Source organism: Sphingomonas sp. MJ1 (PH-R8) (assembly GCF_048058635.1).
GTDB lineage: Bacteria > Pseudomonadota > Alphaproteobacteria > Sphingomonadales > Sphingomonadaceae > Sphingomonas.
Map to the genome: position 1 here is coordinate 1 of NZ_JBBEFX010000017.1, position 55,640 is coordinate 55,640.

At 69.5% G+C, this 55,640-nt stretch carries 56 protein-coding genes, 2 tRNA genes and 2 pseudogenes (1 of these 60 running past the window's edge); 28 read left to right on the forward strand and 32 right to left on the reverse strand.

Annotated elements, in window-relative coordinates:
* The coding region (locus VPH46_RS13280; protein ID WP_416611926.1) for a LysR substrate-binding domain-containing protein at positions 1-272 on the forward strand (272 nt) is incomplete at its 5' end.
* 1 nt (position 273) lies between these two features.
* On the opposite strand, the gene VPH46_RS13285 is transcribed toward VPH46_RS13280, so the two are convergent.
* A complete protein-coding gene (locus VPH46_RS13285) occupies positions 274-705 on the reverse strand; it encodes an Lrp/AsnC family transcriptional regulator (protein WP_125959929.1) in 432 nt (143 codons plus the stop codon).
* A gap of 2 nt (positions 706-707) precedes the next feature.
* Complete coding sequence (locus tag VPH46_RS13290) at positions 708-1,712, reverse strand: cyanophycinase (protein WP_416611929.1); 1,005 nt, start codon at positions 1,710-1,712, stop codon at positions 708-710.
* A 91-nt stretch (positions 1,713-1,803) separates the two neighbouring features.
* Between VPH46_RS13290 and VPH46_RS13295 the strand changes: the two genes are divergently transcribed.
* The 5 genes from VPH46_RS13295 (at position 1,804) to VPH46_RS13315 (ending at position 14,838) form a co-directional block, all read left to right on the forward strand.
* Complete coding sequence (locus VPH46_RS13295; RefSeq protein WP_416611931.1) at positions 1,804-4,635, forward strand: TonB-dependent receptor; 2,832 nt, start codon at positions 1,804-1,806, stop codon at positions 4,633-4,635.
* Between the two features lie 5 nt (positions 4,636-4,640).
* Positions 4,641-5,954 carry a M20/M25/M40 family metallo-hydrolase gene (locus tag VPH46_RS13300; RefSeq protein ID WP_416612024.1) on the forward strand — a complete coding sequence of 438 codons (1,314 nt, stop codon included), beginning with the start codon at positions 4,641-4,643 and terminating at the stop codon, positions 5,952-5,954.
* Between the two features lie 316 nt (positions 5,955-6,270).
* The gene (locus tag VPH46_RS13305; protein WP_416611933.1) at positions 6,271-10,551 is read left to right on the forward strand and encodes a beta strand repeat-containing protein; all 4,281 of its coding nucleotides are present in this window, start codon (positions 6,271-6,273) and stop codon (positions 10,549-10,551) included.
* A 95-nt stretch (positions 10,552-10,646) separates the two neighbouring features.
* A complete protein-coding gene (locus tag VPH46_RS13310; RefSeq protein ID WP_416611934.1) occupies positions 10,647-11,765 on the forward strand; it encodes a TIGR03032 family protein in 1,119 nt (372 codons plus the stop codon).
* A gap of 184 nt (positions 11,766-11,949) precedes the next feature.
* A complete protein-coding gene (locus VPH46_RS13315; RefSeq protein ID WP_416611935.1) occupies positions 11,950-14,838 on the forward strand; it encodes a PAS domain S-box protein in 2,889 nt (962 codons plus the stop codon).
* A 138-nt stretch (positions 14,839-14,976) separates the two neighbouring features.
* Here the strand turns inward: VPH46_RS13315 and VPH46_RS13320 are convergent.
* Positions 14,977-15,053, reverse strand: a tRNA-Pro gene (locus VPH46_RS13320).
* Between the two features lie 144 nt (positions 15,054-15,197).
* Here VPH46_RS13320 and yajC point away from each other — a divergent pair.
* The 4 genes from yajC to VPH46_RS13340 are packed head-to-tail and all read left to right on the forward strand — an operon-like array spanning position 15,198 to position 18,472.
* A complete protein-coding gene (yajC, locus tag VPH46_RS13325) occupies positions 15,198-15,539 on the forward strand; it encodes a preprotein translocase subunit YajC (RefSeq protein ID WP_416611936.1) in 342 nt (113 codons plus the stop codon).
* Positions 15,539-17,131, forward strand: a complete 1,593-nt coding sequence (gene secD / locus VPH46_RS13330) for a protein translocase subunit SecD (RefSeq protein WP_125959926.1) — start codon at positions 15,539-15,541, stop codon at positions 17,129-17,131. Before yajC ends, secD begins: the two co-directional genes overlap by 1 nt.
* A gap of 10 nt (positions 17,132-17,141) precedes the next feature.
* Positions 17,142-18,098, forward strand: coding sequence for a protein translocase subunit SecF (gene secF, locus VPH46_RS13335; RefSeq protein WP_125959925.1), 957 nt, complete (start codon positions 17,142-17,144; stop codon positions 18,096-18,098).
* The gene (locus VPH46_RS13340; protein ID WP_132883104.1) at positions 18,098-18,472 is read left to right on the forward strand and encodes an Mth938-like domain-containing protein; all 375 of its coding nucleotides are present in this window, start codon (positions 18,098-18,100) and stop codon (positions 18,470-18,472) included. Before secF ends, VPH46_RS13340 begins: the two co-directional genes overlap by 1 nt.
* Here the strand turns inward: VPH46_RS13340 and VPH46_RS13345 are convergent.
* The 4 genes from VPH46_RS13345 to VPH46_RS13360 form a co-directional block, all read right to left on the reverse strand.
* Positions 18,457-19,638 carry a glycosyltransferase gene (locus VPH46_RS13345; protein ID WP_416611939.1) on the reverse strand — a complete coding sequence of 394 codons (1,182 nt, stop codon included), beginning with the start codon at positions 19,636-19,638 and terminating at the stop codon, positions 18,457-18,459. The two genes, VPH46_RS13340 and VPH46_RS13345, sit on opposite strands and share 16 nt — an antisense overlap.
* A 53-nt stretch (positions 19,639-19,691) precedes the next feature.
* On the reverse strand, positions 19,692-20,849 hold the full coding sequence (locus tag VPH46_RS13350) for a hypothetical protein (protein WP_416611941.1): 1,158 nt from the start codon (positions 20,847-20,849) through the stop codon (positions 19,692-19,694).
* Between the two features lie 97 nt (positions 20,850-20,946).
* Positions 20,947-21,372, reverse strand: a complete 426-nt coding sequence (locus VPH46_RS13355) for an OsmC family protein (RefSeq protein ID WP_239435222.1) — start codon at positions 21,370-21,372, stop codon at positions 20,947-20,949.
* A gap of 94 nt (positions 21,373-21,466) precedes the next feature.
* Positions 21,467-21,778 carry a glycine zipper 2TM domain-containing protein gene (locus VPH46_RS13360; RefSeq protein WP_125959920.1) on the reverse strand — a complete coding sequence of 104 codons (312 nt, stop codon included), beginning with the start codon at positions 21,776-21,778 and terminating at the stop codon, positions 21,467-21,469.
* A 123-nt stretch (positions 21,779-21,901) separates the two neighbouring features.
* On the opposite strand from VPH46_RS13360, the gene VPH46_RS13365 reads away from it, so the two are divergent.
* Positions 21,902-22,354 (forward strand): cupin domain-containing protein, encoded by a 453-nt coding sequence (locus VPH46_RS13365; protein ID WP_416611944.1) that lies wholly within the window; start codon positions 21,902-21,904, stop codon positions 22,352-22,354.
* 4 nt (positions 22,355-22,358) lie between these two features.
* Here VPH46_RS13365 and thpR read toward each other — a convergent pair whose 3' ends face one another.
* Positions 22,359-22,892: an RNA 2',3'-cyclic phosphodiesterase gene (gene thpR / locus VPH46_RS13370; protein WP_416611946.1), complete on the reverse strand. Its 534-nt coding sequence runs from the start codon at positions 22,890-22,892 to the stop codon at positions 22,359-22,361.
* A 123-nt stretch (positions 22,893-23,015) separates the two neighbouring features.
* Between thpR and VPH46_RS13375 the strand changes: the two genes are divergently transcribed.
* From VPH46_RS13375 to VPH46_RS13385, 3 genes are all read left to right on the forward strand, one after another.
* Positions 23,016-23,756 carry a Bax inhibitor-1 family protein gene (locus tag VPH46_RS13375; protein ID WP_132883110.1) on the forward strand — a complete coding sequence of 247 codons (741 nt, stop codon included), beginning with the start codon at positions 23,016-23,018 and terminating at the stop codon, positions 23,754-23,756.
* A gap of 135 nt (positions 23,757-23,891) precedes the next feature.
* On the forward strand, positions 23,892-24,179 hold the full coding sequence (locus VPH46_RS13380) for a hypothetical protein (protein WP_416611948.1): 288 nt from the start codon (positions 23,892-23,894) through the stop codon (positions 24,177-24,179).
* Positions 24,180-24,264: 85 nt separating this feature from the next.
* The gene (locus VPH46_RS13385; protein WP_416611950.1) at positions 24,265-24,945 is read left to right on the forward strand and encodes a hypothetical protein; all 681 of its coding nucleotides are present in this window, start codon (positions 24,265-24,267) and stop codon (positions 24,943-24,945) included.
* A 26-nt stretch (positions 24,946-24,971) separates the two neighbouring features.
* Here the strand turns inward: VPH46_RS13385 and VPH46_RS13390 are convergent, their stop codons facing one another.
* From VPH46_RS13390 to VPH46_RS13400, 3 genes are read right to left on the reverse strand one after another with little or no spacing between them, the layout of a single operon-like run.
* On the reverse strand, positions 24,972-26,441 hold the full coding sequence (locus tag VPH46_RS13390; protein ID WP_416612026.1) for an oligosaccharide flippase family protein: 1,470 nt from the start codon (positions 26,439-26,441) through the stop codon (positions 24,972-24,974).
* Between the two features lie 48 nt (positions 26,442-26,489).
* Positions 26,490-27,245 carry a glycosyltransferase family 25 protein gene (locus VPH46_RS13395; RefSeq protein ID WP_416611952.1) on the reverse strand — a complete coding sequence of 252 codons (756 nt, stop codon included), beginning with the start codon at positions 27,243-27,245 and terminating at the stop codon, positions 26,490-26,492.
* Positions 27,242-28,099, reverse strand: coding sequence for a glycosyltransferase family 2 protein (locus VPH46_RS13400; protein ID WP_416611954.1), 858 nt, complete (start codon positions 28,097-28,099; stop codon positions 27,242-27,244). The genes VPH46_RS13395 and VPH46_RS13400 overlap by 4 nt, the downstream gene beginning before the upstream one ends.
* Positions 28,100-28,317: 218 nt before the next feature.
* Between VPH46_RS13400 and VPH46_RS13405 the strand changes: the two genes are divergently transcribed.
* The 6 genes from VPH46_RS13405 to VPH46_RS13430 all read left to right on the forward strand — a co-directional run bounded on the left by VPH46_RS13405 (position 28,318) and on the right by VPH46_RS13430 (position 35,105).
* Positions 28,318-29,511 (forward strand): outer membrane beta-barrel protein, encoded by a 1,194-nt coding sequence (locus VPH46_RS13405; protein WP_416611956.1) that lies wholly within the window; start codon positions 28,318-28,320, stop codon positions 29,509-29,511.
* Between the two features lie 15 nt (positions 29,512-29,526).
* Positions 29,527-30,360 carry a polysaccharide biosynthesis/export family protein gene (locus VPH46_RS13410; protein WP_416611958.1) on the forward strand — a complete coding sequence of 278 codons (834 nt, stop codon included), beginning with the start codon at positions 29,527-29,529 and terminating at the stop codon, positions 30,358-30,360.
* 4 nt (positions 30,361-30,364) lie between these two features.
* Complete coding sequence (locus tag VPH46_RS13415) at positions 30,365-31,723, forward strand: polysaccharide biosynthesis protein GumE (protein ID WP_416611960.1); 1,359 nt, start codon at positions 30,365-30,367, stop codon at positions 31,721-31,723.
* A complete protein-coding gene (locus VPH46_RS13420) occupies positions 31,723-33,468 on the forward strand; it encodes a type I secretion system permease/ATPase (RefSeq protein WP_416611962.1) in 1,746 nt (581 codons plus the stop codon). Before VPH46_RS13415 ends, VPH46_RS13420 begins: the two co-directional genes overlap by 1 nt.
* A gap of 47 nt (positions 33,469-33,515) precedes the next feature.
* The gene (locus VPH46_RS13425) at positions 33,516-34,862 is read left to right on the forward strand and encodes an HlyD family type I secretion periplasmic adaptor subunit (RefSeq protein ID WP_416611964.1); all 1,347 of its coding nucleotides are present in this window, start codon (positions 33,516-33,518) and stop codon (positions 34,860-34,862) included.
* A 117-nt stretch (positions 34,863-34,979) separates the two neighbouring features.
* Positions 34,980-35,105, forward strand: coding sequence for a hypothetical protein (locus VPH46_RS13430; RefSeq protein ID WP_272695110.1), 126 nt, complete (start codon positions 34,980-34,982; stop codon positions 35,103-35,105).
* 922 nt (positions 35,106-36,027) lie between these two features.
* Here the strand turns inward: VPH46_RS13430 and VPH46_RS13435 are convergent.
* A complete protein-coding gene (locus VPH46_RS13435) occupies positions 36,028-36,627 on the reverse strand; it encodes a TetR/AcrR family transcriptional regulator (RefSeq protein ID WP_416611966.1) in 600 nt (199 codons plus the stop codon).
* Positions 36,628-36,650: 23 nt separating this feature from the next.
* Here VPH46_RS13435 and VPH46_RS13440 point away from each other — a divergent pair, with 23 nt between their 5' ends.
* Both VPH46_RS13440 and VPH46_RS13445 read left to right on the forward strand, forming a co-directional pair.
* On the forward strand, positions 36,651-37,814 hold the full coding sequence (locus tag VPH46_RS13440) for a cytochrome P450 (protein WP_416611968.1): 1,164 nt from the start codon (positions 36,651-36,653) through the stop codon (positions 37,812-37,814).
* Entirely contained in the window at positions 37,811-38,233 is a 423-nt protein-coding gene (locus tag VPH46_RS13445; protein ID WP_416611970.1) for a DUF2147 domain-containing protein, read from the forward strand. The genes VPH46_RS13440 and VPH46_RS13445 overlap by 4 nt, the downstream gene beginning before the upstream one ends.
* Before the next feature lie 58 nt (positions 38,234-38,291).
* On the opposite strand, the gene VPH46_RS13450 is transcribed toward VPH46_RS13445, so the two are convergent.
* The 12 genes from VPH46_RS13450 to VPH46_RS13505 all read right to left on the reverse strand — a co-directional run bounded on the left by VPH46_RS13450 (position 38,292) and on the right by VPH46_RS13505 (position 47,769).
* Positions 38,292-38,367, reverse strand: a tRNA-Phe gene (locus VPH46_RS13450).
* A 31-nt stretch (positions 38,368-38,398) separates the two neighbouring features.
* Entirely contained in the window at positions 38,399-38,599 is a 201-nt protein-coding gene (locus VPH46_RS13455; RefSeq protein ID WP_132883122.1) for a DNA gyrase inhibitor YacG, read from the reverse strand.
* Positions 38,577-39,560 (reverse strand): ribonuclease, encoded by a 984-nt coding sequence (locus VPH46_RS13460; RefSeq protein ID WP_416611972.1) that lies wholly within the window; start codon positions 39,558-39,560, stop codon positions 38,577-38,579. The genes VPH46_RS13455 and VPH46_RS13460 overlap by 23 nt, the downstream gene beginning before the upstream one ends.
* 4 nt (positions 39,561-39,564) lie before the next feature.
* The gene (locus VPH46_RS13465) at positions 39,565-40,134 is read right to left on the reverse strand and encodes a Maf family protein (protein WP_416611974.1); all 570 of its coding nucleotides are present in this window, start codon (positions 40,132-40,134) and stop codon (positions 39,565-39,567) included.
* An 11-nt stretch (positions 40,135-40,145) separates the two neighbouring features.
* A complete protein-coding gene (gene infA, locus VPH46_RS13470; protein ID WP_003049127.1) occupies positions 40,146-40,364 on the reverse strand; it encodes a translation initiation factor IF-1 in 219 nt (72 codons plus the stop codon).
* Positions 40,365-40,514: 150 nt separating this feature from the next.
* Positions 40,515-42,677 carry a sodium-translocating pyrophosphatase gene (locus VPH46_RS13475; protein WP_416611976.1) on the reverse strand — a complete coding sequence of 721 codons (2,163 nt, stop codon included), beginning with the start codon at positions 42,675-42,677 and terminating at the stop codon, positions 40,515-40,517.
* 585 nt (positions 42,678-43,262) lie between these two features.
* Positions 43,263-44,180, reverse strand: coding sequence for a thiamine-phosphate kinase (gene thiL, locus VPH46_RS13480; protein WP_416611978.1), 918 nt, complete (start codon positions 44,178-44,180; stop codon positions 43,263-43,265).
* A 31-nt stretch (positions 44,181-44,211) separates the two neighbouring features.
* The gene (gene nusB, locus VPH46_RS13485) at positions 44,212-44,727 is read right to left on the reverse strand and encodes a transcription antitermination factor NusB (protein ID WP_416611980.1); all 516 of its coding nucleotides are present in this window, start codon (positions 44,725-44,727) and stop codon (positions 44,212-44,214) included.
* 41 nt (positions 44,728-44,768) lie between these two features.
* Complete coding sequence (gene hisD, locus VPH46_RS13490) at positions 44,769-46,055, reverse strand: histidinol dehydrogenase (RefSeq protein ID WP_416611982.1); 1,287 nt, start codon at positions 46,053-46,055, stop codon at positions 44,769-44,771.
* Complete coding sequence (hisG, locus tag VPH46_RS13495; RefSeq protein WP_125959900.1) at positions 46,049-46,711, reverse strand: ATP phosphoribosyltransferase; 663 nt, start codon at positions 46,709-46,711, stop codon at positions 46,049-46,051. The genes hisD and hisG overlap by 7 nt, the downstream gene beginning before the upstream one ends.
* Positions 46,712-46,771: 60 nt before the next feature.
* Positions 46,772-47,479, reverse strand: coding sequence for a glutathione S-transferase (locus VPH46_RS13500; RefSeq protein WP_416611984.1), 708 nt, complete (start codon positions 47,477-47,479; stop codon positions 46,772-46,774).
* Between the two features lie 5 nt (positions 47,480-47,484).
* Positions 47,485-47,769 carry a BolA family protein gene (locus tag VPH46_RS13505; protein ID WP_416611986.1) on the reverse strand — a complete coding sequence of 95 codons (285 nt, stop codon included), beginning with the start codon at positions 47,767-47,769 and terminating at the stop codon, positions 47,485-47,487.
* Between the two features lie 35 nt (positions 47,770-47,804).
* Here VPH46_RS13505 and VPH46_RS13510 point away from each other — a divergent pair, with 35 nt between their 5' ends.
* Entirely contained in the window at positions 47,805-48,410 is a 606-nt protein-coding gene (locus VPH46_RS13510) for a DnaJ domain-containing protein (RefSeq protein ID WP_132883130.1), read from the forward strand.
* 9 nt (positions 48,411-48,419) lie between these two features.
* Here VPH46_RS13510 and VPH46_RS13515 read toward each other — a convergent pair whose 3' ends face one another.
* From VPH46_RS13515 to VPH46_RS13550, 8 genes and pseudogenes are all read right to left on the reverse strand, one after another.
* The gene (locus VPH46_RS13515; RefSeq protein WP_416611988.1) at positions 48,420-48,893 is read right to left on the reverse strand and encodes an SRPBCC domain-containing protein; all 474 of its coding nucleotides are present in this window, start codon (positions 48,891-48,893) and stop codon (positions 48,420-48,422) included.
* On the reverse strand, positions 48,890-49,384 hold the full coding sequence (locus VPH46_RS13520; RefSeq protein ID WP_416611990.1) for a VOC family protein: 495 nt from the start codon (positions 49,382-49,384) through the stop codon (positions 48,890-48,892). The genes VPH46_RS13515 and VPH46_RS13520 overlap by 4 nt, the downstream gene beginning before the upstream one ends.
* Positions 49,381-50,163 (reverse strand): VOC family protein, encoded by a 783-nt coding sequence (locus VPH46_RS13525; RefSeq protein ID WP_416612028.1) that lies wholly within the window; start codon positions 50,161-50,163, stop codon positions 49,381-49,383. Before VPH46_RS13525 ends, VPH46_RS13520 begins: the two co-directional genes overlap by 4 nt.
* A 15-nt stretch (positions 50,164-50,178) precedes the next feature.
* A pseudogene (locus VPH46_RS13530) lies at positions 50,179-50,574 on the reverse strand (DUF1428 domain-containing protein); the annotation flags it as partial.
* Positions 50,575-50,592: 18 nt separating this feature from the next.
* Positions 50,593-50,886, reverse strand: a pseudogene (locus VPH46_RS13535) (DUF1428 domain-containing protein); the annotation flags it as partial.
* A complete protein-coding gene (locus VPH46_RS13540; RefSeq protein ID WP_416611992.1) occupies positions 50,883-51,572 on the reverse strand; it encodes a glutathione S-transferase family protein in 690 nt (229 codons plus the stop codon). The gene VPH46_RS13540 and the pseudogene VPH46_RS13535, both read right to left, overlap by 4 nt.
* Positions 51,569-51,799 carry a DUF4287 domain-containing protein gene (locus tag VPH46_RS13545; protein ID WP_416611994.1) on the reverse strand — a complete coding sequence of 77 codons (231 nt, stop codon included), beginning with the start codon at positions 51,797-51,799 and terminating at the stop codon, positions 51,569-51,571. The genes VPH46_RS13540 and VPH46_RS13545 overlap by 4 nt, the downstream gene beginning before the upstream one ends.
* 1 nt (position 51,800) lies before the next feature.
* Positions 51,801-52,223, reverse strand: coding sequence for a VOC family protein (locus VPH46_RS13550; RefSeq protein ID WP_416611996.1), 423 nt, complete (start codon positions 52,221-52,223; stop codon positions 51,801-51,803).
* A gap of 85 nt (positions 52,224-52,308) precedes the next feature.
* Here VPH46_RS13550 and VPH46_RS13555 point away from each other — a divergent pair, with 85 nt between their 5' ends.
* The 5 genes in view from VPH46_RS13555 to cobT are tightly spaced (at most 60 nt apart) and all read left to right on the forward strand, a layout consistent with a single transcriptional unit that may run on beyond the window.
* Complete coding sequence (locus VPH46_RS13555; protein WP_416611998.1) at positions 52,309-52,971, forward strand: winged helix-turn-helix transcriptional regulator; 663 nt, start codon at positions 52,309-52,311, stop codon at positions 52,969-52,971.
* A 60-nt stretch (positions 52,972-53,031) separates the two neighbouring features.
* Complete coding sequence (cobS, locus tag VPH46_RS13560; RefSeq protein WP_239435190.1) at positions 53,032-54,036, forward strand: cobaltochelatase subunit CobS; 1,005 nt, start codon at positions 53,032-53,034, stop codon at positions 54,034-54,036.
* Between the two features lie 53 nt (positions 54,037-54,089).
* Positions 54,090-54,368, forward strand: a complete 279-nt coding sequence (locus VPH46_RS13565) for a type II toxin-antitoxin system Phd/YefM family antitoxin (protein ID WP_132883139.1) — start codon at positions 54,090-54,092, stop codon at positions 54,366-54,368.
* A gap of 3 nt (positions 54,369-54,371) precedes the next feature.
* Positions 54,372-54,758, forward strand: coding sequence for a type II toxin-antitoxin system VapC family toxin (locus tag VPH46_RS13570; RefSeq protein ID WP_125959886.1), 387 nt, complete (start codon positions 54,372-54,374; stop codon positions 54,756-54,758).
* Positions 54,758-55,640 carry the 5' end (the start) of a cobaltochelatase subunit CobT gene (cobT, locus tag VPH46_RS13575; RefSeq protein ID WP_416612002.1) on the forward strand. Its footprint extends 947 nt past the window's final position, so 883 of the gene's 1,830 nt are visible here — the first part of the coding sequence; its start codon is at positions 54,758-54,760; its stop codon lies beyond the right edge, outside the window. Before VPH46_RS13570 ends, cobT begins: the two co-directional genes overlap by 1 nt.

A 55,640-nucleotide genomic window follows, 5' to 3' on the forward strand; every position in this document is an offset into this window, starting at 1 on the left:
GGGTGGAGGCGCCGCCGGTGTCTTCGGGGCCGAGCTTCGAGCATTTCCTGATGCTGGCGCAGGCGGCGGCGGCGGGGGCGGGGGCCGCGCTGGTGCCGAGCTTCCTGATCGGCCCGGAGCTGGAAAGCGGCAGCCTGGTGTGCCCGCTGTCGATCCCGCTCACCAGCGACGACGCCTATTATCTGGTGCGGCCGGACGGGGTGGAGAACCCGGCGCTGGAGCGGTTCTGCGACTGGATCGTGGAGGAGGCGCGGGGGGCTGGAGCGGCGTGAATCAACGCTGGAGCTTGGTGGCGAGGATGACGGAGGAGGTGGTGCGCTCGACGCCCTCCAACTCGCCGATGGCATCGAGCAGGTCGTTGAGGCGGTTAACGTGGGGCGCCTCGACAATCGCGATCAAGTCGTATTCGCCCGAGATCGCGTAGAGGCCGGCGACCTCCGGCATGGTGACGAGCCGGTCCTGGGTGGCGTGGGTGGCCTTGGGGAAGAGCTTGATCATGACATGGGCGCGGATCAGGCGGCGGTCGTAATCCTCGCCCAAGCGGACGGTGTAGCCGAGGATCGTGCCCTCCCGCTCCAGCCGCTCGATGCTGCTGTAGACGGCGGTGCGCGAGACCCCGAGCGCGGCCGCCAGTTCGGAGACGTTGCGCCGGGCGTCCTCGCGCAGGAGCGCGAGGAGCTGCGGGTCGATTTCCTCGGGCCGCATGGTCAGCGCGGGCCGGGTGCGTCGCGCAGCACGCCGCGCTCGACGCGGGCAATGCCGTCGAAGGCGGGCGCGGTGACGCGCAGCGTATCGAGGTCGAGCACGCTGTCGGGGCCGATGCCGGTCACGCGGACGCCCGTCCAGTCGAGGGGTTGGCCGGGCTGGAGCGTGGGTCGGGTGGTCGGCTGGACCAGCCAGCCATGGCCGCCGGGCGGCGACAGCAGGCGGGCGGTGCCGTCCGCCTCCACGCAGAGCGCGGCGCCCTCGTCCACGCCGAGGCCGACGGCCTTCGGGTCCTTCTGCCGCGCCTTGGCGACAAAGGCGAACAGGCGGCCGAGCCGGTCGCGGCGGGCGAAGTGGGTGTCGGTGACGACATGGGCGAGGCGCGGCATGTGGAGGAAGCCGGTCACCAGCGTGACGGCGGGGCCGGCGGGGTCGGCGAGCGCCTCGTTGCTGTCGATGCTGCCGCCATCCATCGCGCCATAGGCGGTGCCGCCCAGGATCGCGAGGCCGGCGCTGGTGCCGCCGATCGGGCGGCCCTTGCGGACATGGGCGTCGAGCGCGCGGGCGACGGGCGTGTCCTTCCAGAAGCGGACGTAGTTGGCCTGGTCGCCGCCGGCGATGAAGATGCCGTCGGCGCGCGCGAGGATGTCGAGCACGCGCGCATCGTTGGCGGCGACGCGGCTGCGGAAGACGAGCGTCTGGACCGAGGCGACTCCGCCGACCTGGTTGAAGATCTCCTCGCCGGCCTCACCCTCTCCCGAGGCGCGCAGCACGACGATGTGGCCGTGGCCGGCGCGCTCGGCGAACCAGCGGAAGGCGCGATAGTCCCAGTCGCCGCCTCCAACCAGCATCAGCGCCGGCGCGGTGGCCGCCGGCGTCTTCGCCGACCGGTCGCCGATCTCATAATAGCTGTAGCCGCCGGGTGCCGCCCAGGCGGACGCCGGCAGCAGCAGTGCCAGCAGCGCGAATGCGATCCGGGACCATGCCCTCCAAGCCCCGCTTTTCAATTCGTTCGCTCCCGCCGAACATATTGCATTTTTGTTGTTCCACTTTGACTGGTTCTGCTGCCAATATGTCTTCGGGAATACGGGGGGTCAAATGATGCGTACACGTAAGGGGATCGCGATCGCGCTCGCGGGGGCAAGCGCCTGGGCGCTGCCGGGGATGGCGTCGGCGCAGACGATGACGAGCGAGCAGAGCCTTCCGGCGGCGACCGACGACACGGCGCCCGAGGGCGAGGTGGTCGTGCTGGGATCGCGCATCCCGCGCGTGTCGGGCGACGGGCCGGCGCCGGTGACGACGATCACCGCCGAGGACATCCTGCGCAACGGCTACCAGAGCGTGCCCGACGTGCTGCGCGCGATCACCCAGAACGGCGGCGAGACCCAGAGCCAGCAGAGCGCGTCCGGCGCGGACTTCACGCCCGGCGCCCAGCAGGTGGACCTGCGCGGACTGGGGCCGAACCATACGCTGGTGCTGGTGAACGGCCGCCGCATCGCCGACTTCCCGCTGCCGTTCAACGGCAACAGCAACTTCACCGACATCTCGAACATCCCCGTGGGGCTGATCGAGCGGGTCGAGATCCTGAGCGGCAGCGCGTCGGCCATCTATGGTTCGGACGCGATCTCCGGCGTGGTGAACTTCCAGCTGAAATCCAAGCCGGACGGGACGCGGATCGACTATCGCTATGGCACCACCGAGCATGGCGGCGGGTCTTCGCACCGGCTGAGCGTGACCACCGGCTGGGAGACGGGGGGCTTCCACGGCGTGTTGGGGATCGAAGCGCTCGATCAGAAGCCGTTGTGGGCGTACGACCGCAAGATCCAGGATTCGACGCAGGACGACCCGACCGGGCCGCTCGCGCGCCGCACCTTCCTGCGCGCCGACGAATATCTCTACTACATCGATCCGGGCAAGGCGACGTGCGACCGGCTGTCGGGGCTGAACGGCGGCAGCACCTATTACGCCATGCGACCGGGCAGGGACACGATCGACGGCGACGGCTATTTTTGCGGCAGCGATACCTCGATCGGCTATGGCACGATCCAGTCCAAGCGCCGCTCGATCAGCGCCTATGGATCGATGGGCTATACGCTCAACGACGAAGCCGAGCTGTTCCTGGATTTCCAGGCGAGCTATTCCAAGCTCAGCCTGTTTCGAGACGTGCTCGACTGGTATTATGTGGCGCCGGACGGGAACGAGGAGGGCACCTTCTTCAACCCGAACCACCTGAGCCCCGACCAGACCTATAGCGGGCTGCAGCTGGACAATTGGACGCGGCAGTTCACGCCCGAGGAGATGGGCGGGCTGAACGCCGGCATGACGCGCAACCGCTCCACCACCTTCAACGTGACGCCGGGCATCAAGGGCCGGTTCGCCGACAACAAATGGGGCTATGAGTTCAGCGTCAACCACGCCGAATACCAGTCACGCGTGTCGTTCCCGCAGGTGGTGATCGACAAGGCCAATGCCTTCTTCCTAGGCGAGCAGGTGGGGGTCGATCCGGAGACGGGCTATGCCGAGTTCGATGCCGATCCGACGCGGCTCTACACGCCGCTGACGCCGGGCGAGTATCGCTCGATCACCGCAAACTCGATTTATCGGCCCAAGTCGTGGGTGACCAACGTCGCGACGACGGTGAACACCACCGAACTGTTCCGCCTGCCGGGCGGCGCCGCCGGCTTTGCGTTCACCGCGGAGGCGGGAAGCCAGGGCTATAACCTGCGCCCCGATCCGCTGGCGCTGACCCAATATTACGTCGGGTTGGTCGACTCCGATGGCCGCGGCAAGCGCAGCCACTGGGGCACGGGCGGCGAGCTGCGGCTGCCGGTGCTGTCGTTCGTGGAGCTCGACCTGGCTGGCCGCTACGACCATTATTCCTTTGCGGGCAACGGCTTCGGCAAGTTCACCTACAACCTGGGCGCGGTGGTGCGGCCGACGAGCACGCTGGTGCTGCGCAGCGCCTATGGCACCGGCTTCCGCGCGCCGGACCTCAACTATGTGTTCCGGGGCCCCGGCAACACCCACCCGTCGGCGACCGACTATTATCTGTGCCGGACGGACCCGGACCAGCCGGAGGAAATCTCCGACTGCGACTATGCCGACGAGGGCATCGTCTCCCACCGTTCGGGCAATCGCAACCTGAAGCCGGAGACCTCCAAGTCGCTCAACGCCGGTGTGATGTGGCAGCCGCGGCGCTGGTTCGACATGTCGGTCGACTATTTCCGGGTCGCGATGAAGAACCAGGTGCTCGACATGAGCATCGACAATCTGCTGCGCGACGAGGCGGACTGCCGGATCGGCCAGACTGCAGCCGGGTCGCCTGTGGACGGCAATTCACCCACCTGCCTCGACGCGCTGGCGCGGGTCGAGCGCTATTCGGACGGCGCGCTCGATGGGCAGCTGCAGGGCGTCTATATCAACCCGATCAACGTCGCGGAGGAGACCACCGACGGCATCGACGTGGCCGCGCACATCCGCGTGCCCACCGCACAGGCGGGCAATTTCTCGCTGCGGGTGAACTACACCTATGTGTTCAACCACACGATCCGCCAATATCCGGGCGATCCGAAGATCAGCAAGCTCGACTATGACAGCGACTATGACATCCCGCGCGACAAGGGCACGGCGAGCCTGACCTGGGATCTCGAGCGCTTCTCGACGACGCTGACCGGCCAGCGGCTGGGCAAGCTCCCCAACTACGACCAGGACGCGTACATCAAGGCGAGCTACCTGTTCAATCTGTCGGCGCAGTACAGCTTCACCGACCGGCTGCGCCTGTCGGGCACGATCAACAACCTGTTCGACCAGGATCCGATCAAGGACCCGACCTATGGCGCCTATCCGTACTACGACATTTCGTGGTTCGATTCAGTGGGCCGCAGCTTCTATGCGCAGCTGACTTACAAGATGGGGGGTGCGAAGCTGTGATGCGGATGCGGGCGATGGCGCTTGGCGGCGCGCTGTTTCTGGCCGCGTCGGCGCCGGCGCTCGCCGAGGGGCTGTCGCGTGCCGAGACGGTGATGGGGCAGACGGTCGACGCCGAATATGAGCGTTCGGTGGCGCTGCTCGGCCGGCTGGTGGACCAGAACAGCGGCACGCTGAACCTGGAAGGGGTGACCAAGGTGGGCGCGATGATGCGCGCCGAGCTGGAGCCGCTGGGCTTCACCGTCCAGTGGAAACCGATGGCGGCGGTGCAGCGCGCCGGCCATCTGGTGGCGGTGCATGCCGGCAAGCCGGGCGGCAAGCGCATCCTGCTCATCGGCCACCTGGACACCGTGTTCGAGCCGAGCTCGCCCTTCCAGAAGTTCGTGCGCAAGGGCGACAAGGCCGAGGGGCCGGGCGCGGGCGACGACAAGGGCGGCATGGTCGTGATCGTGGCGGCGCTGCGCGCGATGCAGGCGGCGGGCACGCTGAAGGACGCCAATATCGAGATCGTGCTGACGGGCGACGAGGAGGATGCCGGGAGCCCGCACCGCATTTCCCGCGCGGACCTGATCGCGGCCGGCAAGCGCGCCGACGTGGCGCTCGACTTCGAGGGGCTGGTGACGGAGGACGGCCGCGACATGGGCTCGATCGCCCGGCGTTCGGTTACCGACTGGCGGATCACGGCGACGGGCAAGACCGGCCATTCCTCGCTGATCTTCACGCCCGAGCTGGGCGACGGGGCGGTCCACGAGCTGGTGCGCATCCTGGCGACGTTCCGTGCGGAGCTGCCGGAGCCGAACCTGACCTTCAACCCCGGCGTGATCGCCGGCGGCGCGACCGCGAGCATCGACGAGAGCGGCAATGCGGCGGCCGCGGGCAAGACCAACATCATCGCCCGGACGGCAGTCGCGACCGGCGACTTCCGCACGCTGAGCGAGGAGCAGACGGCGCGGGTGCGCGGGAAGATGGAGGCGATCGTCGCCGCCCATGCGCCCGGCACCGAGGCCAGGATCGAGTTCGGCGAGGGCTATCCGGCAATGGCCCCGACGGCAGGCAACACGGCGCTGCTGGCGGCGCTCAATGCGGTCAACCGCGACCTGAAGCTGCCGGAGATGCCGCCGCTCGATCCGCTCAAGCGCGGGGCGGGCGACATCTCGTTCGTGGCGAACGACGTCGACAGCCTGGCGGGGCTGGGCACGGATAGCAGCGGCGACCATGCGCCCGGCGAGACGGTCGACCTGGCGAGCATCCGCCGCCAGGCCAAGCGCGCGGCGATCCTGATCTCCCGGCTGGCGAACGGACGGGAGGGGTCCGGACGCTAGCCCAGCGGAGGCGAATCGCGTGGCCGGGGGGATGTGGCTGCACGGCCGCAGGGGAACGGCCACGCGATTCGTACCGCCGGCCGAGGAATTGCCGCTTGTGGCGCGGGGCTAACGGGCGCGCCGAGCGCGCCCGGAACCAATGCATCTGCTCGGCCGATGCCTGCGGACTCGCGAACGGGCAGCAAGCTCTTCGCTAGTATCCGGTTCAGCTCAAGCTTTTCCAAAACTTTGCGAATATTTGAAGACTGCGCTTTCGCTGCGTTGACGCATGTAGATCCGTCGTTAAACCATCCATAACGGATCAAAAGGGGCAAATATGAAGATGCTGTCGCAGCGGAGCGGATCCAAGATCGCGCGTTTGCTCACGAGCACCGCGATCGTGAGTGCTGCGGCGGGCGCGCTTGTCGCCGTCCCTGCCTTCGCGGAAGGCGAATGTGGCGTGGCGACGCAGGGCAGCGTGACCTGCTCTGCGGCAGACAACCCCTATCCGAACGGCATCACCTACCTGTCCCCCGCCGTCGATCCGGCGGCCGATCCCGGCCTGGACCCAACGGTTCCGGTCTATGACCTGACGGTCAACCTGGGCGAGGGTGTCGCGATCGAGAGCGGCGCGAACCCCGGGGTCGCCATCATCGGGTTCAACGAGGGTGCCGCGACGCTCAACGCCTTTGGCGACACCAGCATCGCCGTTTCCGGCACCGGCGCTATCGGGGTGATCGGCAGCACCAACTATGGCGACCTGACGATCAACACCGACAGCATCGTCGCGGACGGGCGCGCCTCCCAGGGCATCAACGCGGTCAGCAACGCCGGCGACATCACGATCGATGCCGGCTCGATCACGACGACGGGCAACAGCTCGGTCGGCATCAGCGCCAATGGCTATACGGGCGACATCCGGATCGCGGCCGACACGGTCACCGCGGCGGGCTATTATGTCGGCGGCATCTATGCCTATGCCGGCAACGGCGACGTCACGATCGACGCGGGCACCGTCGCCACCACCGGCGGCAGCTTCTACGATTACGGCTCGGATGCGATCACCGTTCGCGCCGGCGCCGGCTCCGTCACGATCGATGCCGAGACAGTGTCGACGCAGGCGGACTACTCCGATGGCATTCGCGCCGTCTCGTTCGGCCCGGACGCCGTCGTCAACGTCACCGCCGGCAGCATCACGACGAACGGCTATGGTGCCGTCGGTGCGGTGGTGCAGGGCAGCACGGCGCAGCTGACCGTCGGCGACATCACGACCACTGGCGATGGCGCCTATGGCGCGGTGATGTTCGGCACCGGGCCGGGTGGCGCCACCTTCGTCTCCGACGGATCGATCGAGACTAGCGGTGCGGACGCGAACGGCGTGTTCGTGAAGGCCTATGGCGGCGATGCGGCCATAACCGTCAACGATGTTTCCACCACCGGTGACTCCGCGCCGGCGATCTATGCCTATGGCACCAACGTCGACATCACCGTGAATGGGGACGTCTCGACCAGCGGAGCGACTTCCAATGGTGTGACGGCCGTTGCGATCGGCGGAGACCTCGTCGTCGCCAACAATGGTTCGATCGCCACGACGGGGGCGGGAAGCGCGGGCATGGCGCTTGCGGCGCTGGGCGACGTGACGGTCACAGGAGCGGGATCCGTCTTGGCCAGTGCGACGGGCATCGACGCCTACAGCGCCGCCGGAAACATCGACATCACCCAGGGTGCGATCTCGACGAGCGAGGCGGGTGCCGATGGCGTCCATGCGGAGACGGCGAACTACTATGGCACCGCCGGCAACATCACCGTCGATGTGGGCTCAGTCGAGACCGCGGGAGACTTTGCCGACGGGATCGATGCGACCGCGTTGAACGGCGGCGCCATCGACATCACGCATGGAGCGGTCTCGACCAGCGGCGAGCAAGCGTTCGGCGTAGTCGCGGTCGGGCTGGAGGATGTCAGCATCACCGGCGAGTCGGTGACGACGAGCGGCTACAACGCGGCGGGTGCCTATGCCGTCAGCATCGGCGGCGACGTCACCGTGGCCCAGGGCACGGTGCGCACCGCCGGCGACTATGCGCCGGGCGTCGTGGGTGCATCCTATTTCGGCAACGTGACGATCTCGGCCGACAGCGTCACGACGACGGGCTATTCGTCCAACGGCGTGCTCGGCGTGGCGCTCTATGGCGGCGATACCAACATCACCGTGGGCGATGTCAGCACCAGCGGCGACAGCTCGTTCGGCGTCAACGCGCAGGCGTACAACGCCGCTGCCGTGACCGTCACCGGCACCGTCACCACCAGCGGCTACGCGTCCGACGGCGTCAACGTGTATGCGATCGGCGCGATCACGGACGAGGACAACGGCGCGACCGTCATCAACAACGGCGCGGTGGTGACCAGCGGGGCGGAATCCGACGGCATCCATGTCGAGGCCTTCTACGGCGACGTGTCGATCGGAGGCACGGGCTCGGTCACGACGACCGGGGACTTTTCGACCGGCATCTTTGCGCGCAGCCAATATGGCGCGATCGACATTGCCAGCGCTTCCGTCGCCTCCACCGGGGTCGGCATCGATGCCTATGCATCGGGCGGGGTGACCGTCGATGCAGGAACGGTCCGGACGACGGGCGACGGCTCGGTCGCGATCGCGGCGGGCGGGTTCAACAGCGTTGCGGTGACCGCGGACGCGGTATCGACCCGCGGCACGAACGCGACCGGCATCAGCGCGGCGAGCTTCGGCGGCGATGTCACGGTGGACGTGGGATCGGTGCGGGTCTCGGGTACGGACTCGCGTGCGATCCGCGCCCTGGGCTTCGGCGGCGGCGCGGACGTGACGGTCGGCGGGGCGGTGCGTTCGACCAGCGGCACCGCGATCGAGATGATCGCGGGCGGTGCGGGCGGCGGCGGGGGCGACCCGATGGGGGACCCGGCGCGCGATGGCCTGGCGCGGCTGACGATCGCGGCCGGCGGCTCGGTCCAGGGCGGTACGAACGCCGTCACCGTCACGTCGCTGAACGGGACGACCGTCACCAACAACGGCACGATCACGGGCGGCAGCGGCTATGCGATCCAGGCGTCCGGCGGCGCGGCGACGATCGCGAACAACGGAGCCCTGACCGGCCGGCTGCAACTGACGGACAATGCCGACCGGCTGGCCAACGCCGGCATCCTTACCCTGACCGGCGACAGCGATTTCGGGGCCGGGGCCGACGTGCTGAACAACAGCGGCATGATCCGGCTGCGGACGGCCGCCGTTGGGGCGCAGACGGTGGCGATCACCAACCTGGAGACGCTGTCGAACAGCGGCCTCATCGACCTGCGCAACGGCCGGACGGGCGATGTCCTGACGCTCGCCGGCACCGCCTATACCGGCACCGGCGACGCGACCCTGGGGCTCGACCTCCGCTTCGGGACCACGACCGCCGCCGTCGACCGGCTCGTGGTGGGGAGTGCGGGCGGCTCCACCTTGGTCACCCTGCAGGCGAGCGATGGCCCGGCGATCCTGATCCCGGCGACCACCATCGTTCAGACCTCCGCCGCCTCGTCGGCGACGGCCTTCACGCTGGACCCGGCATCGCGGGACATCGGCCTCATCCAGTACGGCATCACCTATGATCCGACGGCGCTGGCGTATCGCCTCGTCAGCGCACCCAGTGCTACGGTGTACCGCCAGGCCAAGCTGGGCGAGGGGCTCGCCTCGGTGTGGAACCGGTCCGGGGACGCGGTGACCGCCCATCTGGCGGCAGGCCGGGATGCGGGCTGGGGCAGCCCTGCCACCGACACGACCGGCCGGCTGTGGCTGCAGATGTTCGGCGAGGTCAACAAGCGCAAGGAAACGCGCGACTTCGCCTTTAACGGCCTGGTGCAGGATGACGTGAACCTGGGCTATCGCCAGGATGCGTTCGGTGGCCAGATCGGCTTCGATATCGGCGGCGGTTCCAGCGAGAATGGCGGCGCCGTGTTCGGCGTCTCGACCGGCTATCTCTCGTCCGCGATGAACTTCGCCGGCTCGGGCGACCGGTTCGACATCGATACGCTGAACGGCGCCATCTATGGCGCGTTCCAGGCGGGCGGCCTCTTCATCAACGGCCTGGCGAAATACGACCGCTCGTGGATCGAGGCGCGCGGCAACCTCGCCAACTTCAACGTGAAGACCAAGGCGAATACCTGGGGCGGCAAGCTGGAGGCGGGTGCCCGCCTGGGCTCCGACACCTTCTTTGCCGAGCCCGCCGTGAGCATCGCGTACACCAAGAGCGACATCGACAGCTATGGCACGCTGGGCGGCCGCTTCGACTTCGACGACTTCGAGGGCCTGCGTGGCAAGGCAGGGGTGAAGATCGGGGGGGCGACCGACATCGGCGAGTCTTCCAAGCTGGTGTTCTACGCTGGCGGCGCCGCGGTGCACGAGTTCAAGGGCGACGACGGCCTGCGGTTCACGAGCGGCGCACAGACGCTCGTACTGGGGAGCGACGCCCTCGGCACCTATGGCCAGGGCACGCTGGGCTTCAACATCATGACCGCGAGCGGCGTCACCGGCTTCCTGGAAGCGCATGGCGAATATGGCGACGGCTATCAGGGCGGCGGCGGCCGTGCCGGTATCCGGATCAAGTTCTGATCGGTACGACACCCTGAGATACCAACCCGAGGCGCGGGCTCGCGGCATTGGCTGCGAGCCCGATCGCCCCGTCGTCCCATCAAGAGGCCCGGATCATGAGTAACGCGCCCGCACCCATGGCCGCGGCAAGCAACGGACCGTCGCCGGCGACGCCGGGTGCGCCCAAGCAGACGAACACCAACTTGACGGTGTCGCGCGGGCTGTCCGACTGGCTGCGCGCCAACCGCACGAGCATCGCCTTCACCTCCTACCAGACGGGGCAGTTGTTCCTGGTCGGCGTGACCCCGGGGGGTACGGTCTCGTTCAACCAGCAGAACTTCTCGCGCGCGATGGGGGTCTGCTACCAGCCCGGCAGGCTGTACCTCGGCACGTCCCACCAGATCTGGCGGCTCGAGAACATGCTCCGGCCCGGCGAGACGGCGAACCAGCATTTCGACATGGCGCTGATCCCGCGCAACGCGCAGACGACCGGCGACGTCGATGTGCACGAGGTCGGCACGGACGCGGCCGGGCGCGTGATCTTCGTCAACACGAAGTACAGCTGCCTGGCGACGCTGGACCTGAACCACAGCTTCCGCCCGATCTGGAAGCCGGACTTCATCTCGAAGCTCGCGCCTGAGGACCGTTGCCATCTGAACGGAATGGCGATGGACGGCGGCGCGCCGCGCTATGTGACGGCGGTCAGCCGCAGCGACAGCCTGACGGGCTGGCGCGAGCGCCGCCACGAAGGCGGCGTGCTGATCGAGGTCGCGACCGACCGCATCGTCACCGACCAGCTGTCGATGCCGCATAGCCCCAGGGTTCACGGCGATCATGTGCTGGCCCTGGATTCGGGCCGCGGGCACCTCATCCGCATCGACCCGGCGAGCGGCGAGCGGGCCGACATCGCCTTCTGCCCGGGCTTCCTGCGGGGCATGTCGCTCCACAACGGCCATGCGCTGGTGACCGTGTCGAAGCCACGCAACGGCACCTTCGCCGGCCTCGCGCTCGATACTGCGCTGGTGAGCCGCGATGCCGAGGCGTGGTGCGGTGTGCTGATCGTCAACCTCGCCTCCGGCGACATCGTCGAATGGATCAAGCTGGACGGCTTCATCACCGAGTTGTTCGACGTGGCGGTGATGCCCGGCGTCGTGTGTCCGATGTCGATCGGACCCGATACGCCGGAGATGCGCTCCACGATCAGTTTCGACCGGGAGATTTCCCCGCTGTCGTGAGTTTGCGTCAGCCGTGGCGTTCCTCCCCAACGTCCTGCCGCTCAGCAGCCGTGCGGCAGCGCAGAGCTGTATCGTCCCAGGTCAGGAAGGGGGGGGCATTCGCGTCCCGCGACTGGCACGCGACCGTGGCGGGACGGCCGTCGTCGGTGCTAAAGGCGCGATCAATACCTGAGCATGGAAGACGATGACGGATCTCTCTGGACGCGAGGGGCAGCGGCTGGCTGCGCTTGCACAATATAAGATCGTGGACACGCCCCCCGAGGAGGCGTTCGACGAGATCGCCGAACTGGCCGCCGCGATCTGCGAGGCGCCGATCGCGATCGTGAACCTGATCGCGGACGGCCGCCAGTTCTTCAAGGCCGAGGTCGGTCTGGGCGTGCGGGAGATGCCGCTAGACACATCCTTCAGTGCCCAGGCGATCCTGGAGGAGGATTTCCTTCTGGTTCCCGACGCGGCCGCGGACCCGCGCTTTGCCTGCAATCCGCTGGTCACGGGAGCGCCGCACCTGCGCTTCTATGCAGGGGCGATCCTGAAGTCGGCCGAAGGGCTGCCGATCGGAACCCTGTCCGTGCTCGACGTCCGCCCCCGGACCCTCACCGGGGTGCAGGAGCGCGCGATCCGCGTTCTCGCCCGCCAGGTCATGGTGCAGCTGGAGCAACGGCTTGCCACCGAGCGCGCAGCCGCGTCCGAGGCGCGCCGGGCAGCGATCGTGGACAGCGCCCAGGATTTCGCGATCATCGCCACGGACCTCGACGGCACGATCGTGGAGTGGAGCTACGGCGCCGAGCGTGTGCTCGGCTGGTCGGAACGCGAGGCGGTGGGGCAGAGCGCATCGCTGTTCTTCATCGAGGAGGATCGCGCAGCCGGGGTGCCGGCGCGCGAGATGCAATGTGCGCTGGAGGAAGGCCGGGCGATCGACGAGCGCTGGCATGTGCGAAAGGGCGGCGCACGATTCTGGGCGAGCGGCGAGCTGTCTCCGCTGCGCGATCGGGCCGGGCAGCATGTCGGCTTCGTGAAGATCCTGCGGGATCGCACCGAGGAGCACCTCGCCGGTATTGCCCTGCGCCAGGCGCAGGAGCGGTTCCAGACGATCTTCGACACGGTGGAGGCCGCGTTCGCCATCGTCCAGGTCAAGTTCGACGAGAATGACGAGCCGATCAACTATCGCTTTGTCGAGGCGAATCCCGCCTTCGCGCGCCAGTCCGGCGTGGACCTGCGCGGCAAGTGGGTGACCGAATATGCGCCCGACCTGGAGCCGTTCTGGTTCCAGATCTACGGGCATGTGGCCAAGACCGGCGAGCCGACGAACTTCGAAAATTATGCCGAGGCGTTCCAGCGCTGGTTCGACGTGCGCGCCGTGCGGGTCGGCGACCCTGCCGACCGGCAGATCGCGATCATCTTCAACGATGTGACCGCCCGGCGGGAGGCGGAGGAGCGCCTGCGGATCAGCGAGGCGAGTGCGCGGGAGAATGCGGAGCGCGTGCAGCTCGCGCTGGAGGCCGGCGCCATCATCGGCACCTGGCACTGGGATCTGCCGAGCGACCAGTTCACCGTCGACGACGCGTTCGCGCGCACCTTCGGCCTGGACCCGGCGCTCGGCCGCAAGGGCATCCCGCTGGCGCAGATCACGGCCACGGTTCACCCGGACGACCGGCGGGGCCTGGAGGAGGCGATCGGCGAGGTGATCGCACGCGGCGGTCCCTATGCCCACCAGTATCGCGTGCGACGGTGCGACGGCCGCTATTATTGGATCGAGGCGAACGGACGGGTGGAGCACGGGCCCGACGGGACGCCGCTGAGCTTTCCCGGCGTCCTGATCGACGTCCAGGAGCGGCGCACGATCGAGGCGGAGCGCGACCGTGCGCTTGCGGACCTGCGTGCGCTCAACGAGACGCTGGAGCAGCGGGTCGCGCAGCGGACGGCGGACCTGGTGGAGGCCGAGGACGCCTTGCGCCAGTCGCAGAAGGTCGAGGCGATCGGGCAGCTTACCGGCGGGGTCGCGCACGATTTCAACAACCTGCTGACCGTCATTCGCGGGTCGGTCGACCTGCTGCGTCGGCCCGGCCTCTCCGACGATCGGCGCCAGCGCTACATCGACGCGATCTCCGACACCGCGGACCGCGCGACCAAGCTCACCAACCAGCTGCTGGCGTTCGCGCGCCGCCAGTCGCTGAAGCCCGAGGTCTTTGACGTTTCCGAAAGCGTGCGGACCGTCAGCGACATGGTGCGGACGCTGACGGGATCGCGGGTGAAGGTGTCGCTGAGGCTGCCGTCCGAACCCTGCTACATCGACGCGGACCGCAGCCAGTTCGACACCGCGATCGTCAACATGGCCGTCAACGCGCGCGACGCGATGAAGGGCGAGGGCGAGCTGATCCTGTCGGTTTGCACCACGTCCGAGATGCCGGCCATCCGGGCACATCCTGCGACGCCGGGGGAGTTCGTGGCCGTCTCGCTGACCGACAGCGGGCCCGGCATCCCGGCCGACAACATCGACCGCATCTTCGAGCCGTTCTTCACCACCAAGGGGGTGGGCGAGGGAACTGGCCTTGGGCTGAGCCAGGTTTTCGGATTCACCAAGCAGTCCGGCGGCGGCATCATCGTCACGAGCGAAGAAGGGGAGGGGGCGACCTTCACCCTGTATCTGCCGCGGGTCGAAGGAACGGCGGGCGTCCCGGCCGCAGCCGGCGACAATTCCCTGCCGCTCGGCGAGGGTGCCTGTGTGCTGGTGGTCGAGGACAATGCCGAAGTCGGCATGTTCGCGACCCAGGCGCTGGCGGAGCTCGGCTATGAGACGGTGTGGGCGATGGACGGGCGCAAGGCGCTGGCGGAACTGGCAGCCGAGGCCGGCCGCTTCGACGTCGTCTTCTCCGACGTGATGATGCCGGGCATGTCCGGCATCGAGCTTGGCCAGGAGATCGCCCGCCTCTACCCCGCGCTGCCGGTCGTGCTCACCAGCGGATACAGCGAGGTGCTGGCGCAGAACGGAACCCACGGCTTCGAACTCGTGCACAAGCCCTATTCGATCGATACGCTGTCGCGGGCCCTGCAAAAGGTTTCCCGGCGACGCTGAGGGGAGCGTCGCCGCGCCCGCCGGCAGCGGGCCGGCGCGCTTCGGTGGATCGTCGATGTGCTGTAGAGTCGCGGTCGCGGGGTGGAGCGGGATGGCCGCCGGCGGTGGGGAGAGACTCGACCCGCCGCTTGATCTTGTTGGTCGGGGCGACAGGATTCGAACCTGCGACCCCCACACCCCCAGTGTGATGCGCTACCAGGCTGCGCTACGCCCCGACCGAGCGCTGCCCTCTATGCGCGTCGCGCGCCGCTTGCAAGCGCTAAGGACGGCCGGTTGCCACGGAGGCACGCGCATGATAGCGCGCGCCCCTTGAACGGCCCGGCGTCCGCGGCCTTTTTTCATCAGGTTTCCAAGCACCCATGCTCGTTCCCAAAGCTTTTGCCCAGTCCGCCGGATCGGCCGCCCAGGGCGGTGCCCTGGCGTCGTTCGTATCGATCGCGCCGCTGATCCTGATCTTCGTGGTCTTCTACTTCCTGATGATTCGCCCGCAGCAGAAGCGGATGAAGACGCTGCAGACGGCGATCGCGAACGTGAAGAAGGGCGACCAGGTCGTGACGGCCGGCGGCCTGCTGGGTCGCGTCACCCGCGTCGAGGACGCGGTGGTCGAGGTCGAGATCGCGCCCAACACCCGCGTGCGCGTCGTCAAGGCGACCATCGCCGAGGTTACGGCGCCGACCGGCGCCAAGCCCGCGAACGACTGATGCTCGACTTCCCGCGCTGGAAGGTCCGGGCCATCTGGCTCGGGGTCCTCATCATGGTGCTGCTCGCGGTGCCGAGCCTGCTGCCGGAGCGCACCCGCGCCCAGCTGCCGGGCTGGGTGCCGACGCCGACGATCAACCTGGGTCTCGACCTGGCCGGCGGCAGCTACATCCTGCTGGAGGCCAAGACCTCCGACGTCGCGACCACGCGGCTGGAGCAGATGCGGGAACAGGTTTCGACCGAGATGCGGCGCGCCCCGCGCGTCCAGATCGGCGACATCTCCACGCGCGGCGGGCGCCTGTCGTTCATGGTGCGCGACGTGGCGCAGGTGGACGCGGCGCGCGAGAAGCTGCTGTCGATCACCGGCGGCGGCGCGGGGCTGACGGGCCAGCGCGAGTGGGACATCGAGGTGGTCGACCAGACCCGCTTCGTGCTGACGCAGACCGACGCGGGGCTCACCCAGGCCGTCGACCGGGCGATGGACGATGCGACCGACGTGGTCCGCCGCCGCATCGACGAGCTCGGCACGCGCGAGCCGACGATCATCCGCCAGGGTTCGAACCGCATCGTCGTGCAGGTGCCCGGCCTGGACGATCCCAAGGCGCTGAAGGACCTGCTGGGCAAGACCGCGCGGCTGGAGTTCAAGCTGGTCGACACCACCGCCGATCCGGCGGCGGTGCTGCGCGGTGACGCGCCGGTCGGCAGCCAGATCCTGCGCTATCAGGGCACTGGCCAGCCGATCGCGGTCAAGCGCAACACGATCATCTCGGGCGACCAGCTCGCCGATGCGCGCCAGTCCTATGACCAGAACGGCCAGCCCAACGTCGACATCACCTTCGACAGCGTGGGCGGCCGGCGCTTCGCGACCGTCACCCGCGAGAACGTGAACAAGCCGTTCGCGATCATCGTCGACAACCAGGTGATCTCGGCGCCCAACATCAACGAGCCAATCCTGGGCGGCCGCGCCTCCATCGCCGGCGGCTTCACCGTCGACGGCGCCAACCAGCTCGCGATCGCGCTGCGCTCGGGCAAGCTGCCGGTCGACCTGACGGTGGTGCAGGAAAGCACGGTCAGCCCGGAACTGGGCGACGACTCGATCCGCGCCGGCATCCTCGCCTCGGTGATCGCGGCGGTCGCCGTGATCGCGTTCATGATCCTGACCTACGGCCGGTTCGGTATCTATGCGACCACCGCGGTCGTCATCAACGTGCTGGTGATCCTGGCCGTGATGGGCATGCTGAACGCGACGCTGACGCTGCCGGGCATCGCCGGCTTCGTGCTGACCATCGGTACCGCGGTGGACGCCAACGTGCTGATCAACGAGCGCATCCGCGAAGAGCGGCGGCGTGGCCGGAGCGTGATCCAGTCGCTGGAGCTCGGCTACAAGGAAGCGAGCCGCACCATCTTTGAGGCGAACGTGACGCACGCGATCGCGGGCCTCATCATGCTGCTGCTGGGCTCGGGCCCGATCCGCGGCTTTGCCGTGGTGCTGCTGCTCGGCATCGCGACCTCGGTGTTCACCGCCGTCACCTTCACGCGCATGCTCGTGTCGGGTTGGGTTCGCAAGAACCGGCCGACCGAGATCCACATCTAGGACGCCCCCCATGCGCCTTTTGAAAATCGTCCCCGACAACACGAACATCCAGTTCGTCCGCATCCGCCACATCGCCTTTGCGATCACGGCGCTGCTGACGATCGCGGCGGTCGGGCTGGTGTTCGCGCGCGGCCTGAACTTCGGCGTCGACTTCGTCGGCGGCGTCGCGATCGAAGAGAAGTTCGTCACCGTGCCGCCGCTCGACCAGGTGCGCAGCGCAGTGGACGAGCTGGGCGTCGGCGAGGCTGCGCTCCAGCAGCTGGGCAGCGATGCGAACAGCATCTCGATCCGCCTGCCGCTGGCGGACGATGCGCCCCCGGGTGCTGCCGACGCGGTGGTGGAGAAGGTGAAGGCGGGGCTGGCGGCCAAGTTCCCCGGCGCGACCTTTTCCAACTACACCACGGTTTCGGGCAAGGTTTCGGACGAGCTGATCCGCAACGGCGTGCTCGCCGTGCTGCTGGCGGTGGCCGGCATCGCGGTGTTCAGCTGGTTCCGCTACGAATGGCAGTTCGGCGTCTCGACCGCGGTCGCGATCCTGCACGACGTGCTGATGACTTTGGGCTTCTTTGCGCTGACCCAGATGCCGTTCGACCTCAACATCGTCGCCGCGGTGCTGACCATCATCGGCTATTCGATCAACGACAAGATGGTGATCGACGACCGTATCCGCGAGAACATGCGCAAGTTCCGCAAGATGGACATGCCGCAGCTGATCGACCTTTCGGTCAACGAGACGCTGCCGCGCACGGTGATGACCTCGCTGACGATTCTGCTGGCGCTCGGCTCGCTCCTGATCTTCGGCGGCCATGTGCTGCGCGGCTTCACCTCGGCGATGATCCTGGGCGTGATCGTGGGTACCTATTCGTCGATCTACGTTTCGTCGTCGCTGCTGATCACGCTGAAGCTGAAGGCAGGCACGAAGGTGGGTTCGTCCGAGCCGACCGCCGCCGAGCGCGCGCAGCCCTGATGCGACTCGACAAGGCAGGCGGGGCCGAGGGGCCGCTGATCTCCGGGATCGTCGGCCGCGGCTTTCGCGTGGACGACGGAGTCTACGAGGGCCTGCTGATTACCCCGGAGCGGGCCGACGGCTGGACGCCGCCTGCGCTGGCGGAACTGACCCTCGAGGCGCTGGCCCCGGTGCTGGCGCTCGATCCGCTGCCGGAGTTCCTCATCCTGGGCACCGGCAGCCGGATGCTGCGCCCGTCTCCGGCGCTGGTGGCGGCGCTCGAAGCCAAGGGCGTCGGCGTCGAGCCGATGGACAGCCGGGCGGCGGCGCGCGCCTGGGGCGTGCTGCGCGCCGAGCTGCGCTGGATCGCGGCGGCGCTCTACCCGCTCGACTGAGCGCGAGTCTCCGCCACCAACGCTTGCAGGTGCGCGTAGAGCGCGTCGCGGTTTGATTCCCAGCTGAAGCGGGCGGCGGTCGCCTGGACGGCATCGGCCGCGGGCGGGTTCGCGAGCAACGCAGCGATCGCTTCGGCGAAGGCGGCGGGGGTGCGGGCGACGATGCGGCCGGCCGCGGGACTCGTCACGACTTCGCGCGCGCCGCCGGCATCGGGGATGACGACCGGCGTGCCGCTGGCGAGCGCCTCCACCCAGGCATTGGCGAGCCCTTCCGAGCTGGAGGCGAGGGGCATCACGTCGGCGGCGGCGAGGACCGTCGCCATCTTCTCATGCGGAACGGCGCCAAGCAGGCGGATGCGGCCACCCGCGCCGCTGGCGGAGATCTGTGCCTCAAGTCGTGAGCGCTCCGGGCCTTCGCCGACGATACACAGCGTGACGCCGGGCAGGCTGGCGACGGCGTCGGCAACGATCGCGTGGCCTTTGCGCGGGATCAGCGCGCCGAGCGAGACCACCAGCGGCCCGGTGACGCCGAGCTGCGCCTTTGCGGCGGCGCGGGTGAGGGTGCCGAAGCGGCTGCGATCGATCCCGGTCGAATGGACCGTGGGGCGCGGCATTCCCAGCGCGACCATGTCGTTCGCCATCGCCTGCGACACTGCGAGCAGCCCGTCGGCGCAGCGGCCGGCGGCCTGGACCTGGGCGGCCGTGGCCGGGGCGGTGCCCCAATGGTGGATATCGGCGCCGCGCGCCTTGATCGAGACGGGCACGCCGAAGCGACGGCCGAGCGCGACCGCGGCCGGACCATCGGGGAAGAAGAACTCCGCGTCGATGACCTCGAAGGGAAAGTCGCGGCGGATGCGGGTGAGTAGGGGCGTGAGGCTGCGTGCGAGCAGGGGCGCGTGCCAGCGGCCGGCGGTGCCGGGCAGGTTGGGGAAGCGGGGACGATTCACCTCCAGCCCCTTCCACTGCTCCTGGCGGGGGAGGCCGGCGAGCGATCCGTAGCGGGCGAGGCGGGAAAGGGGGAAGGGCGGCAGGCCGACCGGCGCGACCACGCGCAGGTCCACGTCCGGACGCGCGGCGAGGCCCAGCGTCTGCTTCTCGACGAACACGCCGAAGTTGGGGCGGCTCGCGTCCGGGAACAGGGTGGAGAGGGTCAGCACGCGCAGCATTGCCGGTGGCTAGCGGCTCTGGTCCCGCCCGTCACTAGCGCGGGGCGCGGGCCTCAGCTGCCCTTTACCGCGGAGGCCGCTGCGGTCTGCCGGCGACGCGCCTCGCGCATCGCATCCGTCTCGGTCAGGTCCACCACATGGACGGTGAGGTCGCCCATGCGCTGCCGAAGATGGCTTCCGGTCGGCACGTCCATCGCGCCGCGAACGGTGAAGCGGTCGATCCGGTAGATGCCGGGGTGTCCGGGCTCGACATCGAGCGGGACGTAGCGTCGCTCTCGTACCTGGCGGAGAATGCCGGGCCCCCACTGATCGAGACCGGAGGTACGCAGCACCTCGACCTCTGCCGTCTGCCCGTTGGCGCGGATCCAATATCCGACGTCCGCGAAGCGGATGCGCGAATCGTGCCACGGATTGAGGTGGACACCGAAGGGCGGCGGCGGCGGATTGATGTCCGCGACCGGCGGGGCGAAAAGCAGCTGCGGCTGCACGTCGGCGGACTGGCGCAGCCGCGCCGCCAGGGATTCGATCGCCCCCTCGTCGCCCTTGCGGATGGCGATCCGCGTCCGCAGGACCTCGCGCAGGTCGACCATCAAGCGATCGTCCGTACCGGCCAGGCTGACCGCATCGTCGGCGAAACGCTGTGCCTCCTTGAACCGGTCGCGCAGCAGCGCGAGCCAAGCGCGCCGGAACGCGGCGCCGGCGGCGATGCCGGGATGGCCGCTTCCGGCCGCACGCTGCTGAATGGTGCGATAAGCGGAATTCGCAGCCCCCGGCGCACCGAGCCCGACCAGCGAGTCGGCAAAGCTCAGCTCCTCGCGCAAGGTGGCGAGGTTGCTCTCCCCTAGATGGCGGCGCAACACGAGCACGTTGTTTCGGGCCGCGGTCCGCCACAGAGCGGTGTCGCCCTCATGCTCCGCGACCGTCGCCAGGGTCGCATAGAGGCTGGAGACCGGTCCCGGCAGCTCGGCGGCGTGGTTCCGGTTGCGCCGGATGGCCGTTTGCAGGGTGCGGCTGGCATCGGTGTAGCGGCCGTCGGCGAACTGCTCCACCGAGGCCTCCAGCGACGCATCGACCTCTTCGGCGGGCGGGCAGTTGCGGGCCAGGCAACGCGCCAGTTCCTGTTCGGCGCGGTGGCCGACGACGATGACGTCGCCCGCAGGCGGGGGCGGGGCGGCGGCTTGCGCCAGCAGGAGCAACACCGGACTAAGCATGGGTGAAAGCTCACCCCACGCCTGTGGGTTGTCAAGCGTGAGGAGAGCGTCGGCAGCCGCGCCCCCGCCGTCGTGGCAAGGGGCGCGGCGCTGTGGCCTATGCCTCCAGGCTGTGTTCCAGCGTGATCTCGGCCTTGAGCAGCTTCGAGATCGGGCAGCCGGCCTTGGCTCCTTGCGCGATCTGTTCGAACTGGTCCTGGGCGATGCCGGGCACGCGCGCCTTGAGCGTGAGGTCGGAGCGGGTGACGGCGAAGCCGTCGCCTTCCTTGTCGAGCGTCACCTTGGCGGTCGTCTCCAGCGTGCCGTCGCTGAAGCCGGCTTTTGCCAGCGCGAAGCTCAGCGCCATGGTGAAGCAGCTGGCATGGGCGGCGGCGATCAGTTCTTCCGGATTGGTGCCGGGCTCGTCGCCGAAGCGGGTGCCGAAGCCATAGGGCTGGTCGGAAAGAACGCCCGACTGGGTGGAGACGGCGGCCTTGCCGTCCTTGCCTAGGCCTTCATAGCGTGCCGAACCGCTGCGGATCATCTGCTGCTCCTGATGAAATGGGGGTAGGCGAACGAAAACGGGCGGCGGAACCCGTCGTTCCGCCGCCCGTCCGTAGCGCATTGTCAGCCGAGGCTTAGCGGCACTTGCTGCCGCTGCGCTCGATCTCGCGACCGGCCACCGCGCCGGCTGCCGCGCCGAGCAGCGTGCCGACGGTGCGGTCACCGCGGGTGTCAATGGTGCGGCCGACCAGCGCGCCGGCGACGCCGCCGACGACCAGGCCGGTGGTGCCATCGGGCTTGCGGCAATAGCGGCGGCCGTCACGGCCCTTCCACTCGCGATACTTGTAGCGCTTGTGCGACTGCGCCGAAGCCTGGTCGGTCGGAACCACCGCGGCGACAGGAAGAGCCAGCGACAGCGCGGTGAGCGCGAGAACCATGTTACGCATCAGAAAATCCCCATTAGCGAATTGCTGACCCTATAAACGCAGGTTCTACGTGGCAGTTTCATGAACGAAACGATGTCTAACGTTCAGGTTTCGGTTCAGGTTTCGTACGAGGTGGCGTCTCCCATGCCTGCTTCCCATTCCCTCGACGCGGAGGCGGCTGCACTGGTCGCAACGCTGGAGCTCGCCCCGCACCCGGAGGGCGGCTGGTACCGCGAGACGTGGCGGGCGCCGGAGCCGGAGGGCACGCGCGGGGCGGCGACCGCGATCCTGTTCCTGCTGCCGAAGGGCGAGCGCTCGCACTGGCACCGCGTCGATGCGGACGAGCTGTGGCTGTGGCATGCGGGCGCGCCGCTGCTGCTGGCGCAGGCCGAGGGCGACGGGGCGGCGGTCGAGCGGCGGACGCTGGGCGGGGACGTGCTGGCGGGCGAGCAGCCGCAGCTGCGGATCCCGGCGGGCTGGTGGCAGGCAGCGGAAGCCGAGGCGGGCTGGACCCTGGTCAGCTGCGTCGTGGCGCCGGCGTTCCGCTTCGAAGGCTTCGAGCTGGCGCCGCCGGGGTGGGCACCCGGGCGGTCCTGAACGTTCAGTCGAGCTGGTAGCGGACAATGGCCTCATAGCTGGCGCCGTCGCGGGTGAGGGTACTTTCGAACAGCAGCATGTGGGTGAGCGAAAAGGGTTCGCTCGCAAGCCCTGCGTGGCGTGCCAGAAAGGCATCGGCCGGGCCGGTCGCCGCATTCAGGCGAGCCAGGGTGATGTGGGGGTGAAAGGCCCGACCCTCGTGCGGCAGCCCCACGCGGGCGAGCGCCTGGTCGACCTTGCGGTGGAGTGCGGCGACCGCGTCGTGCGGATGTACCCCGGCCCAGAGCGCGGTGGTGCGGCCCTTGCGATCGAAGCAGCCGACGCCGTGGAGGCGCAGCGTCACGGCAGGCGCGCGAACGCCGTCCAGCGCGGTGGCGATGTCCTCCGCCACCGGGCGCTCGACATTGCCGATGAAGCGCAGCGTCAGGTGAAGCTGCTCCTCGTCCTGCCAGCGCGCATTCTCGACACCCTCCATCAGTGCCAGCAGTTGCCGGCGAATCTCGGGCGGGGGGCGCAAGGCGACGAACAGGCGGTGCATTACAAACTGTTGCTACGCCGGCCGGCGCCGGAGGACCAGCCCGGCCCCCGCTTGAATTCGGACGGTCCGGGGGCATATGAAAGCATGACCGGCATCATGCCGGTGAAGAGGAGTTTTTTCGAGATGGCCAACTGGTCGGATCCCCGAACGACCGCCGCGCCGTTCGCAACGGCCGCATCGCGCGCGCAGGCGTATGATGCGGGGCTGCGGTCCTATATGCTTTCCGTGTACAACTACATGGCGTCGGGCGTTCTGCTGACGGGCATCGTCGCGCTGCTGTTCTCGTGGGGCGGCACCAGCTCGCCGGCCGCTGCCGTGTTCCTGTCGCCCGGCCCGCTCAAGTACCTCATCATGTTCTCGCCGCTGGCGTTCGTGATGGTGCTGAGCTTCGGCATCCAGCGCCTGTCCTATGGCGCGACGCAGGCGCTGTTCTGGGCGTTCGCGGCGATCATGGGCCTGTCGATGTCGACGATCTTCCTGGCCTATACGGGTGCGTCGATCGCGATCACCTTCTTTGCGACCGCGGTTGCGTTCCTGTCGCTGAGCCTGTGGGGCTACACCACCAAGAAGGACCTGTCCGGTTTCGGCACCTTCCTGATCATGGGCGTGGTCGGCATCATCGTGGCGTCGCTGCTGAACCTGTGGTTCCAGTCGCCGGCGGTCAATCTGGTGATCAGCGCGGTCGGCGTGCTGCTGTTCGCGGGCCTTACCGCCTATGACACGCAGCGCATCAAGAGCATGTACGCCTATGTCGCGGGCACGGACATGATGGGCAAGGTCGTGATCATGGGCGCGCTGTCGCTCTACCTCGACTTCGTGAACATGTTCCAGTTCCTGCTCTCGTTCCTGGGCAGCCGCGACTAAGCGGCCGGCACAGGGCAGAAGCCTTCCGGGGGCTCGGCGAGCGATCGCCGGGCCCCTTTTGCAATGTCGTGGCGCCACCGGAACGAGCCGGGCCCCCGCTCGTTTTTTGACTCGAAGGTTTTCGAGGAGAGAGTGATGAGCGGAGACAAGGACTCGATCGACCCGGCGGCCATGGAGACCATGTCGGTGGCGCCGGAGGATCCGGGCGAGACGCGCCGCGACGCGGGCCATGACGAGTCGATCAACGAGCGGCTGCAGCGCAACCCGGAGAGCAAGGATGCTCGGCTGGACCGGGCTCTGGACGAGTCGATGGACGCGTCCGACCCGCCCGCGTCGACCCAGCCGATCCACAGCAGCAGCCTGCCGGCCCCCTCGTCGGGCTATGACGAAGAGGCGGAGCGCAAACGCGCCGAAGACAATTAGGGCTGAGCCAGTCCGAACCGGAACCAGCCGACGCCCGGTGCGAGGGAGCTTTATCCCGCGCGCCGGGCGCGGTAGCGTGTGGGCCATGGCATCCTGGTTCCGCGTCCCGACGCTCCGTGCGTTCCTGGCCCTCCTGGGGGCCGCGCTGTTGTCGCTGGGGCTCACGGCACCTGCCAGGGCGGGCGTCACCATCAGCTTCTGGTCGCACGAGTTCGGCAACGAGTTTCCGCACGCCTTTTTCGTGCTGGAGGGGACGCCCGATGCCGGCGGGGAGCCCGTACAGCTGAGCTATGGCTTCACCGCCAAGGCGATTACGCCCGCCATCCTGATGGGGACCGTGCCGGGGCGGATCGACGAGACCAAGCAGAAGTACATCGAGAACAGCGACGTCCACTTCTCGGTCATGCTGACCGACGCGCAATATGCCGCGGTCCTCGCGCTGGTGGAGGAGTGGGGCGAGAAGGGCGACCATCGCTACAGCCTCAACCGCCGCAACTGCGTGCACTTCGTGGCGGAAGCGGCGCGGCGCGCCGGGCTGACGGTGGTCGAGAACCCCAAGCTGATGAAGAAGCCGCGCTCCTTCGTCCATTCGCTGGAGCCGATGAACCAGGGCCGGGTGCGCCTGCTGGAAATGGAGGGCGAGGCCTTCTACGCCCTGGCGGACCGGGCGAATGCGCCGACCAGCGTTGCGCCCGTGGCGCCGCAGGTCGTAACGCCCGACACGGCGGTACCGGCGAGCCAGACGGCAGCGACGAGCAGCAACTAGGCCGTCGACCACCTGAGCCGAACACCTCAGCCGCGTAGCGCGGCGAGGCGGGTGAGGGCGGTGCGGTCGAAGATCCAGACGAGCAGGACGTAGAGGAGCGCGCCGCCGGCGGTGAGCGCGGCGAGGCGGGTCGCGAGCGGCCAGTCGCTCGCGAGGCTGCGGCCGGCCAGCACCAGACCGGCCATGATCGTCGCGAGCGTGAGCGGCCGGGCGACTGCCGCGAACTGGCGCGAGACGGGCAGCGCGGCGACGCGCGCGAGCACGCTGGCACCGGCGGGAATCGTCACCAGCATCCGCGCGCTGAACGCAGCGACGGCGGCGACGAAGCCGAGCTCACGGGTGAACAGCACGGCCGCCATCGCGAAGCCGAAGCTGATCGCGGCATTCATCACCAGCGGGCCCTGCACGTCGAGGGTACGCATCAGCCCGGGGCTGAGAAGCCGCGTCATGCGCAGGCCCCAGAAGACGGCGAGCAGCTGTACCGCCGGCACCGCCGCCTGCCACCGCGCGCCGAAGACGAGCGGGACGGCATCGCCCGCAACCGCGGCGAGCCCGAAGAACAGCGGCAGCACCGCCAGGGTAATCGCGTGGGTGCCGACCACGAAGATGCGCGCGAGATCGTGACCGGCGCGGTGCGCGGTCGCAAAGAAGCTCAGCGAGACGCGGCCGACCGAGGCGGTGATCATCGCCCCGAGCTCGTCGACCAGCCGCATGGCGAAGTTGAGCAGGCCGAGGTCGTGCAGCCCGTGGAACTTGCCGAACAGGAGCAGGAAGCCGCGTACCGAAAGCGCGGTCAGTGCCGTTTCGGCCATGATCAGCCAGCCCATGCGCAGCAGCGGCAGGAGGCCGGCGTCGAAGCGGCGCCAGCGGGGGCGGCGTGGCTGGGTGCGCCACAGGAGGAGGACGCTGGCGGTGCTGCCGAGCAGGCTGCCGGCGACCAGGCTCCAGGGGCCGAGGCCGGCGGCGGCGGCGGCGAGCGTCCCGGCGATGCTGACGAGCTTGAACCACAGCATGCGCAGGGCAAGGCTGCGGGTGCGCATCTTGCGGGTGAGCAGGGCGGTCGGAAACTGCACCAGCGCCTGCAGCAGGCAGTCGAGCGCCTGCACGCCGATCAGCCACAGCAGCAGCGGCGCCCCGTAGAAGCGGGAGATGGGGGCGGCGATCAGCCAGCAGACCAGGGTCGCCAAGGCACCGAGGCCGAGCAGCACCCAGAAGAGCTGGTCGCTCAGGCGCGGCAACAGCTGCGGCGTGCGGAGCATCGCCTGGGGAACGCCGGCGAAGGCGAGCAGCTGGATGATCGCGACCACGGCGAAGGCGACCGAGGCCAGGCCGAAGTCCGACGGGGTGAGCAGCCGCGCCACCACCAGCGTCGAGGCAAGGGTTGCGATCGCGGAGAACAGGCTCTCCGCCGCCGCCCAAGGCGCCGCCCGGCGCAGGCGCGCGAGCAGGCCGGCGCGGGTGGCGGTGCGGGCGGCGGACAGGCTGGCGGTGTTCAGGAGGAGGCTCCCGGCGGCGTGCCGGTGGCGAGGGGAAGCGGCACGGGCTCAGCCCCCGCGCAATGTGGCGGCGCCGATCCGGCGCGCCTTTTCGACGCCGCGGACCAGGAACGAGCGCGCACGCTCGGCAGCGGTGAGCGGTTCGAGCACGCGGCGCGTGTCCTCAATGGTGGAGCCGTATTGGACCTCCATCACCGGGAAGGGAAAGACGGCGCGGATCGCCATGCCGTGCGCCCAAAACCGGTCCATCTCGTCATCGATCGGACGCTCGACGCGGCGGATCGAGCGGCGGAAGCGTGCGGCGCCGCGGCGGGTGAGCAGATAGGCCTGGGTGCCATAGGCCTTGCCGGAGAAACGGGCGATGTGGCGGTGGAGGAAATGCGCCTCGTTGCGGATGCCGGCCGGCACCTTGGCATAGAGGCGGAGGTAGTCGATCGGTCCCATCGCCTCCACCGCAGCGTCGAGCCGCTGGAAGAAGACGGGATCGAGCAGGAGATCATCCTCCAGCGCCAGCAGCAGATCCGCATCGCTGTTGAACAGGAAGTCAGCCCACAGCGCCCAGTGGCTGGCGAAGCAGCCGAGCTCACCCGGCGTGAGCACGCGGCCGCGGGCGATGCGGGCGCGGGCGGAATCATAGGGAAGCTCCGGCGGCGGCGTGCGCCAGCCGTCGAAGAAGCGCCAGTCGAGACCGGTGGCATCCAGCTGCTCCGCCATGCGCGCGCGCCGCTCGACCGAGCCGGGCAGGCTGATCACCCGTACCAGGACGCGCGGCGGGGGAAGGGCCGCCAGGCTTGCCGAGGTCACTGCGCCTGCCCCGCAGACGGGGCGAAGTAGCTGCGGGCGTAGCGGGCCGCGCCGGCGAGTTCCCACCAGAGGGTGGACGGACGCGCCCGCATGCGCCGCGGCAGACCCGCCCAGCCGCGCAAGGCCGCGCGCGGCGCGCGGTCGTGGAGCAGCAGCTTGGCGTGGTAGGCGCCGCGGCCATAGTCATAGGCCTGGAACAGCCCGCGCACGTCCGCCGCCTTGCGGCCATGGTGGTGCGAGACGACGATGCTGGGGTCATAGGCGCCGGCCCAGCCGCGCAAGCTGCACCGGCAGGCGGCGTCGATGTCCTCGGCCGGGAAGCGGGCGCCACTGCCGAACAGGGGATCGAAGCCGCCGATCGCGTCGAGCGCGGCGCGGCGGAAGCCGAGATTCGCGCCGCGGATCGCGCCGGGCGGCAAATAGCGGCCCGGCGGGAAGTGGCGCGGCTCGGTCGATTCGTTGACGGTGGCGGGAAAGTCGGCGGGATCGTGGAGCAGGATGCGCCCGCTGACATAGCCGAGCCCCGGCCGCGCGAAGGCGGCGACCGTACGGGTGAGCAGCGCCGGATCGGCGTAGCAGTCGTCGTCGGTGAAGGCGATCAACCGGCCGGCTGCGATTGCGAGCCCGGCGTTGCGCGCGTTGCTGAGGCCGGGAACCGGCTGGTGGGCGATGCGGACAAGGAACGGGACGCGGGCGGCGAACGCCTCGATCGTCGCCCGGGTCGCGTCGGTGGAGCCGTTGTCCACCATCACCAGTTCCCAGCTGCCGGAAAAGCGCAGGCGAGCCACCGCGTCCAGGCAGCCGCCGAGCTGGCCGGCGCGGTTGCGCGTGCAGATGATGAGCGAAATGTCCAAGCCGTCCTCCGCCGGGAATGCGGCTTGTCTATCGTCCCCGGGCACAGAACGGGAACGGGACTAGAGCCGAAATGGTCGGACACCGCGCCTCCGTGCAGGGGCATGGCGCGGCGCGGCGCCCGCGGCATCCCCTCCGAACCGGTCCGATCCGGCAGCGCACGGCGCCAACGAGAAGAGTAGGCAGGCGTCAGGTTCGGCACAGGGGGGGCGGCATGGGAGTGGTGGGGATCGCTGTGCTCGCCGCAGGCACCATCACCAGCATCGCGGCGCCGGTCTCGCTCGACGATCTGGCCGAGGACATCGCCAACCGGGCGCGCCTCGGCATGGAGGCGCGCGTGGTCTACGACGACAACATCCTGCGCCTGGACGGCGACCAGCCGGTGGCGCCGGACCGCAGCAAGGACGACGTCCGTACGACCCTTTCGGCCGTGGTCGACGTGGCGCAGCGCGTGAGCCGCCAGCGGCTGTTCCTGCGCGGGGCCGCGGGCTATGACTTCTATCGCGAGAACCGCTTCCTGAAGCGCGAGCGGATCGACGCGACCGGGGGCGTCGACTGGCAGGTCGGCGCGCGCTGCGATGGCGACGCCTCCTTCCGCTACGGGCGGGGCCAGACCGACCTCAGCGACTTGGGCGCGCCGGTGCGCAACACGCGCGAGAGCCGGACGCTGACGCTGGACGGCGGCTGCACGCTGGGAGCCGGGATACATCCGGAGATCGGCTATCGGCGCCGGGTGATCGACAACAGTGCGGCGGTGCGGCTGCGAAGCGACCTGGAGGCGGAGCGCGTCTCGGCCGGCATCGCCGTCAATCGTGGGGGGCGGCTGGGGCTGGCGCTGGCCCTCTCGTCCGAGGCGCTCGATTTTCCGAACCGGCCCCTTGCCGATGGACGGCCGGACGCCACGCGGGTGCGAAGCGCCACCGGGCGCGTCACCGCGCGAGGCGCCGCGCTGATCGCAAGCGGGGTGCTCGGCTATGTCGCGGCCGACAGCCGGAATGCGGGCGCGCGCGACTTTTCAGGCCTGGTCGGCGGGGCCTCGCTCGCCTGGACCCCCGTCCCGCGGCTGCGCCTTCGCGCGTCGGCCGGGCGCGACGTGGATGCGAGCGGGGACGTCGCTGCCGGCTATTACCTGGCCGACCGGGGCGAATTGGTCGGTCGCTATCGGATCGGGCGCGCGGTGGATTTCGAGCTCGCCGGCAGGATCGAGCGACGACGCTTTCGCGCGGTGGACCTGGCGAGCGCCGGCGCCCGCAGCTTCGACCGCACGGCGGAGGCGCGGGCTGCGCTCGGCTGGTCCCCGGTCGAGCGGTTCCGGATCGGGCTGGAGGCGGTGCACGCCCGCCGCACCACCGACGCGCTGTACGGCACCTATCGCAGCACCCGGGGCATGCTGGTCCTGGGGCTGGCGTTCTGAAGAAAGGGGAAGGCCATGGGCAAGGGGAAATGGGCCCGACGGAGCGCCGCCGCGCTGGCGGCGGGGATGCTTGCCGGGACGAGTGGCGCGCAGGCGCAAGCGCCGATGCAGGGGGGCGGTGGGCCGACGCCTGCGGAGGCCATGGCGGGGGCGGCCGGTGACTATCGTCTGGGGCCCGACGACCAGCTGGAGGTCACCATCTATGGCCAGCCCGACATGCCGCTGCGGCTGCGGATCAAGCAGGACGGCAGCGTCTCGCTGCCGCTGATGGGGAGCGTCACCGCGGCAGGGGAGACCCCGGTCGGACTGGCCGAGAAGATCCGCGCCGGCCTGGTGCAGGGGGGCTATCTGCGCGACCCGCGCGTCAACGTGGAGGTGACGAGCTATGTCAGCCGCAGCGTGACGCTGCTGGGCGCGGTGGTGCGCCCCGGTATCTACCCGCTGCAGGGTGCGCAGCCGCTGTCACGGGTGCTGGCGACCGCGGGCGGGCAGCGCGAGGGGAGCGAGACGGTGTTGCTGCGCCGGGGCGACGCCGCCCCGCAGCGCTTCCCGATCGAGGCACTGGCCCGGGGCGGGGCCGGGGATCCGGTGTTGCAGCCCGGCGACCTGCTGTTCGTTCCGGCAGCCGAACATTTCTACATCTATGGGCAGGTGCGCGCGCCGGGTAGCTTTCCGATTCGGGGGGGCATGACCTTTCGCCAGGCCCTGTCGCAAGGTGGTGGTCCCAACGACGCGGGCACGCAGAACCGCATCCGCCTGACCCGGCGGGGGCAGCAGAGCGAGATCGCCGACCTGGACGCGCCGATCGAGGACGGCGACGTGATGTTCGTCCGCGAGCGGCTGTTCTAGCGCGGTGGCGGCCCAGGCGGCATCGGCGGCAAGCCGGGCGGACCCTGCGGAGGGTGCGAACGCGCCCGCCCATGCGCCGCGGCTGCGGCGGTTCGCCCTGGCGACGTTGTGGCTGGCGCTGCTGTTCAACATCGCGCTTGCCTGGGTGAACGCGCATGTCGTCGCCATCAACGGCAGCGTCGTGACGGCGGTGCAGGGGCTGGTGATGGGGCTTGCCCTGGCGGCCGGGCTGCTGCGGCGCCGCGGCGGCTGGCGGCGCTGGACGGTGCTGCTGATCGCGGCGTGCCTCGCGTGGCTGCTGCTGTCGGTGGTGCGCCAGTCCTTGGAGCTCAAGTTCCTGGGCGATGCGGTGCTGATCCCCGCCTTTGCGCTGCTCGGCACGTGCCTGGGCCGGCGCGAACTGGTGCGCTGGCTGCTGGCGGCGCAGCTGCTGATCAGCCTGATCGCCGCCTGGGAACTGGCCGTGCCGAAGAGCTTCGCGGCGACGTTCAACGTCACCGCCTATTACGTCAACACGCGCGGGATCGAAGCGGAAACCTTCTGGTCGGGCGAGGGGGAGGGACTGTTCCTGAACGTGGAGCGCCCGAGCGGGCGCAACCTGTTCGCAAGCTCCGGGCTGAACCGGGCCACTTCCGTCTTCCTCGAGCCGGTATCGCTGGGGAACTGGACGATCGTGGTGCTGATCGTGCTGGTGACGCTGTGGGGGCGGATCGGTTGGGGCACGCGCGCGACCTTGGCGCTCAGCGACCTGTTCCTGGTGGTGGCATGCGACGGACGGTTCGCGCTGGTGTGCGCGTTCGGCATCCTCCTGGGGGTGCCGTTCGGCCGCTGGGGGCCGCGGCTGTGGCCGCTGGTCTACCTGCCCGTTCTGGTGGCGACGCTGTTCGCGCTGCGGGCGGCAGAACTGCTGCCGCGCGGTGGCGACACCTTTGCGGGGCGTCTGCGCAAGGGAGTCGACTATCTGGGCCGGCTGGAAGTGGCGGACGTGTTCGGGGGCCAATCGAGCGCCAACATCTATGCCAATGCGGATGCCGGCTGGGCCTATTTGATCCAGTCGCAGTCGCTGTTCGGCTTCCTCGCCTTCTGGCTGCTGGTGGTGCTGATGGCGCGCGAGCGCACCGCCGAGCTGCGCGCCTTCGTCAACGCGACCGCCATCTATGTCGCGCTGTGCATGCCGATCAGCTACTCGTTTCTGTCGATCAAGACGGTGGCGCCGATCTTCGCGCTCTATGGCTGCCTGATCGCGGTAGCGCGGCGTTCGATCGCGCCGAGCGGGCTGATGGGGCTGCCGACCCGGACGGGGGCGCCGCGGGGGCAACCGCCCCGCGTGGGGCCTGCGCTTGCCGCCTTCGGGGGCGGCTGATGCAGCGCAGCCGCCCTCCGCACCGCGTACGGCGCAACCCGGTGCTGGGCGAAGCGCTTGCCGCCTGCCGTGCCCACCTGGTCCATGCGGCGCTGTTCAGCGCGCTGCTGAACCTGCTCTACCTCGCGCCGTCGCTCTACATGCTGCAGGTCTATGACCGGGTGGTGCCGACGCGCGGCGTGATGACCCTGGGCATGCTGACGCTGATCTTCCTGGCAGCGGTGGCGACGCTGGGGGTGCTGGATCTGTTGCGCACCCGCCTGCTGATCCGCGCCAGCGCGCGGCTCGACCGGCTGCTGGGGCCGGCGTTGATCGGAACGCTGCTGCAGGCGCCGAACGCGCAAGGCCAGGGGGGCGTGCTGCTGCGCGAGTTCGACACGCTGCGCCAGACGATCACCGGCCTTGGCATGATCGCGCTGTTCGATGCGCCCTGGTCGCCGATCTACATGCTGGTGTGTTTCCTGCTCCACCCGGCGCTGGGCGTGATGGCGGTGGCGTGTTCGGCGATCCTGCTGCTGCTCACCTTTCTGAACGAACGCGGCACCAAGGCGCTGATCCAGGATGCCTCTGCGGCCCAGCAGCATGGCTATCAGCGTGTGGACGCGAGCCTGGCGGCGGCAGGCGTGGTGCGGGCGCTGGGCATGCAGCCGGGGCTGGTGCGGCTGCACCTGCGCGACCGGCACGTCGCGCAGGCGCTGCAGATGCGCGCGGCCTTTGTCGGGGCGCGCTACCTCACCCTCGCACGGACGGTGCGGATCGCGATGCAGTCGCTGGCCCTGGGGCTGGGCGCGTTGCTGGCGATCGAGCAGCGGATTTCCGGCGGGACGATCTTTGCCGCCTCGCTGCTGATCGCGCGGGCGCTAGCGCCGATCGAGGGGATCACCGCCGCCTGGCGCAACATGATCCAGGCGCGGACCGCCTATGGCGCGCTGCTGGGGCTGTTCGACGCCGCCGGGCCCACCGGCGGGCCGACGCGCCTGCCGGAGGTGCGCGGCGACGTGGCGGCCGAGCGCCTCTCCGTCGCCGATCCCGAAGGCGCGCGCCTGGTGCTGCACGGCATCGACCTGCGCATCGCCGCGGGGGAGATGGTGGGCGTGATCGGGCCGAGCGGTGCCGGCAAGTCGACGCTGGTGCGCGCTCTGGTCGGGGCGCAGCCCGCAGCGGGCGGGGCGGTGCGGATCGACGGCGCCGCGCTCGCCGACTGGCCGGCGGAGCAGCTGGCGGCGGCGATCGGCTATGTCCCGCAGGAGCCGACGCTGTTCGGGGGAACGATCAAGCAGAACATCGCCCGGTTCCGGAGCGCGGAAGGGGGCGAGGGGGCAACGCTGGACGCGGAGGTGATCCGCGCCGCCCGGCAGTGCGGGGCGCACGACTTCATCCTGCGGCTGCCCCAGGCCTATGACACGCGGCTTGGATGGAACGGGGCCGGGCTTTCGGTGGGGCAGGCGCAGCGGATCGCGCTGGCGCGCGCGCTGTTCGGACGGCCCCGCGTGCTGGTGCTGGACGAGCCCAACGCCAGCCTGGACGCCCAGGGCGAGGCGCAGCTCTCCGCGGCGCTTGCCGAGCAGAAGCGCGCGGGTGTCACCATCATCGTGGTCGCGCACCGCACCGGCATCCTGGCGGCGAGCGACAAGCTGGTGGTGCTGCGCGACGGCCGCCTGGAGATGTTCGACACGCGCGAGGTCGTGGTCCGCCAGCTTTCGGGCGGCCGCGCGATCGCGGACGACGCGGGGGGGAGCGCATGAGCCGGAGCCCGGTGGGAGGAATCCGAGGTGCGCTGGCGCCACGACGCGTGCCCGCCGCAAGCGTGGCCGGCGTGGCCGGAGCGGGCGACGCTGGCTCCGACGGCGTGGAGCGCGAGGGGAGGATCGGCTGGTTGCTGGTGCTGCTGTTCTTTGGCGTCTTCCTGGGCTGGGCGGCGTTCGTGCGGCTGGATGCGGCCGCCTATGCGGGCGGCGCGGTGGCAGTGGCGGGAAACCGCCAGGCGGTGCAGCACCAGCAGGGCGGCATCGTCGCCGCCCTGCTGGTGCGCGAAGGCCAGCGGGTGGCGCAGGGGCAGGTGCTGATCGAACTGGCCGGCAGCGAGACGCGCGCCCTGGAGCGCTCGCTCACCGCGCAGGTGATCGCGTTGCAGGCCCAGCGTGCGCGGCTGACGGCGCAGCTGACCGGCGCCTCGCTGGAGCCGCCGCCGGGCTTTGCGAGCCTGGAAGGCGATGACCGTATCGAGGCGGAACGGGCGATGGCCTTGCAGCGCCGCGAGCTCGCCGCGAGCGAGACGGCGCTCACCGACCAGCGGGTGGTGGTCGCGCAGCAGGGCGCGCAGCTGGTGTCGCGCAGCATCGGCATCCGCGAGCAGTTGCGCGCGATCGATGCGCAGCAGCGGCTGCTGGAGGACGAACTGCGCGGGATGCGGGCGCTGGCGGTGAAGGGCTTTGCGAGCGAGAACCGCATCCGCGCGCTGGAACGCAGCGCTGCCGCCCTGGAGGGCGAGGCGGGGCGGCTGCGCGCGAACGACGCGGAAGTGCGCGAGCAGATCGGCGAGAAGCAGTTGCAGAGCCGCTCGCTCACCTCCGACGACCGGCAGCAGCTGACGGACTTGCTCCGCACGACCGAGTTCACGCTGAACGACCTGATGCCCAAGCTGAGCGCGGCGCGGGAGGCGCTGGCGAACACGCTGATCCGGGCGCCGGCGTCGGGCCAGGTCGTGGGGCTGGCGGTGCACACGGTGGGCGGGGTGATCGGCGCGGGCGAGCGGCTGATGGAGATCGTGCCCGAGCGGGTGGCGCTGGTGATCCAGGCACGGATCGCGCCGGACGACGCCGACGACCTGTTCGTCGGGCAGGAGGCGGAAGTCCGTATCCCGGCGCTCCATGCGCGGGCGCTGCCGCCGATCCTGGGGACGATCAGCCGCTTGTCCGCCGACAGTTTCGAGGACCAGCGCACCGGCACCCACTACTACACGGGCGAGGTGGTGGTGCCGGAGGCGGGCCTGGCCGTCATGCGCCGCCATGCGCGCGGGCGGGAGATCAAGCCCGGTCTGCCCGTCGAAATCCTGATCCCGCTCCGACGCCGGACCCTGCTGCAATATCTTCTGGAGCCGCTGGACCAGAGTTTGTGGCAAAGCTTTCGAGAACATTAAAACATTGGCCTGAACTCCGTTCGTCGTGATTTCGGAACAGAATCTTTTGCTTGACCGTTGAGACTTCGAAAGGAACTATCGTGGAGTCGGAGAGCGGGGCAGCCCGCCGAGGAGAGGATGACGATGAAGGTGCCATTCGAACAGCTTGAAGACACGATGCCTGCATCGTTGGCACTGAGCTTCCTTATCTCAGCTGTGGTCGGTGCCGTGATCTGGTCTCTGGTGTTGTTCGCTATTCTCTGAGTATCGGCTGCGGGCGGGGAAAACACTAGGCCGCGGGCAGGTTATTTGTGCAGTGCAACGGGCGTCGATCTTGTGCTCTGACGGGCCGGATTGGCGCCTTTGCTGTATTCAACGACATTGAGCGCGGCGGAATCAGGCTAGAAGTTCCGCAGGTGCGAACGTCTTTTTGAGAACGACAGCGGAGCCTCTATTTAGCTTCGTCGGGCTCCATTCGGAGCGTCGGATTGCGCGGCGCCCAGCGGTCTCCGTCTTGCCGCGTGACGTCGGGGGAAAGGCAGGCGCGCTGTGATGGCCGCCTCCATCACAGCATTGCCGGGTCGGGTGATTCGAGCGCCCTGGGACACGTCTGACACGACGCTGGTGTCGGATGGTGCTTTCCGAGACGATGGATGAGTGCTCCCTGGCACGGTTCGTCTAATTGCCAGGCCCACAAGGAAGGCGCGGTCGTGTCGTTCGAAGCCAGTCGCCGCATGCGGATGGGCCATGTCGCGATGGTCTCCCAAAGTGGTGAGCGACGGTGAGGTCCTGCTGCGGGAACCGGATGGGGAGCGACCTTGCCTTGGACGAGAGAGGTCCGGGTTGTAACGGGGCGCTGTGAAGTTCCTGGTCGCATGACGGCGCCTGGCTAGGGTCGAGAAGGTTGCGCGGCTTCTTCCGGGTCGTGCGAGTTGCTGAAGCGGTATCGCGACGGGAGTATCGGCGTGCCGGCCCGCAGCGATGTTCGCGGCCGGCCGATTCCGGCAGGGGCGCCGATAGGCGGACGCTGCATCGTGACGCGCGGCTGGTTCGCGTCCCAATTCGTGTCGAGAGAAGGCCGTGCCGAGCGCAAGGCGACCGGATCAGGCCGCTCCGGCGTGTCACCGGGGCGTCTTGGCCGTGTCGCATGGGCCGCGCCGCACGCCATCATCGTCGATCGCGGTTGTCAGGCGTCGGCCGCTTGGGCGAGGGGGGTGAATACGAGCCGGTCGATGATGTCCGCGACCGCCGCTGCATCCTCCTGGCGATCCGCTTCCAGCCACCACCGCAGGATCGCAATCGTGGCGGCAACGCCGTGGGCGATGCCCAGGTCACGGGGCAGCCATGGCTGGACGGGCGTCTCCACACCGCCGGCGGCGGCGATGGCGCGCGCAGTGATGTCGCGTCGCATGACCTCTCCCGCGCCGACGAGCAGGGCTCGGCACAGCGGGCGGCGCGCCTCGACGAAACTCGCCAGCGCCAGGGCCGCACCGTGCGTATCCTGTGCGATCACCAGCGGCGCGACGCGGGCGAGAAGCTCGCCGATCCACTGATCGGCGATGTCCCCCAGCAATGCCTCGGTCGAGGGATAGTGGCGAAAGAAGGTCGCGTAGCCGACGCCGGCCCGTTTGGTGATCGCCGCCACGGTCACCTCCTCGAACGGCGTTTCCGCGACGAGGGCGAGCAGCGCGGCGTGCAGCGCGCGACGCGACTTGGCGATGCGGGGGTCGGCGTGTGCTGTGTCCCTTGACTTGCCGGGCGGGCGCGCCACTTTATGATCCACCATGTATCATAAGTAGGCGTATCGAGATGACCGATCAAGCGATCTCCGGTTTCTGCCCCGTGTCGGCGCGAGACGACCGCAAGTCGGCGGCTGTCGCGCGGGCCGGGCAGGGCGGCGTGCAGATGCGCGTCGTGCGCGATTTTGCGGAAGCCCGCGGGCTGCTGCGCAATCCGGACGCGCGGCAGGCAGGCTTCCTGGCCGACCTGGTGAACAAGGTGTCGCTCACCCGCGCTCCGATCCTCTACCAGCACGGAGCGGAGCACCGGCGGCAGCGCGGCGCGACCGCGCGCTTCTTTGCGCCGCGCGTGGTCACCACCGCCTATCGCGCGCTGATGGAGCGTACGAGCGACGAGCTGGTCGCGCGCCTCAGGGCGACGGGGCAGGGCGACCTGGACACGCTCGGGCTGGAGATGGCGGTGACGATCGCGGCGGAAATCGTCGGGCTGACCGACAGCGACCGCGCGGGGATGGCGAAGCGGCTGGGCGCGCTGGTGACCGGCATGCCGCAGGGGGGATCGTGGCTGGCGACGGTGCTCGGCTTCGCACGCGGGCAGCTGCGCGCGCTGAATTTCCTGCTGCGCGACGTCCGGCCTGCGGTTGCGGCACGGCGGCTGCAGCGGCGCGACGACGTGATCTCGCACCTGCTGGACGAGGGCTATTCGGAGCGCGAGATCCTGACCGAATGCCTGACCTATGGTGCGGCGGGCATGATCACCACGCGCGAATTCCTGACCATGGCGGGCTGGCACCTGCTGGAGGACGATGCGCTGCGGGACCGCTTCCTGGCTGGCGACGAGGGCTCGCGGATCGCGATCCTGGAGGAAATCCTGCGCCTCGAACCAGTGGTGGGCATGTTGTTTCGCAGGACCGAGGCGGAGAGCGAGGTCGTCGCACTGGACGTGCGCGGCGCGAATGGCGATGCGGCGGCTGTCGGAAGCTGCCCGCATCGGCTCGATCCGGACCGAAGCCCGGCCGAGCGGGTCGGACGCGCGGGGCTTGCCTTTGGCGACGGCGAGCATCGCTGCCCCGGAGCCCAGGTCGCGCTGCAGGAGGCGGCGATCTTCCTCGATCGGCTGCTGCGTGTCCCCGGCATCCGGCTGGCACGCACGCCGGACATCGGCTGGAACGCGCTGATCGCAGGCTATGAACTGCGCGGTGCGACGCTCGTTTGTGAAGGCGCAGCGGCATGATCGCGCGCTTCGCCATCGCCGCTGTTGCGGTGACGCTGCCGCTGGCGACAGCGGCAGCGGCCGCCCCGGCCAGTCCCGCCGGACGCTGGCTGACGGAGGGCAATCAGGCGGTCGTGGAAATCGCCCCCTGCGGGCCGGCGCTGTGCGGCGCGATCGTGAAGGTCTTGAAGCCCGATCCGAAGGTGCCGAAGACCGACGTCAACAATCCGGATCCCAGCCTGCGGAACCGCTCGACGAGCAGCCTGCGGATCCTGACCGGCTTTGTCCCGGACAAGGCGCGGTGGAAGGGGCAGGTGTACGATCCGCGCAGCGGCCGCACCTACAAGTCCTTCCTGGCAGTGCAGGCGGACGGGACGCTGGCGCTGACCGGCTGCGTCTGGAAGCTGTGCCAGACTCAATCCTGGCGGAGGGCGCAATGAGCCGGCAGGTCCGCGCCCGATGGCGTCAGCCCTGGGGCAAGGATCGCGATGTGAGGAGTGGTGCCCGGGGACGGGGTCGAACCGCCGACACTGCGATTTTCAGTCGCATGCTCTACCAACTGAGCTACCCGGGCATTCCGTCCTGAACCGGACAGAGCGCGCCTGTTAGTCGGCGGATTCGTCGCTGTCCAGCCCGCCCGCAGAAATTCTTTCGGACGGCGCTTGGGTGCCCGGCAGGCGATAGCCTTCGCCCAGCCAGTTGAGCAGATCGCGGTCGCGACAGCCCTGGCTGCAGAAAGGAGCGTGCTGCGCGGCCACGGGGGCACCGCACAGCGCGCAGACATCACGGGAAGCGCGCTTGGACATGGCCTGCGGATATGGCGAGGGCAGGGTCCTCCCGCAAGGCGACGGGCGCGCCGATGCGGTTTGCAAGCTCGGCCAGCCATGCCGGGCGGGCGGCAAGGTGTGCGATCAGCGAAGGGGGTGCGGTGAGCGTGCGCTCGCCGGCGCCGCCGGTGCGCTCGGCGCGGCGGAGCAGCGCGCGGGCGTGGGCGGCGATGGGGTCGTGTGCGTAGAGCTCGGGGATGGAGACGCGGGCGCGGCGGCGGACGATCTGGACGAAGCCGAAGCCGTTGACGGCTGTGCGCTCGAACGGCTGGGGCAAGGCAGCGTCGATGGCGGCGGCGGCGGCCTGGCGCGCGGCCTTGTCGCCGGCGTCCGGCAGGTCGATGCCGATCGAGCCGCCGATGTCGAGGCGGCGGATGGCGCGGGCGGCGGCAGCGGCTCCGGCGACGGCGAGGGCGGCGGGTGCCTGCTCGCCGTCGACGTCGATCAGTGTCATCGCCGGGGTGAGCGAGAGCGTGAGGCTGCCGGTCGCGAACGCCACTTGGCCGGTGATGGCTTCCTCCAGCAGCATCGACCAGCCGGCATCTTCCAGCAGGTCCGCGTCGAAGCGGCCGAGCAGTCGGGCGTCGGGGAGGCGCTGGAGGAGGTCCGGGCCGGGGCGGGGCGTCGCGCCTTCGGCCGCTGGACGCGCGCGGGCGCGCTTGGGCTTGCCGGGTTCGGGGAGCGGCGGGCGGGTGATCTCGACCAGCAGTGTGGCGCCTTCGGGCAGCGCGCGGGGCAGGGGAGCGAGCATCGCCTCGCCGCCGTCCCACACGACGACGCCTTCGTTGCGCTGGGTCAGCCGCTTGGCGAGGCGGGCCGCCAGCACCGTGCCGGCACGCAGGCTATCGTCAGGCTCGATACAGGCTTCGAGGATGGCGTTCTCGTCGACCAGCGCGGCGCGGGTCTCGCCGATCCCGCGCTCGACGATCCAGCGCGGCATGCGATCAGGCGAAGCGGTAGCCGCTGGATTCCAGCAGCGCGCGGGTGTCGAACAGCGGCAGGCCGACGACGCCGGAGTGGCTGCCCGACAGGAAGCGCACGAAGCTTTCGGCGCGGCCCTGAATGGCATAGCCGCCGGCCTTGCCCTCACCCTCGCCCGAGCGGAGATACCAGTCGATCTCGTCGTTAGTGAGCCGCTTGAAGACGACCACGGAGTCCGTCACGCGCACGCGCGCCTTGCCGTCGAGCCCGATCACGCACACCGCCGAGAGGCAGTGGTGGCGGCGGCCGGACAGCAGGCCGAGCATCGCGCGGTGATCGGCTTCGTCCGCGGGCTTGTTGAGGATGCGGCGGCCGACCCCGATGGTGGTGTCGCCGGCGACGACGATCTCATCGGGCTCGCGGGCGATGGCGCGCGCCTTTTCCTCGGCCAGCCGCAGCGCATAGGGGCGCGGCAGTTCGCCGGGGCGCGGGGTCTCGTCGAGCTCCGGGCCGGCGATGCGATCGGGCACGACGCCGAGTCGCGCCAGCAGCTCGCGGCGGCGCGGGGAGGTGGAGGCGAGGACGAGCCGCATTGGCTCGGGCCTTATTTGAAGCGGTAGGTGATGCGACCCTTGGTCAGGTCGTACGGGGTCAGCTCGACGAGCACCTCGTCGCCGACCAGCACGCGGATGCGGTTCTTGCGCATCTTGCCGGCAGTGTGGCCGAGAATCTCATGGTCGTTCTCAAGCCGGACGCGGAACATGGCGTTGGGCAGAAGCTCCACCACCTGACCGCGCATTTCCAGAAGTTCTTCTTTTGCCAAAAAATCCTCGCAGGGCTGAAAAGTCGCGGTGCCTTACTCCGGGCGCCGCCAAAAGGAAAGGCGGACGCGGTTCCCGCACGGGCCGCCGCACATCCGACGCGCCCGATATGGGGAGGCTGTTGCCCAAAGTCCACGCAGCGGAGGCGCGCCTCAGGCGCCGGCGAGGGCGGCGAGCAGCAGCAGCGCGACGATGTTGGTGATCTTGATCATCGGGTTCACGGCCGGACCAGCGGTGTCCTTGTAGGGATCGCCCACCGTGTCGCCGGTAACGGCGGCCATGTGCGCTTCCGATCCCTTGCCGCCGTAGTTGCCGTCCTCGATGTATTTCTTGGCATTGTCCCAGGCGCCGCCGCCCGAGGTCATCGAGATGGCCACGAACAGGCCGGAGACGATGACGCCGAGCAGCATTGCGCCGAGTGCCGCGAAGCCCTGCGCCTGGCCGGCGACCGCGGTGATGACGAAGTAGACGAGGATCGGCGAGAGCACGGGCAGCAGCGAGGGGACGATCATCTCCCGGATCGCGGCGCGGGTGACGATGTCGACGGTATGGGCATAGTTGGGGCGGCTGTTACCGGCCATGATGCCGGGATCGTCGCGGAACTGGCGGCGGACGTCCTCCACCACCGATCCGGCCGCGCGGCCGACCGCGGTCATGCCGAACGCGCCGAACAGATAGGGGAGCAGCGCGCCGAGCAGCAGCCCGACGATCACGTAGGGGTTGGAGAGCGAGAAATCGACGGCGAGGTCGGGGAAGAAGCGGTTGAGGTCGGTGGTGTAGGCGCCGAACAGCACCAGCGCCGCGAGGGCTGCGGAGCCGATCGCATAGCCCTTGGTCACCGCCTTGGTGGTGTTGCCGACGGCGTCGAGCGCATCGGTGCGCTGGCGGACGTTGTCGGGCAGGCCGGCCATCTCGGCGATGCCGCCCGCGTTGTCGGTGACCGGGCCATAGGCGTCGAGCGCCACCACCATCCCGGCGAGCGCCAGCAGCGCGGTGGCGGCAAAGGCGACGCCGATGATCCCGGCGAGTTGGTAGGATGCGATCACCGCGACGACGATCACCAGCGTGGGGAGCGCGGTGGACTCCAGGCCGATGGCGAGGCCCTGGATGACGTTGGTGCCGTGGCCGGTGGCCGACGCGCGCGCGATCGAGCGGACTGGGCGATAGCGGGTGCCGGTGTAATATTCGGTGATCCACACCAGCAGCGCGGTGACGCCCAGGCCGATCATCATGCACCAGAACAGGTCCATGCCGGTGAAGTGGGTGGACGCGGTGGCGGCGGTGCCGAGCGCGCCCTCGACCGTCAGCGCATCATCGAGCGGGTCCAGGAAGCCGGCGCCGCCGATCACCTGGTCGAGGTCGCCGAGCGTCCAGCGGCAGGCGAGATAGATGAGCGGGACCGCGAGCACGATCGTGGTCCACAGGCCCTTGTAGAGCGCGCCCATGATCGAGCCGGTGCGGCCGAGCCGGACCATGTAGGTGCCGGCAATCGAGGCGAGGATGCAGGCGCCGCCCACCACCAGCGGCAGCGCCATCAGCGCGAGCAACTCGGCCGAGGAGGCCTGCACCAGCAGCGCGATCGACACCATGGTGAGGCCCAAGGTGACGACATAGGTTTCGAACAGGTCGGCGGCCATGCCGGCGCAGTCGCCGACATTGTCGCCGACGTTGTCGGCGATGACGGCGGGGTTGCGGGGATCGTCCTCCGGGATGCCGGCCTCGACCTTGCCGACCAGGTCGGCGCCGACGTCGGCTGCCTTGGTGAAGATGCCGCCGCCCAGCCGCGCGAAGATGGAGATGAGCGAGGCACCGAAGGCGAGTGCGGTGAGCGCCTCGACCACTTCGCGGTCGTTGGGGGCGTGGCCGGCGATCGCGACCAGGTACCAGAAGAGGCCGGCGATCGCGAGCAGGCCGAGCCCTGCGACCAGCATGCCGGTGATGGCGCCCGAGCGGAAGGCGAGAGTGAGGCCGGCCTGGAGCGAGCGGCGCGATGCTTCTGCGGTGCGGACGTTGGCGCGGACGGAGATGGTCATGCCGACATAGCCAGCCGCGCCCGACAGCAGCGCACCGAGGACGAAGCCGGCTGCGGAAAGCAGGCTGACGGTTGGCACGAGGAGGATCGCGACGAGCACGCCGACGACGGCGACCGCGCGATACTGGCGCCCGAGATAGGCGCCGGCGCCCTCCTGGATCGCAGCGGCGATCGCCTGCATCCGCGCGTCGCCGGGGGAGGCGCGCAGCACCTGGCCGGCGGTGAACACGCCATAGAGAACGGCGATGACGCCGCATGCCATGGCGAAATAGACGATCGTCATACGCCCCTCCTGTCAGAAGGTGGCCCGGCGTTCGTGCGTCGGGTCTAACCCATCGGCGCGAGCATATGCCGTTGTGGCGGGAGCACAAGCAGGTTTGGGTGAGGGAACAGCGCCGCCGACTTCACGCGCCTCTCCTTCCGCTCGCTTCCCCTTCCGTTTGTCTCGAGCAGGGATCGAGCCTGTCGAGAGCCCGTGTCGAGAGAGCCGCGGCCGGTTTCTCGAGACGCCGTCTCGACAAGCTCGACGGCTCCTCGAAACGAACGGGGATGTCCGACCCCGCGGGGCGGTGACGACGCTGCGCATGCCCGTTCGTCCTGAGGTGCCATTGAGCGAAGTCGAAATGGCGTATCGAAGGACCGGCGCAGGTGCTTCGATACGGGTCTTCGACAGGCTCAGCCCCTACTCAGCACGAACGGTTCTCGCTCTAGCCACCGTGATGGGGCAGCCGATCCGTAGGCAACCCTGTACCCCGGCGAAGGCCGGGGCCCAGTTGGGGGACGGGAGCGAAGGTGCGAACCGTTACCGAGTGCGTCGCAACTGGATCCCGGCCTTCGCCGGGGTACGGGGTTCGGGGGTAGGCCTTGCCTATCCGCCGTGGTGTTGAAAGCCGAGCCGCGCTGGAAGCGGGATGGGGGCGCCGTTGTCGGTGAGGACGAGGCCGGGCTCGGCGTGGAAGCGCCCCACCTGGGTGGCGGGTACCGGCGGCGTGACGCCGGCCGGAAGCGCGAACAGCAGCTCGTAATCGTCACCCGCAGTCGCGGCGGCGAGGCGGGCGGCGGGGGAGTCGCCGGCGTGGCGGAGGAGGTCGGCGGAGCGGGGTACGTCGGCGAGGTCGATCGCGACGCCCAAGCCGCTGGCGGCGGCCATGCGGCTGGCGTCGAGCAGGAGGCCGTCGGATACGTCCATCATGGCGTGCACCACCGGTGCGAGCGTGCGGCCTTCCGCCAGGCGCGGGATGGGGCGGCGGTAGCGGTCGAGCAGCGCCGGCGGACCCTCGGCGCCGCGGGCGATGGCGAGGCCGGCACCGGCGTCGCCGATGGTGCCGGTGACCCACAGCGCGTCGCCTGCGCGCGCGCCGTTGCGGGCGGGGGTCGCGGCGCTGTGGCCGATCGCGGTCAGCGACAGGAAGCGCGGGCTGCCGGCCGGCTGGCGGACGGTGTCGCCGCCGAGCAGGGGGCAGTCGAAGGTGGCGAGCCCGGTGGCGAGTCCCGCGAGGAACGCGCGATCCCAGGCGTCATCGCCGAGCGGGTAGCCGAGCAGCACGCCGACCGGCGTCGCGCCCTTGGCGGCGAGGTCGGAGAGGTTGGTCGCCAGCAGCTTCCAGGCGACGGTGTCGGCGGGATCGTCGGGCAGGAAATGCACGCCCTCCACCAGCAGGTCGCTGGTGAGGACGGTGGCGGGGGTGGTCCCGGCGGGCAGCACCGCCGCGTCGTCCGTGAGCCCGCGCGCGGCGGGGTGGAGCGGCAGCGCGCGCAGCGCCTCCAGGAACTCGGCCTCGGTCATGCGGCGGTTCTGCCCCAGGCGGGGCAGCGCGTCACGCCTCCGGCGCTTCCGCAGGCGCGGCAGAGCCGCCGCGCACGGTCTTGGCGACGCCGTCGAGCAGGCCGTTTACGAAGCCCTTTTCGCGGCGGTCGTAAAAGGCGTCGGCGACGTCGATATACTCGCTGATGACGGCGGCGGCGGGCACGTCAACGCGGGCGATCAGCTCATAGGTGCCGGCGCGCAGGATCTGGCGCATCGGCTTGTCGAGGCGGTCGAGCGACCAGCCTTCGGAAAGCTTGGCGGTGATGGCGCGGTCGATCTCCTCGCGGCGGGCGTCGACGCCACGCACCACGTCGTCGAAGAAGGCGATGTCCGCTTCGGCATATTCGACGCCCTCGATGGTCGCGCCCAGGCGGTGCTGGTGGAACTCGTGCAGCAGCGTCGGGATCGGCGTGCCCTCCATCTCCTGCTGGTAGAGCGCCTGGACGGCAGCGAGACGCGCGGCAGCGCGGGCCTGGCGGAGCGCACGGGGGCGAGGATTGGGCGTGGTCATGATCAGGTCGTCCATTGGCCGGGGCGCAAGGAGAATGCGCGCGCCGGCGAGAAAGTTCAGGAAAGGCGGATCGCGACCGAGCGGGCGTGGGCGGGAAGCCCCTCCGCCTCGGCCAGCGTGACTGCGGCCGGGCCGATACGCCCAAGTGCCGCAGCATCCAAGCCCAAGAAGCTGGTGCGCTTCATGTAATCGAGTACCGACAGCCCGGACGCAAAGCGCGCGCGGCGGCCGGTGGGCAGCACGTGGTTGGGGCCGGCGACGTAATCGCCGACCGCCTCGGGCGTGTGGCGGCCGAGGAAGACGGAGCCGGCGTTGCGCACACGGTCGAACAGCGGCTCGGGATTGTCGACGGCAAGCTCGAGATGCTCGGGCGCGAGGCGATCGACCAGCGGCATCGCCTGGTCGAGGCGTTCGACGAGCACGATCGCGCCGTTCGCGTCCCAGCTGTCGCGGGCGACGGCTTTGGTGGCGAGGGTGGCGATCTGGCGATCGACCGCCTCGGCCACGGCATCGGCGAACAGCGCGTCGTCGGTGAACAGGATCGACTGGCTGGTGGGGTCGTGCTCGGCCTGGCTGAGCAGGTCGGCGGCGATCCATTCGGGGTCGTTGGCGCCGTCCGCCACCACGACGATCTCGGACGGGCCGGCGACCATGTCGATGCCGACGACGCCGTAGAGCTGGCGCTTAGCCTCCGCGACCCAGGCATTGCCCGGACCGGTGACGACGTCGACCGGCTTGATGCGTTCGGTGCCATAGGCGAGCGCGGCGATCGCCTGCGCGCCGCCGATGCGCCAGACCTCGTCCACGCCCGCAAGCGCGGCGGCGGCGAGGACGAGCGGATTGACCACGCCATCGGGGGTGGGCGTCACCATCACCAGCCGCTCGACGCCCGCGACCTTGGCGGGGACCGCGTTCATGAGCACGGAAGAGGGATAGGCGGCGCGGCCGCCGGGCACATAGACGCCGGCTGCCTGGACGGCGCGCCAGCGGGCGCCCAGGCGGACGCCGGCGTCGTCCACACTGTCGCTGTCGGCGGGACGCTGCTTGGCGTGGTAGGCGACGATGCGGTCGTGGGCGAGTTCGAGCGCGGCGCGCAGATCGGGGGCGAGCCCTTCGAGCGCGGCGATGCAATCGGCCTGCTCGATGCGCCAGCCAGTCTCTTCCGGATCGTGGCGGTCGAAGCGGCGGGTGAAGGCGGCGAGCGCGGCATCCCCCTCGTCGCGCACGGCGGCGAGGATCGCGCGCACGTCGCGGGCGACATCGGCGTCGGCCTCGCGGCGGGAGTCGACGAGCTCGGCGAAGCCGCGCTCGAAGTCGAGGTCGGTGAAGTCGAGCCTCAGCATGCGGTCTTCTCCATCACCGCACGGCGGAACGCGTCCACCAGCGGTACCACGTCGGGACGGGTCTTGAAGGCGGCGCGGTTGGCGACGAGGCGCGAGCTGACCTCGGCGATCACCTCGACCTCGACCAGGCCGTTTTCCTTGAGCGTACGGCCCGAGGAGACGAGGTCGACGATGCGCGGCGCGAGGCCGAGCACGGGGGCGAGCTCCATCGCGCCGTTCAACTTCACGCACTCCGCCTGCACGCCGCGGCGGGCGAAGTGCTGGCGGGTGACGTGCGGATATTTGGTGGCGACGCGCACATGGCTCCAGCCGCGCGGATCATCGTGCTCGGCCATGCCGGCGGGTTCGGCGACCGAGATGCGGCAATGGCCGATGCCGAGATCGACCGGCGCGTAGAGCTCCGAATATTCGAACTCGGCAAGCACGTCGGAGCCGACGATGCCGAGCTGGGCGGCGCCGTGCGCGACGAAGGTCGCCACGTCGAACGCGCGTACGCGGATCAGGTCCACGGCGGGCGTGTTGGTGCGAAAGCGCAGCGCGCGGCTGCCCTCGTCCGAAAAGGCGGGTTCCGGCACGATGCCGACGGCCGCGAGCAGCGGCAGCGCCTCTTCGAGGATGCGCCCCTTGGGGACGGCGAGAATGAGCGGATCGGTCATGAGCGGCGCGGCTTTACTTGGGGTGCGCGACCGGCGCAACTCGGCCGGGCCCGGCCGGGATCACGCGCCATCGAGTTCGGGATAGTGGCGGAAGATGCCGTCCTCGTTGAACGACAGGCGTCGATCGCTCGCAAGATAGGCGGCGACGCCCGGCAGGGAGCGGACGAGGCCATGGATCTTGAGCAGCGCGGGATAGGCGTGCTCGATCGCCGCCATGCGCTGCGGGAACATGTAGCGCAGCCCCTCGATCAGCTGGAACAGCGAGGTGTCGGCATAGGTCCAGCGATGATCGATCAGCCATTCGCCGGGGTTCGCCTGTGCCGCGCCGTCGAAGTGCTGGAGGAACTTCGGGATGCGCTCGGCCCGGAACTGTTCGGCGGCGCGCAGCGCCTCCGCCTTCTGGTCCTCGTAATATTCGCCCATGGCGACGGGATGGTGGATGTTGTGCACCTCCGCCACCATGTCCGCGATGGTGAGCTGGAGCTGGTGGAGCCACAGCCGGTCGGAAAGGCGCGAGGGCGCCAGGTCGTGGTGCTCGCCAAGATAGAGCAGGATGTTGGCGGTCTGCGCGATTACGAAACCCTGGAGCTCGAGATAGGGCGGGGCGAAGGGCGGGCGCTGGGTGTAGCGGGCCATGTCGTCGACCAGCGCCTGAGTGCCGCGTTCGCGGGCGCAGTCACAATAGTCGATACCGGCCGCTTCCAGTGCCAGGCGCACGAACTCGCCGCGACCCTGGATCTCAGGCCAGTACCAAAGATTGTACGACATCGGCGCTACTCTCCTGGAGCGCGGGCCCGGATTGCCAGCGCGTGGACTCGGTCTATGAGCAGGTCGGACAGGGCCTGGTTCACCAGCCGCTGGCGCTCAACGCGCGAGCGGCCCGCAAAGGCCCGGCTTTCGACCACGACGGTGAAGTGGGATTCGCCGGTGCCGTTGTCGCCGCTGTGGCCGGCGTGGCGGCCGCTGTCGTTGATGACCTCCAGATGCGTGGGGTCGAGCGCCTCGGTCAGGCGAGCGGTGATTTCGGAGGCGATGGGGCCGGTAGCGGTGGTCTGCATCGCGCCTATATAGTGGGTTTGCATGAGGGAGTCGCGTGGCACGCGAGAAGATCGGGAAGGACCGGCCGAACACGCGGTTCCATGGTCGAGTGGAGAGTGGGCGGGCCTGTGAGGCACCGGGGTGCGTCGAGGCGGGCGAGTTTCGCGCGCCGCCGCTGGAGGGCGCGCCGCAGGGCAGCGACCGACCGGCGGGCTATCGCTGGTTCTGCCTGGACCACGTCCGCCAGTTCAACGCCGGCTATAACTATTTCGCGGGCATGACCGTCGAGGAGATCCACGACGCCCAGCGGCCCTATGCCGGCTGGGAGCGGGAGACGCGTGCCTTTGCGAGCGCGGGCGGCGACCGTGGGCCGCGCTGGGCGGACTTCGCCGATCCGCTCGATGCGATCGGCGCGAAGTTCAAGGCGAACGTCCGTGCCGAGCGCAAGGACGGGCGGCCGCTGACGCCGGGCGACCGATCGGCGCTGAAGGTCATGGGGCTGGAGGTGGATGCCGACCGCACGGCGCTGCGCAAACGCTACAGCGAGCTGGTGCGGCAGTATCATCCGGACCGCAACGGCGGCGATCGAAGCCATGAAGGGGCGCTGCAAAAGGTCATCGCCGCCTATCAGCAGCTCAAGGGGTCGGCGGCCTTCGCCTGACGGCATCGGTCATGCCTTTGCCGGTAACCCGGACACCCGGCGGGCGACTGCCTCCAGCTGCGCCGCGACGGCGAGCCAGCCGTCCTCGAAGCCCATCGCGCGGTGCGTCTCGCAGTCGTCCGCCGTCCAGTGGCGGGCGGCCGCGCGGTAGCGGGTGCCCGTGCCTTCGGGCGTGAACTCGAACAGTCCGATGAAGGGGAAGGGGTTGCCGGGCTGGGGACGCCAGCCGGGGAGGAGCGCGTTGGTGAACACCACGCGCTGCTGAGGGATGGCTTCCAGGATCAGGCCTTCGTCGTCGTGACGCTCGCCGTCCGGGCTGATCATCGTCGTCGCGAAGCGGCCGCCGGCTTGGAGTTCCAGCGCGTGGAGCTCGGTGCGCCACGGCAGCGGGCACCACCATTCCTCCAGATGCTCGCGCCATGCCTGCCAGATGGCGGTGACGGGCGCGTCGAGGACACGTTCGATGGCGAGCTCATGATTCATACGGCGTCTCCGCGTCGTGCCGCCTCGATCGCGGCGATGTCGATCTTCACCATGCCCATCATCGCCTGCATCACGCGGGCGGCGGCGGCCGGATCGGGATCGGCCAGCCCGTCCATCAGGGCACGCGGGACGATCTGCCAGCGGACGCCCCAGCGGTCGCGGCACCAGCTGCAGGCGATCTCCGTGCCGCCGCCCTGGATGATGGCGTCCCAATAGCGATCGGTTTGCGCCTGATCCTCGGTCATCAGCTGGAAGGAGATCGCGTCGGTGAAAGCCACGCCCGCCCCGCCGTTGAGCGCGAGAAAGGTGCTGCCGGCGATGGTGAAGCCGACCGTCAGCACGTCGCCCGCCTTGCCCGCCGGCCAATCGGTGGTGGCACGGTGGATGTCGGTGATGCGGCTGTCGTCGAAGCTGTCGACATAGAAGCGGGCGGCCTCCTCCGCGCAGCCGTCGTACCAGAGGCAGGCGACGACCTTCGCCGCGGTGCTCATGCTGCGGCCCTGGCCCCGGCGACGACGCCGAACAGGGCCCCATGGGGATCGCTGGCGACGATGATGCGCTCGTCGCCGGGCACGTCCATCGGGCCCATGTGGACGATGCCGCCGGACGCCACCACTGCGGCCGCGGCGGCGTCGATGTCGGCCGCGCGGAAGTAGAATTGCCAGGCGGGGGGCGGGGCATCGGCGGGGCGCTGCATGATCGCGCCGATCGTCTCGCCGCCCGCCTCGACGAAGACATAGTCGCCCATCGCGCCCATCGGCATGCGATCGGGATAGGCCCAGCCGAACACCTCGGCATAGAAGGCGAGGGCGCCGGCCTGGTCGGGTGTCGTCAGCTCGTTCCAGCCGCACTTGCCCGGGCCGTTCGCCTGCCAGGCATGGCTCGCCTCGTCCATTTCGCCGCGCATCACGTAGAAGGGGATGCCCTGCGGGTCGGCCACCAGTGAGAAGCGGCCGACGCCCTCCATCGTCTGCGGCGGGACGTGCACGCTGCCGCCGAGCGTCTGGATCCTGGCGACGGTCGCATCGACGTCGTCCACCCCGACGTAAAACAGCCAGCCGGGACGGGCGCCGCCGGCTTCCATCTCGGGCGCCAGGCGCATCATGCCGCCGACCTGCCCCTGGCCGGTGTCGAGCAGCCGATAATCCAGCGCCGAAGACATGGGGGCGCCCACGCTCCAGCCGATCACCGCTTCGTAGAAGCCGCGTGCAGCGTCGGGATCGGGGGTGAGCAGTTCGTACCAGATCGGAAAGCCGTGCGGATTGCGCATGGGATGCTCCCATTGGTCGAGGATGGGCAGGAAGCCGCCGAAGATCATGCGCTTGCCGTCGAACGGGACGGTGCCGGGATCCTGCATGCGCGGATCGGCCATCACCTTGGCCTGACCGGCGTCGCGCACTTCCCTGGAGGGCCATTCGATCCAAGCGAACACCACCTTTTCGCCATCCGTGACCTTGGTCGCGCGGTTGAAGTCGGTGACCTTGCCGTCCGGCAGGTCGTCGCCCCAGGCCTCCACCACGCGGATGGCGCCATGTTCGAGGAAGACCGGCGCCGCCCGGCGCGCCAGATCGAAGAAGGCGTCCTTCTGGTCGGGTGCCACGGGGATCAGGAAGCCGTCGACATAGCCGGTGGTGCCGCCGGGCCCCTCGTCGACCAGCGGGTCGAAGCCGGCGAAGATCATGCGGCTGCCGTCGAACGGCATCTCGGCCATGTCCTCCATGCGCGGGTCGTTCATCATCGCAGTGAGCGCCGCATCATAGGCGGCCTGATCGGCATATTCGATCCAGCTGAACACGACGGTCTCGTCGTGCTTTGCCTGCACCGCGCCCCGGAAGTCGGTGACCGTGCCGTCGGGCACGTCATCGCCCCAGGCCTCGACCATCCGGCGGGCGCCGAACTCCTTGAACAGCGGCAGCGCCTGGGCGGCATGGTCGCGGTAGGCGTCACGATTGGCGGTGGGCACCGCGGCGACGAAGCCCTGGATGAAGGTCATGCGTCCTCTCCCTGCATGGCGAGCATCGCCGCGGATTGCGGCGGCTGCCCGGTGAAGCCCTTCTGCTGCGCGTCGAGCGCGCGTCCGAACGCGGGCCGCGCCTCTCCGCGGGCGACATAGGCGGCGAGCGCCGGATGCGCCTCGACCAAGCCGCTGCCGCGCAACTGGCGAAGCGTGCAGACCATCATCAGGTCCCCGGCGGAGAAGTCGCCGTCGAGCCAGGTGGCCTCCCCCAGCCGCGTGGCGAGGTCGCCGAGCCGGTCCTGCACACGGGCGCGCACCACCGGCAGCCGGTCCTTCGCCCAGGGCATGTCGCGCTCGAACAGCGACGCCATGCCGAAGTCGGCGATCGGCAGCTCGACGCTGTTGAGCGCGGCGAACATCCATTGGATCGCGCGGGCTCGGGGCGCGGGGTCGGCGGGAAGCAGGCCGCTGCCGCTCTCCGCGATGTGCAGCACGATCGCGCCGGATTCGAACAGCACCAGATCGCCGTCCTCATAGGTCGGCACCTGTCCGAACGGCTGGAGCGCGCGGTGGGCCGACTCCTTCTGGCTTCCCTGCGGGAGGTATCGGACGGTGTAGGGCCGCCCGGTCTCCTCCAGCGCCCAGCGTACCGGCAGGTCGCGCACCAGGCCGCGCGCGAAATCGGGGACCCAGTCATAGGCGGTGATCACGGGCGGGGTCATGCGTCTCCCTCCTTCTTCATGCCCTTCAGCAGGGCGTAGATCGCCGTCGCGTGGCCGTGTCCCAGGCCGAAGTCGGCCTTCAGCCAGTCGGTGACCTCGGTCGCCTTCACCCCCGGCGCGATGCCGCCTTCGCTGGTGAGGCCGCGGGTCGCCGCAAGCGCGCGGAAGTCCGCAGGCGTCTTGCCGGTGTTGCGCTCGATCGTGTCGAGATAGGCCTGGAAGGACATGTCACGCCTCTGCCGGCTGGGCGCGGGTCGCCGCCGCCATGTCCATGGTGAACGGGCCCCAGCCATGGCCGTCGAGATCGTCGAAGGCGCGGCTGTACATGAAGCCGAGATCCTCGGGCTCGTGCATCTCCGTGCCTCCGGCGGCGATCGCGGCCTGGGTGATCGCGTCCACCTCCGCCCGGCTGTCGAAGGAGAGTGCGAGCAGGGCGCCGCTGTGCGTGCGCGCCTCGATGATCTGCTTGTTCGTGAAGGTCCGGTAGAAGGCATGGTCGAGCAGCATGACGTAGATGCTGTCCGACCAGACCATGGCCGAGGCCTGTTCGTTGCAGAAGGTCGGGTTCTTTTCGAAGCCGATCGCTTCGTAGAAGGCGGTGGCCTTGGCCACATCGGCAACCGGCAGGTTCACGAAGATCGCGCGGGGCATCAGACATCCTCTCCGACTCGTTGTTTGACCAGCATGCCGCTGCTACTTATCTTTGACAACTATGGAGTCACAAAAAATAACTGGCGTGGAAAAGCGGTGGTACGACGACGCCTGTGGCGCGGCGTTGGGGATGGAGTTCGTCGGCGAGCGCTGGGCGCTGCTCATCATGCGCGAGCTGTTGCTGGGGCCGCGGCGGTTCGGCGAATTGCGCAGTGGGTTGCCGGGACTGAGCGCCAACGTGCTAACCCAGCGGCTCGCCTCGCTGGAGCGATCGGGGATCGTGCGACGCTACCGGCTACCGTCCCCCGCGAACGTGCACGTCTATGAGTTGACCGCCTGGGGACGGGAGAGCGAGCCGGTGATCCTGGCGCTCGCGCGCTGGGCGCTGCGCTCCCCGGCGCACGACCCCAGCCTGCCGTTCTCGCCCGTGTCGCTGCTGCTGTCGCTGCGCATGCTGCTGGTGCCCGACCGGGCGGGCGACTGGCAGGCGGCGGTCGGCATCCGCACCGGCGAGGAGACGTTCGAGGCGCGGCTGGCGCAGGGCGAGCTGAAGGTGGCGCGCGGACCGGTGGATGGCACGGAGACGGTGCTTTCGGGTACGCCCTCCGCCTTCCTGCCGGTGATCTACGGCGGCATGCCGTTGGCAGCCGCCGAGAAGGCGGGAATGCTGCGCGTCGAAGGGAACCGTGCGGTCGCGGAGCGGTTCGTCACTCTCTTCGCCCTGCCGGACAAGGTGGCCGTTGAGTAAGGGCCCGCGTTCGTCCTAAAGCGGGTCCCAAGCCCCCGGCGAAGGGCACGAAAGGCTTTCATGACCAGCACCTCCGACCTCCAGCTCGACCGCAGCCAGACCACCGTCCTCGACGCACCGGACCGCACCGTGGAGGTGCGCGAGGTGTTCGGCATCGACACGGACATGAAGGTGCCGGCCTTCAGCATCGCCGACGAACGCGTTCCGGATGCCGATCCCGCCTATGTGTTCGATCCGGACACCACGCTCGCGATCCTGGCGGGCTTTGCGTACAACCGCCGCGTGATGGTGCAGGGCTATCACGGCACCGGCAAGTCGACGCACATCGAGCAGGTGGCGGCACGGCTCAACTGGCCGTCGATCCGCATCAACCTGGACGCGCACATCAGCCGTATCGACCTGATCGGGCGCGACGCGATCGTGCTGAAGGACGGGCAGCAGGTCACCGAGTTCCGAGAGGGGCTGCTCCCCTGGGCGCTGCAGACGCCGACCGCGCTGGTGTTCGACGAATATGACGCCGGTCGACCGGACGTGATGTTCGTGATCCAGCGCGTGCTGGAGACGGAGGGCAAGCTGACGCTGCTCGACCAGAACCGCGTGATCCGCCCGAACCCCTATTTCCGGCTGTTCGCGACCGCCAACACGGTGGGCCTGGGCGACACCAGCGGGCTGTATCACGGCACCCAGCAGATCAACCAGGGCCAGATGGACCGCTGGAACATCGTGGTGACGCTCAACTACCTGCCGGCCGAGACCGAGGCGAACATCGTGCTCGCCAAGTCGGGCGAATACGACCAGGCCGGCGGCAAGGAGACGGTGCAGAAGATGGTCCGCGTGGCCGAGCTCACGCGCCGCGGCTTCATCAACGGCGACATTTCGACCGTGATGAGCCCGCGCACCGTCATCACCTGGGCGCAGAACGCGTTGATCTTCAAGGACGTGGGCTTCGCCTTCCGCCTGTCGTTCCTCAACAAGTGCGACGAGGCAGAGCGCGGGCTGGTGGCGGAATATTACCAGCGCGTGTTCGGCAAGGACCTGCCGGAAAGCGTGGCGAAGAAGGGTTGAACCCCGGAAGGGGGTGGACTAACTCATTGGTCCACCCCACGTGGAGGCGCGCGATGGCCGAGGCCGACCCGCACAAGATCTACAACGTCCACGAGGCGAAGACCCACTTCTCCCGGCTGATCGACCGTGCGCATGCGGGCGAGGAGATCGTGCTTGCCAAGGCCGGGGTGCCCTATGCCAAGCTGGTGCCGGTGGCGCCACCCAAGCAGGAGCCGCGCCGCCCCGGCCGGTTCGCGCACCTGCGCAAGGACGTACCCAGCGACATCTGGTTCGAGCCCGAATACAGCGATGCCGAGCTCGACCGCTTCGCGGGCACGTTGGCGGATCTCTGACGCTTGGCCTATCTGCTCGACACGCATGCGCTGATCTGGTGGTGGCTTCAGGATCCGAAGCTCTCGCAAGCGGCTGAGGACGCGATCGCAAGCCGGGCGGCACGCGTGTTCGTGAGCCCGATCTCCGCATTCGAGATCGCGCTGAAGGTACGTCAGAGTCGCCTGGCGGCAATGGCCGAGCCGCTTCGGCAATTTGAGGACGCCGTGGCGGCGGACGGCATGACGCACCTGCCGCTGCGGCACGACCATTGCCGCACGGCCGGGTTGATGGAGAGCGAGCATCGCGATCCGTTCGACCGGCTGATCGCGGCGCAGGGCCTGACGGAAGGCCTGATTGTGATCACAAAGGACCCGCAGTTTGCGGCGTTCGGATGCGAGACGCTTTGGTAATGGCGACGGACACGCTTCTCGACCAGTTCCGCGACGCACTGCGGGGCACCGCGCGCGCGCTTTCGGGCGATGCGGAGGTGGAGCTTGGCTTCACCGCCGATGCGCCGGCGGCGTCCGGGCGGCACATCAAGGTGCCGATGCCGGCACGCGCGCTGCCGCCCGAGCAGGTGGCCGAGGCGCGCGGCTTTGCCGACGGCTTCGCGCTTCGCATGCGGCTGCACGACCATGCGCTGCATGCCCGCAATGCCCCGGCCGATGCGGTCGCGCGCGCGGTGTTCGATGCGGCCGAGACCGCGCGTGTCGAGGCGCTGGGGTCCGAGGGCTATGCCGGCATCGCCGACAACCTGGACCAGGCGCTGGCGATGCGGCTGCGCTCCGACCCGCTCGCGCGGGCGCGCACCCGCGCCGAGGTGCCGCTGTCGACCGCGGTCGGCCTGATGGTGCGCGAGCGGCTGACGGGCAAGCTGCCGCCGGCATCGGTGGCCCCTGGCATGGCACTGGTGCACGACTGGATCGAGGAGCGGGCCGGCGAGGCGCTCGATGCGCTGGCGGCGACGGTGGGCGACCAGGCGGCGTTTGCGCGGGCGACCACGCGCATGCTCGAGGGGCTGGAGCTGGTGCAGGGCGAGGTGGAGCCCGAGGACAGCGACGAGGGCGGCGAGGAAGACGAGAGCACCGAGGATCAGTCGCAGGACGAGGGCGAAGACGGCGAGGCCGAAGAGCAGCCCGGCGGTGAGGGCGAGGTAGAGGCGCGCGGGGAGGACCGGCGCGACCAGGACGCGGGCGGCGAGGGCGAGGAGCGGTACGACGACGCCGCCGAGGACGGCGAGGGCGAGCCCGGCGACGAGGGCGAGGGCATGATGCCGGTGCGCCCGAACCGCA

Coding starts and splice junctions, on each gene's coding strand:
- VPH46_RS13285 (WP_125959929.1), bottom strand. CDS start 705: ATGCGGCCCGAGGAAATCGACCCGCAGCTCCTCGCGCTCCTGCGCGAG.
- VPH46_RS13295 (WP_416611931.1), top strand. CDS start 1,804: ATGATGCGTACACGTAAGGGGATCGCGATCGCGCTCGCGGGGGCAAGC.
- VPH46_RS13300 (WP_416612024.1), top strand. CDS start 4,641: ATGCGGGCGATGGCGCTTGGCGGCGCGCTGTTTCTGGCCGCGTCGGCG.
- VPH46_RS13305 (WP_416611933.1), top strand. CDS start 6,271: ATGAAGATGCTGTCGCAGCGGAGCGGATCCAAGATCGCGCGTTTGCTC.
- VPH46_RS13310 (WP_416611934.1), top strand. CDS start 10,647: ATGAGTAACGCGCCCGCACCCATGGCCGCGGCAAGCAACGGACCGTCG.
- VPH46_RS13315 (WP_416611935.1), top strand. CDS start 11,950: ATGACGGATCTCTCTGGACGCGAGGGGCAGCGGCTGGCTGCGCTTGCA.
- yajC (WP_416611936.1), top strand. CDS start 15,198: ATGCTCGTTCCCAAAGCTTTTGCCCAGTCCGCCGGATCGGCCGCCCAG.
- secD (WP_125959926.1), top strand. CDS start 15,539: ATGCTCGACTTCCCGCGCTGGAAGGTCCGGGCCATCTGGCTCGGGGTC.
- secF (WP_125959925.1), top strand. CDS start 17,142: ATGCGCCTTTTGAAAATCGTCCCCGACAACACGAACATCCAGTTCGTC.
- VPH46_RS13340 (WP_132883104.1), top strand. CDS start 18,098: ATGCGACTCGACAAGGCAGGCGGGGCCGAGGGGCCGCTGATCTCCGGG.
- VPH46_RS13345 (WP_416611939.1), bottom strand. CDS start 19,638: ATGCTGCGCGTGCTGACCCTCTCCACCCTGTTCCCGGACGCGAGCCGC.
- VPH46_RS13350 (WP_416611941.1), bottom strand. CDS start 20,849: ATGCTTAGTCCGGTGTTGCTCCTGCTGGCGCAAGCCGCCGCCCCGCCC.
- VPH46_RS13355 (WP_239435222.1), bottom strand. CDS start 21,372: ATGATCCGCAGCGGTTCGGCACGCTATGAAGGCCTAGGCAAGGACGGC.
- VPH46_RS13360 (WP_125959920.1), bottom strand. CDS start 21,778: ATGCGTAACATGGTTCTCGCGCTCACCGCGCTGTCGCTGGCTCTTCCT.
- VPH46_RS13365 (WP_416611944.1), top strand. CDS start 21,902: ATGCCTGCTTCCCATTCCCTCGACGCGGAGGCGGCTGCACTGGTCGCA.
- thpR (WP_416611946.1), bottom strand. CDS start 22,892: ATGCACCGCCTGTTCGTCGCCTTGCGCCCCCCGCCCGAGATTCGCCGG.
- VPH46_RS13375 (WP_132883110.1), top strand. CDS start 23,016: ATGGCCAACTGGTCGGATCCCCGAACGACCGCCGCGCCGTTCGCAACG.
- VPH46_RS13380 (WP_416611948.1), top strand. CDS start 23,892: ATGAGCGGAGACAAGGACTCGATCGACCCGGCGGCCATGGAGACCATG.
- VPH46_RS13385 (WP_416611950.1), top strand. CDS start 24,265: ATGGCATCCTGGTTCCGCGTCCCGACGCTCCGTGCGTTCCTGGCCCTC.
- VPH46_RS13410 (WP_416611958.1), top strand. CDS start 29,527: ATGGGCAAGGGGAAATGGGCCCGACGGAGCGCCGCCGCGCTGGCGGCG.
- VPH46_RS13420 (WP_416611962.1), top strand. CDS start 31,723: ATGCAGCGCAGCCGCCCTCCGCACCGCGTACGGCGCAACCCGGTGCTG.
- VPH46_RS13430 (WP_272695110.1), top strand. CDS start 34,980: ATGACGATGAAGGTGCCATTCGAACAGCTTGAAGACACGATGCCTGCA.
- VPH46_RS13435 (WP_416611966.1), bottom strand. CDS start 36,627: ATGGTGGATCATAAAGTGGCGCGCCCGCCCGGCAAGTCAAGGGACACA.
- VPH46_RS13440 (WP_416611968.1), top strand. CDS start 36,651: ATGACCGATCAAGCGATCTCCGGTTTCTGCCCCGTGTCGGCGCGAGAC.
- VPH46_RS13445 (WP_416611970.1), top strand. CDS start 37,811: ATGATCGCGCGCTTCGCCATCGCCGCTGTTGCGGTGACGCTGCCGCTG.
- VPH46_RS13455 (WP_132883122.1), bottom strand. CDS start 38,599: ATGTCCAAGCGCGCTTCCCGTGATGTCTGCGCGCTGTGCGGTGCCCCC.
- VPH46_RS13460 (WP_416611972.1), bottom strand. CDS start 39,560: ATGCCGCGCTGGATCGTCGAGCGCGGGATCGGCGAGACCCGCGCCGCG.
- VPH46_RS13465 (WP_416611974.1), bottom strand. CDS start 40,134: ATGCGGCTCGTCCTCGCCTCCACCTCCCCGCGCCGCCGCGAGCTGCTG.
- VPH46_RS13475 (WP_416611976.1), bottom strand. CDS start 42,677: ATGACGATCGTCTATTTCGCCATGGCATGCGGCGTCATCGCCGTTCTC.
- thiL (WP_416611978.1), bottom strand. CDS start 44,180: ATGACCGAGGCCGAGTTCCTGGAGGCGCTGCGCGCGCTGCCGCTCCAC.
- nusB (WP_416611980.1), bottom strand. CDS start 44,727: ATGGACGACCTGATCATGACCACGCCCAATCCTCGCCCCCGTGCGCTC.
- hisD (WP_416611982.1), bottom strand. CDS start 46,055: ATGCTGAGGCTCGACTTCACCGACCTCGACTTCGAGCGCGGCTTCGCC.
- hisG (WP_125959900.1), bottom strand. CDS start 46,711: ATGACCGATCCGCTCATTCTCGCCGTCCCCAAGGGGCGCATCCTCGAA.
- VPH46_RS13500 (WP_416611984.1), bottom strand. CDS start 47,479: ATGTCGTACAATCTTTGGTACTGGCCTGAGATCCAGGGTCGCGGCGAG.
- VPH46_RS13505 (WP_416611986.1), bottom strand. CDS start 47,769: ATGCAGACCACCGCTACCGGCCCCATCGCCTCCGAAATCACCGCTCGC.
- VPH46_RS13515 (WP_416611988.1), bottom strand. CDS start 48,893: ATGAATCATGAGCTCGCCATCGAACGTGTCCTCGACGCGCCCGTCACC.
- VPH46_RS13520 (WP_416611990.1), bottom strand. CDS start 49,384: ATGAGCACCGCGGCGAAGGTCGTCGCCTGCCTCTGGTACGACGGCTGC.
- VPH46_RS13525 (WP_416612028.1), bottom strand. CDS start 50,163: ATGCGCAATCCGCACGGCTTTCCGATCTGGTACGAACTGCTCACCCCC.
- VPH46_RS13540 (WP_416611992.1), bottom strand. CDS start 51,572: ATGACCCCGCCCGTGATCACCGCCTATGACTGGGTCCCCGATTTCGCG.
- VPH46_RS13545 (WP_416611994.1), bottom strand. CDS start 51,799: ATGTCCTTCCAGGCCTATCTCGACACGATCGAGCGCAACACCGGCAAG.
- VPH46_RS13550 (WP_416611996.1), bottom strand. CDS start 52,223: ATGCCCCGCGCGATCTTCGTGAACCTGCCGGTTGCCGATGTGGCCAAG.
- cobS (WP_239435190.1), top strand. CDS start 53,032: ATGACCAGCACCTCCGACCTCCAGCTCGACCGCAGCCAGACCACCGTC.
- VPH46_RS13565 (WP_132883139.1), top strand. CDS start 54,090: ATGGCCGAGGCCGACCCGCACAAGATCTACAACGTCCACGAGGCGAAG.